Source organism: Actinomadura mexicana (genome assembly GCF_900188105.1).
GTDB classification, from domain to species: domain Bacteria; phylum Actinomycetota; class Actinomycetes; order Streptosporangiales; family Streptosporangiaceae; genus Spirillospora; species Spirillospora mexicana.
On sequence record NZ_FZNP01000022.1, the window covers coordinates 1 to 56,013 of the forward strand.

A 56,013-nucleotide genomic window follows, 5' to 3' on the forward strand; every position below is an offset into this window, starting at 1 on the left:
AACACCCGGTCCCATCCCGAACCCGGAAGTTAAGCCCTTCAGCGCCGATGGTACTGCATGGGAGACCGTGTGGGAGAGTAGGACACCGCCGGACTCATATTGCAGAAAGGCCCCGCCGTCACCGGCGGGGCCTTTCTCGTTTGTGGCACGGTGGACGGTCAGCCGGGCCGGTGAGCGATCTGGATCAGGTTGCCGCAGGTGTCGTCCAGGACGGCCGTGACCACCGGGCCCATCTCGACGGGCTCCTGGACGAAGCGGACACCGAGACCGCGCAACCGTTCGTACTCGGCCTTGACGTCGTCGACGGCGAAGGAGGCGTACGGGATGCCGTCGGCGACCAGTGCCTCTTTGAACGGCTTCACCGCGGGGTGGCTACTGGGTTCGAGAAGCAGGTTGGTGCCTTCCGGGTCTTTCGGGGACACCACCGTCAGCCACCGGTCCTCGCCCAGGGGGACGTCGTGCTTCTTCTCGAACCCCAGTACGTCGGTGTAGAACCTGAGCGCCCTTTCCTGGTCGTCCACGAACACACTGGTCAGAGTAATTCTCATCCGGGTTGCCTTTCCGCCTGCATCGCGCCGCCGTCAGGGACGATCGGCGCCCGTGGGTCTGCTGAGCCACCGCTCGACGATGAACTGGAGCGGGCTGGTGTTGATGTAGTGGAACTTGTAACGGCCCTCGCGCCTGGTCTCGACCAGGCCGGCGGCCTCAAGGACGTCGAGATGCTGCGAGATCGCCTGCCGTGACGAACCGAGCCCGTGCATGGTCGTCAGGCGCCCGCAGATCTCGAAGAGCGTCTGACCGTTGTGGCGGGTCAGCTCGTCGAGGATGGTGCGCCGGGTGGGGTCGGCCAGCGCCTTGAACATGTCTCCCACTCACCCAACGTTAGGCAAGCCACTGCTTGCCTGTCAAGATCGGTGGCGCATGGGCCCGTCAGTTGGTCCAGTGCCCTGCCGCACCAGCCTGTATGCCGCCGGCCTCGTCAATGCCGGTCTTACCGGGACGCTCGTTCCGTCCTGGACCCGCTCGCTGTGGTGGCCGGGTCGAGGGGCGCCGCTCGCAGGAGGAGCGGCAGGGCGGTGGCGGTCAGGCAGAGCAGACCCGCTACGAGGGTGGCCGTGTGGAGGCCGTCCAGAGTGGCGAGGACTGGATCGGTCGCCGACGAGAGCGCATCGACGCGGGCCGTGACGATGGCCGCCAGGCCGGCGGTCCCGACGCCGCCGAGGAACTGCGGCAGCTGAGACAGGCCGCCTGCGATGCCCTGCTCGTCGTCCCGCAGCCCGGAGGTCATGGTGGTGATGAAGGTGACGACCGTCAGGACGTGGCCGAAGCCCATGGCGCCGGATGTGGCGAGCAGGAGCGGGAGTCCGCCCTCCACGGGCAGGAGGACCATCGCGCCGGTGCCGACGCCCTGGACGGCGAGGCCGAGGCTCATGGTGCGGGTCCTGCCCAGCACTGCGATCACCCGGGCGGCCAGCACTCCCGCGATGAGGGCCGCGGTGCCCTCCGCCAGGAAGCCGGCGCCCGTCGCCAGCGCCGAATAGCCGAGCACGTCCTGCATGTAGAGGCTGAGGAGGACCGTGGTCCCGCCGCACATGCCGAGGGTGACGAAGCCGACCAGACCGCTCCACTTCACCGTCGGCCTGTTCAGCAGGCCCAGCGGGATCAGAGGAGCCGGGTGCCGCCGCTCCACCAGGAGGAACGCGCTCAGGGAGAGCGCGGCCAGGGAGAACGAACCCAGCGTGGGAGGGCTCGCCCAGCCCGCATCGGCGCCCGTCGATATGCCATAGACCAGGGCGAACAGGCCGATGCTCGCCAGTACGGCTCCGGGGACGTCCAGGCGGGCCGTCGCCCGTGTGCCGGTGTCGCGTGGCAGCGTGGTCGTGCCGAGCAGCACCAGGACGCTGATGGCGGTCAGGAGCAGCATGGTCCAGCGCCAGTTCAGGCCGCTGGTGATGACGCCGCCGCCCAGGGTGCCGAGGACGAACCCCAGCGACAGCACCGCGCCGTTGACGCCCAGCGCCCGCGTGCGGCGGGGTCCGTCCGGGAACGCCGCGGTCAGCAGCGCGATGGCGGTCGGGGTGATCATCGCGGCGGACGCGCCCTGGCCCGCGCGGGCGGCGATCAGCAGCGCGGGCCCGGTCGCCAGTGCCGCGGCCAGGGAGAGCCCCCCGAACAGGACGACTCCCAGGGTGAACAGCCGGCGGCGGCCGACGATGTCGGAGACGCGGCCGAACAGGGGTAGCAGGCTCGCGGTCGGGAGCAGGCAGGCCGTCGCGACCCACTGCAGCGAACCGGTGCTCGCGAAGCCCAGATCGCGTCCTATCTCGGGCAGGGCCACGGTCACGACCGAGTAGTCCAGCCCCGTCATGAACGTGGCGCCGCACAGGGTGAGCAGGACCAGCCATCCGCGGCGGCCGAGCGCGCTGGAACGCGCGTGCCGGATCGAGTCGTCCGTCATGTTCGCCTTTCCTGAGGTGTCGTGCCGGAACGCGAGACGGCGTCCCGGCACGGCCCACCTTGCGGCGAATCGCGAGTGCTACCCAGCCCCCTGGTGAGGGCACCCCTGCGGTGCCTACACCTGACAGGTGCAGGCGAAGAGGGGCGGAAACGGGCATGCTGGACGGCATGGATCAGCGGTCCGACCTCGGCGAGTTCCTGCGCAGCCGCCGCGCCCGGCTGCGCCCCGAGGAAGTCGGCCTGCCCGACTACGGGGGGCGGCGGCGCGTGCCCGGGCTGCGCCGCGAGGAACTGGCGCAGCTCGCGGGCGTCAGCGCCGGGTACTACACACGCCTGGAGCAGGGGCAGAGCACCAACGCCTCGGAGGCCGTCCTCGACGCGGTCGCCCGCGTCCTGCGGCTGGACGAGACGGAGCACGCCTACCTGCGGAGCCTTGCCCGCCAGAAGGCGGAACCGCGCCGGCGCCCGCGTCCGGAGCGGCTGCGCCCCGCGGCCCGGCTCATGGTCGGCGCGTTCGGCGACAACCCCGCACTGATCATGGGACGCCGCTACGACGTGCTCGCCTGGAACCGCGCCGCGCACGCGCTCCTCGCCGGGCACCTCCCGTTCGAGGCCCCCGAGCAGTCCCGCGGACGTCCCAACATCGCCCGCCTGGTCTTCCTGGACCCGCACACGCGCGAGCTGTACGCCGACTGGCGGACCAAGGCCCGGGACACGGTCGCGGACGTCCGCATGACCGCCGTCCGCTACCCCCACGACCCGGAACTGACCGGCCTCATCGGCGAGCTCACGGTGCACAGCCCGGAGTTCGCGTCCTTGTGGGCGGCGCATCCGGTCCAGGACTGCGCCGTCCGGTACACGCGCGAGTTCCGGCATCCGCTGGTGGGCGCGATGACGCTGAACAACGAGATCATGGAGCTGTCCAACGACGAGGGCCAGCGCATGGCCGTGTTCACCGCCGACCCGGCGACCCCTTCGGCCGCGGCGCTGAGCCTGCTCGCGGGCCTGGCCGGGGAGGCCGCCGGCGTGGCCGGCGGCCTCGGAAGCGGAGCCGTTCGGGCGGCGACGCCGCCGGGAGAGTCCGCTCGGAATCGCTGAGGAGCGGGCCGCGTCCCACTCCCAAGCGAAAGATCGTTAAGGCGGTGCACACGGGCTCACCGGCATCAGTGAGCCGGTGCCACCGGTCACCGAGGGCATCCCGCTCCACGACTCGGTGGAGCAGACTCTCACCATGACTCGAAACGACCAGCCGGCCGCGTGACGGCGTTACGCCAGCGCGTTGAAGACCGCTTCGGCGCGGTCGCGCTTGGCGTAGAGGTCCCATGCGGTGTCGGCGATGTCGTCGGGGTTCAGGGTGCCGATGGTGATGCCGTCCATCTCCTCCATCCGGGACATGACCATCCGGTGGATGTCGCCGCGTTCGATCAGGCCGCCGATCGTCAGCGTGCCGGCGTAGATTCCCTTCTCCGTCAGGGCCGCGTTCAGCGTGAGGGCGTAGTTCCGCAGAGCCGCCGAGGAGAGCGTGAGGCCGCCGAGCATGGGCATCGGAACGACGGCGCTGAGGCCGCCCGCGAACAGCAGCCCGCCGCCGCCGCGCTCCAGCATCCCGGGCAGGACGGCGCCCACCACGTCGATCGCGGGATAGACCCAGCTCATCGCCTTCTTGGCGGTCGGCACGTCGGCCGAGGTGATGGGGGTGGGCCGGGCATCGGGGTCAGCCGCGCCGGGGCCGTAGTAGACGACGTCGACGGGGCCGACGGCGTCGAGCGCGGCGAGCAGCGCGTCACGGTCGTGGACGTCCGCGGCGCGGGCCGTGGCCTCGATGCCCTCGGCCTCCAGCGCCGCGAGGTAGCCGGGGTGGCGCGCCGGGTTCCTGGACAGGAGCACGATCTTGTGGCCTTCGCGGCCGAAGCGGTGCGCGACGGACATGCCGAGACCCGGTCCGGCCCCGATGACGACGGTCGTGGATGACATGTAGATCTCCAGAAAGTTGAGGATGCCCTCAATTTAACACGAAACTTGAGGGTCTCCTCAATTTCATAGGATGGGCGCATGGCCGGGAAGAGCAGGCCGCCTCGGGCGGACGCCGTGCGCAATCGGGACAAGCTGGTGGCCGCCGGTGCGGCCGTGTTCGGGGAACGCGGCCTCGACGCGCCGCTGGAAGAGGTCGCGCGGCGGGCGGGCGTGAGCATCGGCACGCTCTACAACCACTTCCCCGCGCGGGAGAACCTCTTCGACGCCATCTTCCCCGCCCGCCTGGCCGCTCTCGACGAGATCGTCGAGCTGTCCCTGGCCGAGCCCGATCCCTGGAGGGGGTTCGTCGGCTACATCGAGGGGCTGTTCGCGTTGCAGGCCGAGGACCGCGGGCTCAACGACGCGCTCGCCCGGCGCTACCCCGGCGCCTCCGAGTTGAACGCCGCCTGCCACCGGGGGTTCGACCACCTGGTGACGACCATGGCCAGGGCCAAGGAGTCCGGGGATCTGCGCCCCGACTTCGAACCGCAGGACGTCGTGCCGCTGATGTGGGCGATGTCGCAGGTCATCCGGGAGTCCGCGGACGCCGCGCCCGACGCCTGGCGGCGCTGCCTCGGATTCTTCCTCGACGGGCTGCGGGCCGAGGCCGCGCGGCCGCTGCCCGTTTCGGCGCTGACCCCCGAGCAGATGGCCCGTTTCACGGCTTGAGGCCGGTGCGCCGGCGACTCTCCTGTGTTCGGCTTTCGAGGTCGCCGAGGAGAGCTTGCAGCTCCTCCAGTTCGTCTTCGCTGAACACACGGATGCCCGCGCGGCGCAGGAGCGCGGCCGTCACACCGGAGCCGGGGACCGGCGTGCCGGTGAAGGTGCCGTCGTAGACGCGGTGGCCGCCGCAGGACGGGCTGCCCTCCTTCAGCAGGGCGAGGCGGGCCCCGGCGCGGCGCGCGGTCTCCAGGGCCAGGCGGGCGCCGCGGAGGAACTCGCCGGTGACGTCGGCGCCGCTGCCGGTGAGGATGCGGGCCGTGCCGTCGAGGACGTCGCCGCCGTCCCCGCCGACGATCTCGGCGGGCGGGCGGGGGACGGGCAGGCCACCCGACACCTCGGGGCAGAACGGGACGAGGCGCCCCTCGGCGCGCCAGCGTTCGAAGGGGCCGCCGGCCATCGGCTTCGCCGCGCCGTCGTAGCGGACGGGCCGCCCGGCGAGGCACGAGCTGATCAGGATGCGCTGCACGCCGTCCAGCCTATGCGGGCCGCGTCCCATCGCCCTGGTGGAGACCGCCGCCACCGGCTCCCTGGACGGTCCGGGCGTCCCGCCCCCGACCCGCGACATCCGAAGCCGTCGCAGGTCGAAGGAGAGAGGCGGCCCAGCGGAAGCCCCTCCTACTGGCCGGCGCGGATGCGGTTGACGGCGATCTGGGCGACGCGGACGGCCGCGCCCGGGTTGAGGCGGACGCCGCGCCAGGCGAGGCGGCCGTGGGCGGGCGCGACGATGAGGGCCTGGTTCCTGGCGACGCCGCGCATGATGTCGCGCGCGAGCTTCTCGGCCGTGTAGAGGCGCGGAGCCGCCTTCGCGATGTCGCCGGTGGCGTCGCCGCTCAGCGGCGTCTCGGGCAGGTCGGGATTGACGTTGTGCAGCAGCGGGGTGTCCACGAAGCTCGGGCACACCACGCTGACCTTGACGCCGCGCCCCGCGGCCTCGGCGCGCAGGCCGAGGGAGAGACCGACGACGGCGTGCTTGGTGGCGGTGTAGGGGATGCCGATCGGCATCGGGACGAGCCCGGCGAGCGAGGCGGTGTTGACGATGTGGCCGCGGCCCTGCTCCAGCATGATCGGATAGGCGGCGTGGACGCCGTGCACCACGCCCTTGAGGTTGATGTCGATGGCGCGGTTCCAGTGGTCGAGGGTGAGCTCCTCGGCCAGCCCGCCGACCGCGATGCCCGCGTTGTTGAACACCAGGTCGAGCCGCCCGTGGTCGGCCTTGACGCCCGTGTAGAGGTCGGCGACGGCGTCGGCGTCGGTGACGTCGAGGGCGGCGGAGACCGCCTTGCCCTTGCCGAGGGTGTTCAGTTTGTCCGCGACCTGCGCGGCGCCCTCGGCGTTGATGTCGGTGACCACGACGGTGTCGCCGCGCACCACCAGGGAGGTGGCGACCGCACGGCCGATGCCGGACGCTCCTCCGGTCACGATCGCGATGCTCATTGCGCGCTCCGCTCGGGTGAACAGCGGGTCCGGGCTCGGGGGTGGAGCGAGCCCGGACCGCACTGGCTAATTGGATCTTCTGTTCAATTGCGTGGATTCTAGGCGGCGGCGCGGGCCGCCGGTACTCACCGGGACGACAAACTCGCCGCCGCCGACTCGTCCCGCCGCTCGATCCGGAGCCGCCGGGGTCGAGGCGGCGCGTCCGCAGCCGGAGGGCGAGAGCGGACGCCGGCCTTCTTCAGCCCGATCGCCGTCCCCGGGTCCGGGAACCCGTTCCGATGACGGCGACCCTGGAGGGGCCGCCCTCGGCCTGCGTCACGCTCAGGCGGCCTTGACCGGCTGGACGGCGCGGCGCTGCTTGGGCTCGTCCCAGATGCCGAAGGCCTTCCAGACCTGCTTGTTCACCGGCGTGACCACGCCGAGCTCGGCCATCAGGTCGCGGATCTTGCCGACCGAGTTGGAGATCTCCGCCTGCGCCGCGTCGTTGTGGTAGGCGGCGCGGACGACGTCCTTCGGGATGTTGAAGTGCCGCACCATGGGCCCGGGCGGGGACAGCATGATCCGCGCCATCACGCCGAGGACGACGGGCGTCGCGATGCCGAGGATCCGGCGGCGCGCCGGGTGCATGTTCGGGACCCGGTGCTTGAGGTAGTGCCGGGCGAACGAGATGTGCCGGGCCTCCTCCGCGATGTGGATCCTCATGATGGTCTCCTCGAGCGGGTGCTTGATGTGCCCGCCCTTGAGGGACTTGCGCTGGACGTAGTCGATGGGGTCCTCGCCGCCCAGCACGAAGACGAAGAACATCTCGGTGCTGACCAGCGGGATCCACGGGGCCGCCTGCGCGATGAGGCTGAGCGCGCGCGGCATGCCGCGGATCGGCATCTTCGTCCGGTTCACGAACTCCTGGAACATCATGCCGTGGTGACATTCCTCGGTCGTCTCGTGGTAGACGTACCGGAACTCGGGCCGCCCGTTCGGCAGCCGGTAGGCGTAGTTGAGCAGTCCGCGCTTCAGCAGGTTCTCGAACTGCAGCCCGATCTTCATCGCGGTGGCGACGCGCCAGAGGCCGATCTGCGACTGGATCTCCGGCGGCTGCGACTGGTACCACGCCGTCTCCCCGAGCCGGTCGAACGGCGGCAGCACCCAGCGCGGGTCGTGCTTGTCGACGAGGAACTCGGGGTCGTCCCAGGGGATGTCGGCGTAGGCCTCCCAGTGCTTGTCGACCGAGGCCTTGTTCAGGCGGTCGATGACGCCGAGGTACGACTTCTTGTCCTTGACCTGCTCGCGGACCTCGTCGGCGAGTTCGGTGGGGGCTTTCGGCATGGGGGACGCTCCCTCGGGGTGGTGCGGTCGGCCGGGGCCGGTGCGTGACGGGTCGTGGCTAGGGGCCGGTGCGGGGCCGGGCCTCCGCCGTGCCCCGCTCGGGGACGATCAACTGCGCGACGTCCTTGACCTGGCGCAGCACCGCGGCCTGGTGGCCGTCGGCGTCGTCGTCCAGCGCGTTCTGGATGGACAGCCCGACGAACATCGCGAACAGGGTGCGCAGCGTCGTCGAGACGAAGTCGGGGGGGAGGGTGTTGTCGGGGAACAGCCGCTCGAACGTCTCCGTGATCACCTGGAGGATCCGCTCGTTCAGGTCGCGGCACAGCGGCCGCAGCTCGTCGTCGGTGCGGGCCGCCACCGCCAGCTCCATGAGGGCCTTGGCCGGCCGGCCGCGGAACACCTCCCAGAGCAGGTCGAGCGCGCCCGACACGTTGCGCCGCTCAGCGGGCAGCACCGCGAAGGCCGTCTCGTAGGCGAGGCGCTGCGCCTCCAGCAGGTGCTCCAGCGCCGCCGCGACGAGGACCATCTTCGTCGGGTAGTGGTGCTGCTGCGCCCCGCGCGAGACCCCGGCGCGGCGCGCGACCTCCGTGGTGGACGTCCCGGACCAGCCGAGGTCCACCAGGCACTCCGTGGTGGCCTCCAGGAGCCTGGCCTGCGTGCGCTCCCTGCGCTCCTCCTGCGTGCGGCGCCCGGAGGAGCCGTGCCGGTGGCGTCTGCGGCTGCTTACTGACACGCCCCCGACGGTACGAGCGCGACATACATGCAATCAAGCCTGCATGTATGTTGCCCGCATCACAATTGGACATCGCGTCTTATTGATCTTCGCCGGTCCGCCGAGTACCGCGCCGGACGTATCCGGCCCTCCGCGCGGCCTCCCCGGGGAGCAGGCGCAGTGCATCTCCCGGCCCGACGACGGGCCCCATGGCGCCACGCCACGATCCCGGTCATGGAAAACGCAGCGGAAGCAAGGCGATCGACCGGCGAGGCCGTCGCGGGCGGCGCCCGCACGGTGGGCCTCGGCAAGGTCTACGGGTCCGGCGCCATGGCGGTGCGGGCCCTCGACGACGTCAGCGTGGAGTTCCCGGCCGGCCGGTTCACCGCGATCATGGGGCCGTCCGGGGCCGGGAAGTCCACGCTCATGCACTGCGTCGCGGGCCTGGAGGACGCGACGTCCGGCCGGGTCTACGTCGGCGGCCAGGAGCTCGGGGCGCTGTCGGACCGCCGCCTGACGCGGCTCAGGCGCGAGCGGATCGGGTTCGTGTTCCAGGCGTTCAACCTGCTCCCCACGCTGACGGCCCGTGACAACATCCTCCTGCCCCTGACCCTCGCGGGGGCGGGCCCGGAGCGGGAGTGGCTGGACACGGTCGTCCGTGTCCTGAAGCTGGGGGACCGGTTGTCGCACCGGCCGTCGGAGATGTCGGGCGGGCAGCAGCAGCGGGTGGCCTTGGCGCGTGCCCTGGTCACGCGCCCGCAGATCGTGTTCGCGGACGAACCGACCGGCAACCTCGACTCCCGTACCGGCGGCGAGGTGCTGGCTCTCCTGCGCGACGCCGTGGACCATCTGGGCCAGACCGTGGCGATGGTCACCCACGACCCGGTCGCCGCCGGGCACGCCGACGCGGTGGTGTTCCTCGCCGACGGCCGGATCGTGGACGTCATGGACGCGCCCACACCCGACCGCGTGCTCGACCGCATGCGCGGGCTGGGGGACCCCCGATGACCGGGCTCGTCTTCAAGGAGCTGTGGGGACGCAAGCGCCGCATGGCCGGATCCCTGGTGGCGGTCTTCCTCGGCGTGACGTTCCTTACCGGGACGCTCGTCCTCGGTGACACCCTCGCGGCGAGCATCGACGGGTACGTCTCCAGTGCGTACGGCGACACGGACGTGGTCGTCCGGAACGCGACCAGGGTGAGCGACGCGCCGTGGGGCGCGCGCGGGCAGATCGACGCGGCCGTCCTGGACAGGGTGCGCCAGGTGAAGGGCGTCGCCAACGCCGAGCCGACCATCGAGGGGTCGGGGCAGCTGCTCGCCAAGGACGGCACGACGATCCCGTCGCGCGGGCCCCGGACGGCGGGCAACTGGAAGACCGACCCGAAGCTCAACCCCTACCGGCTCGCCGGAGGGCGGGCGCCCCGCGCCCCGGACGAGGTCGTCATCGACAGGATGTTCGCCGACGAGGGCCACCTGAAGGTCGGTGACCGGACGGCGGTGCTCACGCCCGAGAAGGTCCCGGTGACCGTCGTCGGCATCAGCATGTTCGGCGACGAGGAGGCCTTCGGCGAGACGTCGTTCACGGCGTTCTCCCTCGACGGCGCCCGCAGGCACGTCGCGAAGGGCGCCGACCGCATCAGCGGCGTCGCCGTCCGCGCCGAGGACGGCGTCGACCAGGCGGAACTGGCGTCCCGCGTGCGGGCGGCGCTGCCGGCCGGGGTCCAGGCCCTGACGAAGAAGGCGCAGGTCGAGGAGGGCATGAGCCTCGTCCAGAACGGCTTCCTGCGCGTGTTCCGGACCGTTCTGGCCGCGTTCGGCGGCGTGGCGCTGCTGGTCGCCGCGTTCAGCATCCACAACACGTTCGCGATCACGATGGCGCAGCGGACCCGCGAGTCGGCCCTGCTGCGCGCGCTCGGCGCCGGGCGCCGGCAGGTCGTCACCATCGTCGGCTTCGAGGCACTGGTGATCGGCGCCGCCGCGACCCTCGCCGGGCTCGCCGGCGGGCTCGGGTTCGCCGCCCTGCTCCGGGAGCTGTTCATCCGCTTCCGCATCGGGATCGCGCTGGAGGGCCTGACCGTCGCCGCCACCACGGTCATGATCGCGGTTCCGGTCGGGCTGCTGGTCACGCTGGCCGCCGCGCTCGGCCCGGCGCTGAGGGCGTCGCGGGTGCCGCCGCTGGCCGCGCTGCGCGAGGTCGCGGCCGAGGCGTCCCGGCCGTCGGAGACCCGGCTCATCGTCGGCGGCGTCTTCGCGGCGGTCGCGGTCGGCACCGTCTCGTTCGGCGCGGTCACCGGGCAGCTGTCGATGGCGGCCGCGGGCGCGGTGGTGACCGTCGTGTCGATGGTCGTGCTCGGCCCCGTCGCCGCCCGTCCCGTCGCGGCGCTGCTCGGCGGGCCCGCGGCGCGGCTGCGCGGCGTGCCCGGGGCGCTCGCGCGCGACAACGCCACCCGCAGCCCGGCGCGCACGGCCGGGGCGGCGACCGCGCTGATGATCGGCGTCGGGGTCGTCACGCTGATGACGGTGTTCCTCGGATCGCTGCGCGCCTCCCTGGAGGACGGCGTCGCCGGGTCGTTCAAGGGACCGATCGTCGTGGACGCGGGCACCAACGAGACCGGCGGGTTCGCCACCTCGCTCGTGCGGGAGGCGGCGAAGCTGCCCCAGGTGGGCGACGTCGCCGGGATGGGCACGGGCGGCATGCGGGTGGACGGCGCGCCGTCCACCGTCAGCGTGGCCGACCCGTCCAGCCTGCGGCGCGTCCTCGACCTGGACGTCATCCAAGGCGGCCTCAACGACGCCGGTACGTTCGCCGTCTCGAAGAAGGCAGCGGACGACAACGGCTGGCGCGTGGGCACCGCGGTCGGCGTGACGTTCGCGGACGGTGCCTCACAGAGGCTCACCGTGGGGGCCGTCTACGACAACACCGACATGACCGGTGACTACCTCGTCCCGCGGTCGGTGTGGAACGCGCACACCAGGCAGCCGCTGGACACCAGGGCGTTCGTCGAGTTGAAGCCCGGCGCGTCGGTCGCCTCCGCCCGGCAGGCACTCACCGCGCTGGCCAAGCCGTACGGGGCGCCCGCCGTGGAGTCGCGGGAGGAGTTCGTGGCGGCGCAGACCGAGGAGATGGCCGGCTTCATCAGCGTCGTCTACGGGATGCTGATCCTGGCCATCGTCGTCGCGCTGCTCGGCATCGCCAACACGCTGTCGCTCGCCGTCCACGAACGGACCCGCGAACTCGGCCTGCTCCGCGCGGTCGGTGCGACGCGCCCGCAGATCCGGTCGATGGTGCGCTGGGAGTCGGTCATCGTGGCGCTGTTCGGCACCGGTGGCGGCCTCGGCCTCGGGGTGTTCCTCGGCTGGGGCCTCGGCGCCGCCCTCGGCCACCCGTTCGCGCCGCCCGCCGCGCAGGTCGCGGTCATCGCCGTGGTCGGCGCGGTCGCCGGAGCACTCGCCGCGATCCGTCCCGCGCGCCGCGCGGCGCGGCTGGCGATTCTGGCCGCCATCTCCGCACCGTGACATCGCCGCGCCGTGGCGCGCCCGTCCCCGTTCCCCCGGCGCCGCGCCCGGGGAACGGGGCGTCCTCCCAGGTCGCACGACCGTTCCGGGGCGGGCCGCGTGTCGCGCGCGGGCCGTGGCTAAGGTAAGTCCATGCAGGTCAACCAGTCGGGCAAGCTGACCAATGTCTGTTACGACATCCGCGGGCCGGTCCTCAAGCGCGCCAAGCAGTTGGAGAACGAGGGAAGCAAGATCCTCAAGCTGCACATCGGCAACCCGGCCCCCTTCGGGTTCGAGGCACCGCCCGAACTCCTCCAGGACATGATCCGCAACCTGCCGGAGGCGCACGGCTACAGCGACTCCAAGGGCATCCTCCCCGCGCGCCGCGCCATCGTGCAGGGCTTCGAGGACAGCGGCGTCACCGGCGTCGACGTCGAGGACGTCTACCTCGGCAACGGCGTCTCCGAGCTCATCGTCATGACGCTGCAGGCGCTGCTCAACGACGGCGACGAGGTGCTCATTCCGACGCCCGACTACCCGCTGTGGACGGCGTCGGTGTCGCTGTGCGGGGGCACGCCCGTCCACTACCTGTGCGACGAGGACGACGGGTGGCAGCCGAGCCTGGACGACATCGAGTCCAAGATCGGTGACCGCACCCGCGCCCTGGTGATCATCAATCCGAACAACCCGACCGGCGCCGTCTACTCGCGCGAGGCGCTCACGCGGATCGTCGAGGTCGCCCGCCGCCGCAACCTGATCATCTTCGCGGACGAGATCTACGACCGGATCCTCTACGACGACGCCGAGCACGTCCCGATCGCGTCCCTGGCCCCCGACCTGCTGTGCCTCACCTTCGGCGGCCTGTCCAAGAACTACCGCGTCGCCGGGTTCCGCTCGGGGTGGGTCGTGCTGTCCGGACCGAAGGAGCACGCCGAGTCCTACATCGAGGGCCTCGACATCCTCGCCAACATGCGGCTGTGCCCGAACGTCCCGGGGCAGCACGCCATCCAGGCCGCGCTCGGCGGCTACCAGAGCATCGACGACCTCGTCCTGCCGACCGGGCGCCTCGGCGAGCAGCGCGACCGCGCCTGGAAACTGCTGAACGACCTGCCGGGCGTCAGCTGCGTCAAGCCGCGGGGCGCCCTCTACGTCTTCCCGCGCCTGGATCCGGAGATGTACCCGATCGAGGACGACATGCGCTTCGCCCTCGACCTGCTGGAGCAGCAGAAGCTCCTCATCGTGCAGGGGACCGGGTTCAACTGGCCGTCCACCGACCACTTCCGCATCGTCACCCTCCAGTACGCCGACGACCTGGAGGACGCCGTCGGGCGCATCGGGGAGTTCCTCTCCACCTACCGCCGCTAGGCCTCGGTCGCGGCGGCGTCCAGGCGCCGGAGCGCGCCGCGGACGACGGCGGGATCCGTGGTCGCCCAGAACGGCGGCAGCGAGTTCTTGAGGAAGCCGCCGTAGCGGGCCGTGGCGAGCCGCGGGTCGAGGACGGCGACCACACCGCGGTCGTCCATCGAGCGCAGCAGCCGGCCCGCGCCCTGGGCGAGCAGCAGCGCCGCATGCGTCGCCGCGACCGCCATGAACCCGTTGCCGCCGCGCGCCGCGACGGCCCGGGACCGCGCCGACGACACCGGGTCGTCCGGGCGCGGGAACGGGATGCGGTCCATGACGACGAGCTGCAGTGAGGGGCCGGGGACGTCCACGCCCTGCCAGAGCGACAGGGTGCCGAACAGGCAGGTCCGCTCGTCCTCGGCGAACTGCTTCACCAGCAGGGACGTGGAGTCGTCGCCCTGGCACAGCAGCGGGTGGGTCAGGTGGTCCTTCAGTTCGTCGGCGGCCTGGCGCGCGGCGCGCATCGAGGAGAACAGGCCGAGCGTCCGCCCGCCCGCCGCCTCGATCAGCTCGGTGATCTCCGTCAGGTAGGCGTCGGCGAGGCCGTCCCGCCCCGGCTGGGGCAGATGCCGCGCGACGTAGAGGATGCCCGCCTTCGGATGGTCGAACGGCGAACCGACGTCGAGTCCCGACCAGACGACCTCGGTCTCCTCGCCCTTCTCCGTCGCGGTCTGCGCGAGGCCCTCGGCGGCGGTCCTGGCGTCCCTCGGCCCGCCCTCGTCCAGCGGCGGCAGGCCCCACTGGCGGGCGAGCGGCTCGAAGGACCCGCCCAGCGTGAGCGTCGCCGACGTGAGGACCGCGGTGCGCTGCTCGAACAGCGTCGTGCGCAGCAGCCCGCCGACACCGATCGGCGCCACGTGCAGCGCCGGCGGCCGCTTCGGGCGCCCTTCCTGGACGAACGGCTTCTCCAGCCACACCACGTCGAAGCGCTGCGCCATCTCCGGCTGGAACGCCTCCAGGATTCGCACGGCCGTGTCATGCAGTTCCTCAAGCGAGGAACGCGCCGCTTTGCGCGCGGCCATGTCGCCGGGGTCGGACTCCTTCTTCTCCGGCCCGAGCGCCGTGACGCACGCGTGTGCGGCGTCCCGCACGGACGCCAGGGTGTTGCCCAGGGCGCCGGACAGGACGTCCATACGGCCCGCGGGCATCTCCTCCAGCAGAAGGCCGAGCCCTTCGGCGGCCTCCTTGAGCCGGTCGGCGAGGTGCTCCTCGGTCAGCCGCCCGCACCGCCGCGCGGCGGTCTCCACGCCGGCGGCGCTCAGATCCCCGGTCGCGACCGAGGTGACCCGGTCGACCAGCTCGTGGGCCTCGTCCACGATCACCACGTCGTGCTCGGGCAGGACCTGGAACTCCTCCAGGGCGTCGATGGCCAGCAGCGCGTGGTTGGTGACGACGATGTGCGCCTCGCCGGCCTCCGCCCGCGCCAGCTCGGCGAAGCACTCGCTCCCGTGCGGGCACCGCTGCGCGCCCAGGCACTCCTTCGCCGTCACGGCGACCTGCCGCCACGCCTGCTCGCCCACCCCCGGCACCAGCTCGTCGCGGTCGCCGGTCCTGGTCTCCTCGGCCCACTCGTTCAGCCGCTTGACCTGCCGTCCGAGGGAGGACAGCTGCTGCGGGTCGAACAGGCTCGGCCCGCCGTCCTCCTCCTCGGGCACGCCCGTCTGCACCCGGTGCAGGCACAGGTAGTTGCGGCGGCCCTTGAGGATCGCGAACTTCAGCTCCGTCCCGAGCAGCGGCCCGAGGGCCTCCGCGAGCCGCGGCAGGTCGCGGTCGACGAGCTGCCGCTGCAACGCGATCGTCGCCGTGGACACCACCACGGTCGTCTTCTCCTTGACGGCATGCCGGATCGCGGGGACCAGATAGGCGAGAGACTTGCCCGTCCCGGTGCCCGCCTGCGCGGCGACGTGCTCCCCGGACTCGATGGCGCTCTCCACCGCCTGCGCCATCGTCACCTGCCCGGGGCGCTCGGCGCCCCCGACGGACGCGACGGCCGCGGCGAGAAGGGTCGCCATGTCGGGAATCTGGGTCTCGCTGCCGGTCAGCAGATCAGGGGCGGGCACGTCGCCCAACGCTACCGCCCGCGGCCGACACCCGCGTCCCGTCCCGCGCGACCGCGTCCCGGATCTCCCGGGAGTTATCCACAGTTGGGCGAGCCGCGGCGGCCCCTCCACGCCCCCTGAAACCCTCGACGCATGACATCACTGGTGATCCGCTCAGCCCAGGACGCCATCGCGGCCGTCCCTTATCTGCTCGGCTTCCACCCCGCGCGCAGCCTCGTCGTCATCGGCTTCGAGGGACGGTCCCGCAGCACATGCGCGATCCGGCTCGACTTACCGTCGTCCGACGCCGCCGAACGCGTCGCCGCCGTCCTGTCCGGCAACGGCTTCGCCCGCTCGCTCCTGCTCGGGTACGGCCCGGCCGGCGAGGTGGCGGAGGCCGCCCGGCCCATGCGCGCCGCCCTGGCCTCCGCGGGCGTCCCCGTCGTCGAGGCGATCCGCGTCGCCGACGGCCGCTGGTGGTCGCTCACCTGCGGCGACGTCTGCTGCCCACCCGAAGGGACTCCGTATGACATCCACGCCAGCGCCGTCGCCGCCGAGGCGACCTTCGGAGGCCACGTGGCCCTGGCCGACCGCGCCGAACTCGTCGCCTCCGTCCAGCCGCTCGACGGTCCCGCCCGCACCGCCATGCACCGCGCCACCGAACGCGCCGAGCGGCGCTACCTGGCCCGCCCGCCCTCGTCCGCCGAAGACGATCTCACCTTCGTCCTCGCCCTGCCCGCCCGCGCCCGCACCGGCTCCCGCCCGACCGACGACGAGGTCGCCTGGCTCGGCCTCCTCCTCACCGACCTGCGCGTCCGCGACGAGACCTGGACCCGCCTCGACGAGGACTCCCCGGCCGCCGACATCGCCTTCTGGCGCGACATCGTCCGCCGCGTCGACCCCGCCCGCGTCCCGGCCCCCGCGTCCCTGCTGGCATTCGCCGCCTACTCGGCCGGCGACGGCGGCCTGGCCAACGTCGCCCTGCAACGCGCCCTCGACACCGACCCCGCCTACTCCATGGCCGTCATCCTCCGCGAAGTGGTCAACGCGGGCGTCCCACCCTCCAGACTCCGCATGCGCAAGGCCGGTTCCCCACCCGCCGACCACCAGAAAGCCGGCTAGCCCTACGACCGCGGGCCACGTGCTCGCCGGGCCGGGGGGTGACTTCCCGTGCGCTTGGGCTCCGAGTTTTCGTGGCGGGTAGGCAGTGTCGGGCCGTGTCGCGGGCCCGGTGACTCCATGTGCGGGCGCTGTCGCGGCGGTGTTGCCGAGATGCGGTTCTCGGGCTGGTCAGGGCGTGCGCGCGGGGAGGGCGAACAGTCCTGAGAGCCGGGTCAGGCGTTCGGGGACCGCCTGGTAGTAGACCCACGTCCCGCGCCGCTCGCCGTCGATCAGCCCCGCCTGGCGCAGCACCTTCAGATGGTGGGAGATCGTGGGCGCGGTCAGCTCGAAGGAGCCGGTCAGGTCGCATACGCACGCCTCGCCGCCCTCGGCGGAAGCGATCATGTTGAGCAACCGCAACCGGACCGGATCCGACAGCGCCTTGAACACCCCGGCCAGTTCGACCGCCTCGTGCTCGCTCAGGGCGGGGCCGCTGAGCGGCGCGCAGCAGACCGGAGCGGAGATGTCGTCCAGGCCCAGCAAGTTAGGCATGCCTCTAATTTGACATCCATCTAAGCAAAGACGCAAACTGACGTTGTTTAGAAGAACGTCTAAATAGTGGCCTTCGCGGCCGTAGCGGTGAGGGCTGCACCATCGCATGCGCGCCGCGTCGTCACCGCTGCACGACCGTGACGGCGATCCGACGTAGTGAGGGAGAAGCATGGGCGAGCACACAGGGGAGGCGGTTCGGAGCGCCTGCTGCGGGGTCAGCGGTTGCTGCACCGGTGCCGACCGGGCCGCGGACCCGGCGCTCACCGTGACCGAGGCCAAGGCGAGCGCCGGTTGCGGCTGCCTCGGCGACCACGCCGAGGAACTGCCGGTGGTGGTCGTCGGCGCCGGGCCGGTCGGGCTCGCCGCGGCCGCTCACCTGGCCGAACGCGGGCTGGACTTCGTCGTCCTGGAGGCCGGTGACGCGGTCGGAGCGGCAGTGTCGGCCTGGGGGCATGTCCGGCTGTTCTCGCCCTGGCGCTACGACACCGACGCCGCCGCCCGCCGGCTGCTGGAGCCCACCGGCTGGACCCTGCCCGCGCCGGACGCCCTGCCCACCGGGGCCGAACTCGTCCGCGACTACCTGGCCCCGCTGGCGGAAGTGCCCGAGTTGGCCGGGCGGATCCGGACCGGCACGCAGGTGACCGCGGTGGCCCGGAGCGGCGTGGACGTCACTCGCACCGTCGGCCGCGACGAGCATCCGCTGCTGGTCCGGGCGGTCGGGAAGGACGGCGCCGTCACCGACCTGCACGCCCGTGCCGTCATCGACGCCTCGGGCACCTGGGGGCACGGCAACCCGCTCGGCCACTCCGGGCTGCCCGCTCCCGGGGAGGACCGAGCCGCCCCTTACGTGACCGGACCGCTGCCCGACGTGCTGGGCCGCGACCGCGCACGCTTCGCCGGGCGCCGCACGCTGGTCGTCGGCAGGGGCCACTCGGCCGCCAACACCCTGCTCGCCCTTGCCGAACTCGCCAGGACCTCCCCCGGCACCCGCATCACCTGGGCCGTGCGGGGCTCCTCGGTCGCCCGCCTGTACGGCGGAGGTGACGCCGACGGTCTCCCGGCGCGCGGCGCGCTGGGCACCCGTCTCAGAGCCGCCGTCGAGGGCGGGGAGATCGCGCTGGTGCGGGACTTCACCGTCACGGGCTTCGGCGTCCCCGACGGGGGCCCCGCCGCCGGGCCCGTGCGGGTCGTCGGCACCACGCCGGAGGGCGAGCGCGTCATCGAGGCCGAAACCGTGGTCGCGGCCACCGGGTTCAGGCCCGACCTGGACATGCTGCGGGAAGTGCGCGTCGAGCTCGACCCCGCCGTCGAGGCGCCGGTCCGGCTCGCTCCGATGATCGACCCGAACTTCCACTCCTGCGGCACCGTGCCGCCGCACGGCGAACGCGACCTCGCCCACCCCGAACCCGGGTTCTACCTGGCCGGCATGAAGAGCTACGGGCGGGCCCCGACCTTCCTGATGGCCACCGGATACGAGCAGGTCCGCTCCGTGGTCGCCGCGCTGGCCGGCGACCGCGCCGCCGCCGACGCCGTCGAACTCGACCTGCCCGAGACCGGTGTCTGCTCCACCAGCCTGGTCACCGAGGACCAGTTGCCCGGCGCCGCCGACGCCGGCTGCGGCGGTTCCTGCGGCCCCGGCCCCGCACCGGTCACGGTTCCGGCCGGCGCCGTCGCCGGAGGGGGCGCCTGCTGCGGCGGCTCGGAACCGCAGCCGGTGGCCATCGGCGCCGGCCCTCCCGCCGGGGCGGGCTTCGCGACCGGCCGCGTCCACGGCTACTCCGGCGACGCCGAACGGGGCGGCGACTGACCTGGTGAGCCGGGAGCACGCGGCGCCGGGGCCGGAGGAACGCACCGGCGCCGGCCCGCTGCCCGCCGCCCCGGACGAGGTCTCCCGCGTTCTCCTGCGGCGCTCTGCGGCACCGAGATCACCAGTTGGGGGCAGAGGAGGGCGTCGACATCGCCGCCGAGACTTCCACGGTCCTCACCGCGGACGCCGTCCGAGCCTCCGACGCCGTGATCATCATGGGCTGCGGCGACGCCCGTCCCGTGTTCCCCGTCAGGCACCGCCTCGACTGGCGACTCGACCGGGCACGTCTCATCCGCGCCGGCCCGGGGGCTGCGGCCGTCTTCCGGAGTCAGGAGGAGACGGCTTCGCCGGGGGTGCCGGGGTCTATGCGGCGGTCCGGGTTGCGCTCGTTCCACGCGCGCATGCGGGGCGGGTAGCCGACGATCTGGACGTCGTAGACGGGCAGGCCGAGATCGCGGGCCACCTTGCCGATGACCTTGGGGGAGCCGACGCGGCGGCGGGTCCACTCGCCGTCGTGGGCGACGGCGACGGCCGTGGTGTCGGTGGCGAACGTCTCGGGCTCGACGAAGAACTCGACGCCGCGGCGGGCGCGGGCGAAGGCGATCAGCGCCTCGACGTCGGAGTCCGTCGCCTCCCTGTCGAGCCTCGTCACCGAGGACCCGCGGTGCCTGCGGATCCCGAACCGATCCCGGAACCTCATCGTCAACCCCGTCGTGTGGTCCCGCCCGGAACCGTTCCGGAGCGGGCTTGCGGTGTACGACGATAACGAGATCGGCGGCGGGCCGGTTCCCGACACAGCGGCGGCGACCCCGGCGGGCCGGGGGGCCGCGCCCTAGACTGGCGCCTTCGGGGGATCATCACGCGGGGGTGTCGATGGACGGGCCGAACCTCGTTCGGCGGGTGGCCGGAGCCGTGCTCGCGGTCGCCGTGTTCGGGCTCCTGAGCACCCTCACCCCGGCCCGGGGCCAGGAGAAGCCCGTCGCGCAGGCCAAGGCGTCCAAGGCCCGCCCGAGGCCGAGACCGGTCGCGCCTCCGAAGCCGCCGCCGCCCGACTGCGCCCGGGCCAAGTGCCTGGCGCTGACGTTCGATGACGGGCCCGCGGAGAGCACCGCGGAGCTGCTGGGCATCCTCGCCGCCCGCAAGGTCAGGGCGACGTTCTTCATCGTGGGCGAGAACGCCGCGAAGCATCCGGACCTGGTGCGGCGCGAGCTGGAGGCCGGGCACGAGCTCGCCGACCACAGCTACACGCACGCCGACCTCGGGAGGGCGTCCCAGAAGAAGATCATGGCCGAGCTGACGAGGACGCAGGACGCGATCCGGCAAGCCTCCGGGGTCACGCCCGTGCTGCTCAGGCCGCCCTACGGGTCGACCTCCGGGCGGCTGACGAAGATCACGCAGGAGCTGGGGATGGCGCAGGTGCTGTGGACGGTCGACCCCCTCGACTGGGAGCACCGCGACACCGCCTACGTCGAGAGGCGGGTGCTGAAGGCGGTCAGGCCCGGCTACATCGTCCTGATGCACGACATCCATCCGACGAGCGTGCGGGCCGTCCCGAAGATCATCGACCGGCTGGCGGCCGAGGGGTACGTGTTCGTCACGGTGCCCGAGCTCTTCGGGGGGCGCCTGACCCCCGGGAAGGAGTACGTCCAGCGGAACTCAGGGGATCCTCAGGGTCTTCCCTGATGGCCTCGCGGCGTGGCCGCGCGGACCATGGGCTTATGAACAGCAGTTACGCGGTGGGGGATCTGCGGGTCTCGGACGCCGAACGGGAACCGGTCATCCAGCGGCTTCAGGACGCCTACGCCGAGGCGCGCCTCGACGAGGACGAGTTCGACCTTCGCGTGCAACTGGCGATGACGGCCAAGACGCGCAACGACCTCGGCGCCGTCCTCCTCGATCTGGTGCCCGCCCCCGCGCCGCCCGTTGCGGTCGAGGCCGAGGCGGCGACGGGCGAGGACCGGATGCTGGCCGCCGCCGCGCACGCCGTCGCCGTCCCCACGCTGTTCGTCGGCCCGCTCGTGCTGATGCTGCTGAGCGGCAAGCGGTCGCCCTACGTCCGGCGGCAGGCGGCGGAGGCCGTGAACTTCCAGGTGACGCTGCTGCTGCTGACGATCGTCACCTTCGGCGTCGGCGGGGTCGTGTACGCGGTGGCGTGGGTGCTGTCGGCGATCGCGGCCGTCTTCGCGCTGACCGGCCAGACCTTCCGCTACCCGTGGATCCTGCGCCTGGTGAAGTGACACGGGGCGCGCGAGCCTGGCGTTGAACGCGGCTCGGGTTTGTCGGAGGACGCCTCCGGGGAGAGTTGACGTGGCCGCGTCGAACGCGGCCGGCCGCCTCCAGGAGATGGAACGACGCCTATGTGCACGCCCGTGGGTTTATTCCCCTCCCTACCTGTGACTCCCCTAACGTCCGAGTTATGTGGACCATGCATGGGATGATCGATTAACTAGGCGAGGGAGGGGTAGATGACGGAGCTTGCGATCAAGGGCGATCACCAGCGGGCGGTGGAGGCGCTCAGGAGGTCCTACCAGGCCATTCCGGCGGGCACGCCGGTGCGGCTGGCGAAGCGGACCTCGAACCTGTTCCGGTGGCGCGACCCCTCGGCGGCGCCCGGCCTGGACGTCTCCGGCTTCGACAAGGTGCTGAGCGTCGACCCGGACGAGCGGACCGCGCAGGTCCAGGGCATGACGACCTACGAGGACCTGGTCGACGCGACGCTGCCGCACGGTCTGATGCCGACGGTCGTCCCCCAGCTGAAGACGATCACGCTGGGCGGGGCGGTCACCGGGCTCGGCATCGAGTCGACGTCGTTCCGGGACGGGCTGCCGCACGAGGGAGTCCTGGAGCTGGAGGTCCTCACCGGCGGCGGGCAGATCGTCACGGCCACGCGCGACAACGAGCACAAGGACCTGTTCTACGGCTTCCCGAACTCCTACGGGACGCTCGGCTACAGCCTCCGGTTGAAGATCGAGCTGCGGGCCGTCCGGCCGTACGTCCGGCTGCGGCACCTGCGCTTCACCGACGCGGCGGAGCTCGCCCGCGTCCTGGGGGAGATCACCGAGTCCGGGACGTTCGAGGACGAGACCGTCGACTTCATGGACGGGACGGTCTTCGGCGCGGACGAGCAGTACATCACGCTCGGCTTCTTCGCCGACTCCGCGCCCTACACCTCCGACTACACCGGCCAGCAGATCTACTACAGGTCGATCCGGCAGCGGTCGGTCGACTTCCTCACGATCCGCGACTACATCTGGCGCTGGGACACCGACTGGTTCTGGTGCTCGGGCGCGTTCGGCGTGCAGAACCCGACCGTCCGGCGGCTGTGGCCCGACAAGTACAAGCGCTCCGACGTGTACCGCAAGCTGGTCGCCTACGACCGCAGGTACCACGTCGTCGCGCGCGCTGAGCGGTGGCGCGGGCTGCGGCCGCGCGAGGACGTCATCCAGGACATCGAGGTGCCGATCGAGCGGCTTCCGGAGTTCCTGGAGTTCTTCCACGACAAGGTGGGCATGAGCCCGATCTGGCTGTGCCCGCTGCGTGCGAAGGAGCGGTGGCCGCTGTACCCGCTGGACGTGGGCCGCCCTTACGTGAACGCCGGTTTCTGGGGGACGGTGCGGATCCCGCCGGGGCAGATCCCCGAGTACCACAACCGGCTCATCGAGCGTAAGGTCGCTGCCCTCGACGGGCACAAGTCCCTCTACTCGACCGCCTTCTACGGACGGGACGAGTTCTGGCGGTACTACGACGGGGAGACCTACCGGCGGCTCAAGGGGTCCTACGATCCTGACGGACGGTTGCTGGACCTCTACGACAAGTGCGTGCGCGGACGCTGACCAGGCGCCCGCAGTTCGGGGGAGCCCCGCGCGGGAGGCGGCCGTCCGCCGCCGCCCGGACCGGGGCGGAGAGACAGGAGGAACCAAGATGACGCTGGCCAGGGTCTTCGAGCAGCTCGCCGGGGCTGAGGCGCCAGTGGAGTTCACGGCGTACGACGGATCTCGGGCGGGGGTGCCCGGCGCCGACATCCGTTTCGACGTGCGCTCACCGTACGCGGTCTCGTACCTGCTGCACTCGCCGGGCGCGCTGGGGCTCGCCCGCGCCTACGTCACCGGCATGATCGACGTCAACGGTGACATGATCACGGCGCTGGCGACGATGCAGCAGGTGCTCAGCGATGTGACGCCGCGCGACAAGGCGAGGATCGCCGGCGGGGTGATGCGCGATCCGCTGCTGCGCGCAGCGGTGTCGCGCCGGCTGGACCCGCCGCCGCAGGAGGCGCCGTTCAGCCGCATCCCGTCGTGGCTTCGGCACTCCAAGAGGCGCGACGCGCGGGCCATCTCCCACCACTACGACGTGTCCAACACCTTCTACGAGTGGGTGCTCGGCCCCTCCATGGCCTACACCTGCGCGTGCTTCCCGCATGAGGGCGCCACGCTGGAGGAGGCGCAGTTCGCCAAGCACGACCTGGTGGCCAAGAAGATCGGGCTGAAGCCCGGAATGCGGCTGCTGGACGTCGGCTGCGGCTGGGGCGGCATGGTGATGCACGCCGCGAAGGAGTACGGGGTCAAGGCGCTCGGCGTCACGCTGTCCAAGCAGCAGGCCGAGTGGGCGCAGAAGGCCATCGCCGACCGGGGCCTGTCCGACCTCGCGGAGGTCCGGCACATGGACTACCGCGACGTGACCGAGACCGGCTTCGACGCGGTCAGCTCCATCGGCCTGACCGAGCACATCGGGAAGAAGAACCTTCCGGCCTACTTCTCCTTCCTCCACGGGAAGCTGAAGAAGGGCGGGCGGATGCTGAACCACACCATCACGCGTCCGGACAACACGTCCCCGTCCCGCAAGGAGAACGGGTTCATCAACCGGTACGTCTTCCCGGACGGCGAGCTGGAGGGTCCGGGCTACGTCCAGTGCCAGATGAACGACGCGGGGTTCGAGATCCGGCACCAGGAGAACCTGCGCGAGCACTACGCGCGCACGCTCACCGGCTGGTGCGAGAACCTCGACGCGCACTGGGACGAGGCCGTCGCCGAGGTCGGTGAGGGCATCGCCCGCGTGTGGCGCGTCTACATGGCCGGCTGCGTGATCGGCTTCAACCAGAACTGGATCCAGCTGCACCAGACGCTCGGTGTGAAGGTGGAGGACGACGGCACGAGCCACATGCCGCTGCGGCCCGACTGGGGATCGTGACGGCGCGACCGCTTCAGCCCGCCGACGAGCCGACCGGACGTTCCGGTCGGCTCGTCGCCGTTTCGGGGCCTCAGGCGCGTGCCCTCTCCCAGGCCTCGCTGGACAGGAAGTAGGTGTCGTAGATCTCCTGGACGTCCAGGAGGCTCTCCGGCGGGACCTTCCCGTAGGCGATGCGCTCCAGGTGGCGGAAGTACTCGAACCGCTCGACGCCCGGGGTGATGACGATGAGGATGTCGGCGCCCTCCCCGGGGGCGGCGGCGAAGGCGTGCGGCAGGCCGGGCGGGACGACGACGAGGTCGCCGCGTTCGGCGGTCACCACCTGCTCGCCCGAGAGAAGCTGGGCGGCGCCGTCCAGCATGTAGAACATCTCGGCGGAACCGTCGTGGCGGTGCGGTCTGGCGCCGTCCGCGCCGGTGCCCAGGGTGACCCGCTGGGTGGACAGCGCGCCGCCGGTCGAGCCGCTGTCGGCGAGCAGCCTGATGGCGACGGGGGACCGGCCGACCACCTCGGCCTCGGCGGACCGGACGATCACGGATTCGGCGAAGTCCGGTGAGATCAGCGACATGCGGTGGGCTCCTTGTCCGGGACGGAAGAGGTCAGACGGCGAACAGCAGGGCCGCGCTGGCGAGCACGACCGCGGCGGTGGCGAAGTGGACGCCGAACGCGACGGCCTTGGGGCCGCCGTGGCGCAGCACGATCATGGTGTCGCCGAGCGGCGCGATGGCCACGACCAGCATGTACCAGCCGGCGGCGTGAGCGCCCGCGAAAGCGATCAAGGCGAGGCCGAGGATGCCGAACGTCAGGTCGCGCAGCCCCTTGACCTCCAGGTAGGCGGCGTCGCCGTCCGGCTTGGCGGGGACGCCGTAGCCGGCGGCCGCCGGGTGGGGCGACACGAGGAACCGCACGCCGATGTAGGTGACGAACAGGGCGAGCACGACGGCCAGTCCATAGGCGAGAGGGGCGAGCATGATCCGGCGTCTCCTGATTGCTAGCAGTGCTAGGAACGAGGTCGACGCTAGCATAGCGTCGACAGGATGGCTAGCAATGCTAGGATCGCTGCCATGTCGATCCAGGGACGCCGGGAGCGCGAGCGGGCCGAACGCGAGAAGCTGATCATCACGGCGGCGCGGGAGCTGGCCGAGAACGAGGGGTGGGACGCGGTGACGACGCGGCGGCTCGCCGCGGAGATCGAGTACAGCCAGCCCGTCCTCTACAGCCACTTCAAGGGCAAGGGCGCCATCATGGCGGCGGTCGCGGTCGAGGGGTGCGCCGAGCTCGCGGGCGAGTTGCGGGAGGCGCGCACCGCGTCCCGCGAGCCCGCCGAGGCGCTGGCGGACGTCGCGGCGGCCTACACCGACTTCGCGGAGCGCAGGCCCGCGCTCTACGACGCGATGTTCGTCAACGCCGTCGACCTGCCGTTCGCGACCCCCGAGGCGCCGTCCGCGCTCCAGGAGGCATTCGGCGAGCTGCGCGAGACCGTCCGGCCGTTCGCGGGCGCGGACGACGTGGACGTGCTCACCGAGACGTTCTGGAGCTGCCTGCACGGCCTCCTCACCCTGATGCGCGGCGGGCGCATGCACCGCGAGCACCACGACCTGCGCATGGCCGTCCTGCTCCGCCGGTTCTCCGGCTGACCTCGCCCGCCGCGGCCGCGGGCCGGGCCGGTCAGCCGGCGGCGGCGCGGCCCGCGGTGGTGGCCTTGATGAGACCGTCGGGGGTGAAGGCGACCGTCACCTGGCCGCCCTGCGGCCCGATACCGTCGATGACCTCCTCGTTCTCCCTGATCCGGCACCCGTGGTGGGCGAGGAAGCCGCGGACCACGCGGCGCTGCTCGGTGGGGAAGATCTCGGCGGCGGTCGTCATCAGGCGCGTGGCCGAGAGCGGGTCGAACTCGGCCGCGGGGAGGGCGGGGTCGTCGACGTGGAAGTAGAACGAGCCCTTTCCGTCGTTCACGCGGCAGCTCTGCACGCCGTTGCCGCCGAGCAGCGCGGCGGCGGCGATGGCCATGGTGGTCGCGGCCTGGTGCGGGTCGGGGAAGCCGGACAGGTCCAGGCGACCCGCCGCCAGCTCCGGGACGGCGTGGCGCTCGCCGTGCTCGCGGACGGCGGCCAGCGGGGCGACCGCGGGCACGCCGTCGCCGTAGTGCGGGTTGGCCCACGCCCACAGCCACGTGTCGCTCAGGTGCGAGAAGCTGCCGAGGAAGGTCATGCCGTGCAAGGTGCGGCCGCCCGCGGTGAGGGTGCGCCGGTCGACGTCGAAGGCGATGTCGACGTCCCCGACGACGGCGTTGAGGACGTTCTGCCGCTGGATCGCCGCGGCCGAGCCCGCACTGGCGAACGCCTCGAACTCGGGGCTGTAGCCGCTGAGCCCGCTCAGGAACTCCGACCAGAACCGGGCACCGCGCCCGTCCCCCCGGCGCCGGTAGATGTCGCCGAGCCTGCGGGCGGCGTGCTCGACGCCGGCCTCCTGCACCGCTCTGCGGAACCAGCCGATGGCGGTGTCCTCGTCCCCCGCTTTCTCGAAGTGCGCGCCGAGGCAGTAGGCGGCCTTGGGATGCCCGAGATCGGCGGCCTGTCGCCACGCCCGGACCTGCCCGGCGGGATCGCCCTTGTCCTGCCGCACGAATCCCAGGTTGAACGCGGCGCCGCCGTTGCCGCGCTCGGCGGCGCGCGTGTACCAGGTCTCCGCCGCTTCGAGATCGCCCTTCCCGCCGTCGTCGTACAGCCGGCCGAGGTTGAAGGCGGCCTTGTCCGAGCCGAGCTCCCATGCCTGGCGGAAGAAGCCCATGGCCTCGTCGACGTCGCCCCGGTCCTCCAGGAGGATGCCCAGGTTCAGGGCGCCGCCCCCGAAGCCGCCCGCGGCGGACTGCCGGTACCAGCGTTCGGCGGCCTCCGGGTCGCCGTCGCGCTCCGCGGCGTAGCCGACCTCGAAGGCGCTCTCGGGGAGCCCTGCCTCGGCGGCCCGCCGCCACCACGCCACCGCCTCCCGGTCGTCGCCGCGTTCCGCCGCGATGAAGCCGAGCTCGTGGGCGCCCCCCGGATGCCCCGATTCGAACGCCCGCCGCAACAGCTGCTCGGCCTCCGCGACGTTCCCGCCGCGCTTGGCCTCCATGCCGCGCTCGTACGGTTCGACTGATCCGGCCGGGTACTCGGTCATCGCACGCCCCTCTGAGTGATCACGGATTCACGGGATCGACGCCGCGCGCCCGATCCGGGTTCCATCGGCGCGCGGCCGTCCCGAAACCGCTCCGCACGCATGGACGGGCGGACCCTCCCGGTGGTAAGCCCGGGGGAAGAACGGGCCGTGCCGCGGCCCGTGGAGAGCGGGAGCCCTCATGGAACACGACTATGTCATCGTCGGCGCCGGGTCCGCGGGGTGCGCCCTGGCCGCGCGGCTCTCCGAGGACGCCTCGGTCACCGTCGCCCTCCTGGAGGCGGGCGGCCCGGACGACAAGAGCGAGATCCACATCCCGGCCGCGTTCCCGAAGCTCTTCAAGACCGAGTACGACTGGGACTACGGCACCGCCAAGCAGCCCGAGCTGGACGGGCGCGAGCTGTACTGGCCGAGGGGGAGGATGCTCGGCGGGTCGTCCTCGATGAACGCCATGATGTGGGTGCGCGGCCACTACGACGACTACGACGACTGGGACGTCCCCGGCTGGTCGTACGAGGACGTCGTCCCGTACTTCAAGCGCGTCGAGGGGCGCGCCGGCAGCAACAGGGGCGACGTGTACGGGACGTCCGGCCCGGTCACGATCTCCGAGCAGCGCAGCCCGAACCCGACGACGCGGGCGTTCCTGGAGGCGTGCGCCGCCGCCGGCCTGACCAGGCTGCCCGAGTTGAACGGCCCGTCCAACGAGGGGTACGCGCTCACGCCGGTCAGCCAGCGGCGCGGCAGGCGGTGCAGCGCGGCCGACGCGTACCTGCGTCCCGCGCGGGGGCGCCCGAACCTGACCGTCGTGACCGGCGCGCAGGTGTCGCGGGTCCTGATCGAGGACGGCCGCGCGACCGGCGTGGAGTACGGCGGCGAGCGCGTCGCGGCGCGCCGCGAGGTCGTCCTCGCCGCGGGCGCGGTCGGGTCGCCGCACCTGCTGATGCTGTCCGGCGTCGGCGACCCCGAGCACCTGCGGAGCGCCGGAGTGGAGCCGGTCGTGGAGTCCCCGCAGGTGGGGCGCCACCTCCAGGACCACCTGTCGGTCGGCGTCGTGCGGCACTGCCCCAAGAAGGTCACGCTCGCGGGCGCGGAGTCGGTGGTGAACATCGCCCGCTACCTGCTCGCGAGGCGCGGGCCGTTCACCTCCAACGTGGGAGAGGCGGTCGTCTTCACCAAGAGCGCCCCCGCCCTGCACGCCCCCGACCTCGAACTGATCTTCGCGCCGGCCCCCTACGTCGCGCACGGGCTCACCCCGCCGACCGAGCACGGCGTGACGCTCGGCGTCGTGCTGCTGCGGCCCGAGTCGTCCGGGCGCATCACGCTCGCCTCCGCCGACCCGGCCGCGCCGCCGGTGATCGACCCCGCCTACCTGACGGAGGAGGGCGACCTGCGGCGCCTGATGCACGGCATCCGCCGCGCGGAGGAGCTGATGGCCGCCGACGCGCTCAAGCCCTACGTCGGCGACGTCATGGAGCCCTACGTGGGGGCGGACGACGAGGAGGCGCTCGCCGCCTACGTCCGGGGGCACTCCGAGACGCTCTACCACCCGACCGGAACGTGCCGGATGGGCACCGGCGCCGACTCCGTCGTCGACCCCGACCTGCGCGTCCGCGGCGTCGAGGGGCTCCGGGTCGCGGACGCGTCGGTCCTGCCGCAGATCACCCGCGGCCACACCAACGCCCCCGCGATCATGATCGGTGAGAAGGCCGCCGACCTGATCAGGACGCCAGCCAGCTGAGCACGCGCTCGTTCACCTCGGCGGGGCGGTCCAGCTGGAGGAAGTGGCCGGCGCCGGGGATCCGCTCGGCCCGCGACCCCGGCGGGAGGGCCGTCCGGACGGCGTCGAGGTCCACCGCGTCCGCGGCGAGGCAGCCGTCCTCGGCGCCGTGCAGGTAGAGCACGGGGCGCTCGCCCACGACGGTGGTCGCCTGCTGCTCGGCCGCGTACCGGTCGACGAGCCGGGACGGGTCGAGCATCGCGCGGTAGTACCCGATCGCCGCCGCGGCGTTGGCGGGCGCGGCGAGGCACTCCATGACGCGGTCGACGTCCCCGGACCGGTCGCGGCCGTCGTCCGGGGACCAGTCGCGCCACAGCCCTTCCACGAACGCGCGACCGAACGCGAGCTCGGCCAGCGGCGTCTGGAAGACGAAGATGTAGAACGAGCGCTTGAGCTGCTCGTAGTCGAAGAACGCGGTCGTCATCACCGATATGGGTGGAACGGACAGGGCGACCGCCTTGCGCCAGCGGTCGGGAGCGGCGTTCGCGGCGCCGTAGGCGGCGAAGGCGCCCCAGTCGTGGCCGACGAGCACGGAGTCGGCGCCGCCGCCGAGGGCCTGGTGCAGGGCGACGGCATCGGCGGCGAGGGCGCCGCTCTGGTACGCGCCGTCCTCGGGGACGGACGTGGGTGCGTAGCCGCGCATGAAGGGGGCCACGGCGCGGTATCCGGCGGCGGCCAGCTCCGGCATGAGGTGCCGCCAGGTGTGCGGGGAGTCGGGGAAGCCGTGCAGCAGCAGCGCCAGGGGCCCGCCCTCGGGGCCGGCGGTGAGGAATCCGAAGTCGAGCCCGTTCGCGTTGACCGATCCGGTCGTGATGTCGCCCATGTGCGCCTCCTCGGTTCGCGGCGAACGGTACCCGCGGCTGTGCGGCGCGGGACCAGCGGGGCCATTTCTCTTCGGATACCGGCGTATCACCATGTATTTACAGCGGATTCCGTAGTCACATAGCATCGACGCAACTGGATCGATCGCACCAAGGGAACCGTGATGACGGAGTCGGACGTGACCAGCCAGCAGCACGACGCGATGCAGAGGGCGGCGCGCGACCATCTGTGGATGCACTTCGCGCGGCACCCGGCGTCCGGGGACGGCGGCGAGATCCCCGTGATCGTCCGGGGTGAGGGCCCCTACGTCTACGACTCGGCGGGCCGCCGCTACCTGGACGGGCTCGCCGGGCTGTTCACCGTCCAGGCCGGGCACGGGCGCGAGGAGCTGGCGCAGGCCGCCGCCAAGCAGGCCGCCGAGCTGGCCTACTTCCCGATCTGGTCGTACGCGCACCCGAAGGCCGTCGAGCTGGCCGAGCGGCTCGCCGCCCTCGCGCCCGGCGACCTGAACCGCGTCTTCTTCACCACCGGGGGCGGCGACGCGGTGGAGAGCGCGTGGAAGCTCGCCAAGCACTACTTCAAGCTCACCGGGAAGCCGGCCAAGCACAAGGTGATCAGCCGCGCGGTCGCCTACCACGGCACCCCGCACGGGGCGCTGTCGATCACGGGTCTGCCCGGCCTGAAGGCGCCGTACGAGCCGCTGGTGCCGAGCGGCTTCCGGGTGCCGAACACCAATATCTACCGGGCCGCCGAGCACCGCGACGACCCCGAGGCGTTCGGCCGTTGGGCCGCCGACCGGATCGAGGAGGTCATCGAGTTCGAGGGCGCCGACACCGTCGCCGCCGTGTTCCTGGAGCCGGTGCAGAACGCCGGCGGCTGCTTCCCGCCGCCGCCCGGCTACTTCGAGCGCGTCCGCGAGATCTGCGACCGGCACGACGTCCTGCTGGTGTCGGACGAGGTGATCTGCGCGTTCGGCCGCCTCGGCACGATGTTCGGCGCGCAGCGGTTCGGCTACACGCCCGACATCATCACCTTCGCCAAGGGCGTGACGTCCGGGTACGCGCCGCTCGGCGGGATGCTCGTCGCCGACCGCCTGTTCGAGCCGTTCAGGGGCGGGACGGAGATGTTCGCGCACGGCTACACCTTCGGAGGGCACCCGGTGTCGGCGGCGGTGGCGCTGGCCAACCTCGACCTGTTCGAGCGCGAGGACCTGACCGGGCACGTCCTGCGCAACCGGGACGCGTTCCGGAGCACGCTGGAGCGGCTGCGCGACCTGCCGATCGTCGGGGACGTGCGCGGCGACGGCTACTTCTACGGCATCGAGCTGGTGAAGGACCAGGCCACGCGCGAGACGTTCGACGACCAGGAGTCCGAGCGCCTGCTGCGCGGGTTCCTCGACAAGGCCCTCTACGAGGCGGGCCTGTACTGCCGGGCCGACGACCGCGGCGACCCCGTCGTCCAGCTGGCGCCGCCGCTGATCTGCGACCAGGGGCACTTCGAGGAGATCGAGCAGATCCTGCGCTCCGTCCTCCAGGAGGCTTGGACGCGGTTGTGACGGCCGCCGGAGCCGGGCGCGTCCCCGGGCCGCGCCGGACTAATGTGAGGGGCGTCACCCGGCCGATCAGTGTGCGCTTGCAGTTTTACTTTGAGAGGGTGCATGTAAACCGAATCGAGTTCGGACGTGACAAGGCGGTGGGCGCGTGCTCAAGGTCGACGACATCAACCTGACGGACTGGGACTTCTGGCGGCGGCCGCACGACTACCGGCACGAGGCGTTCAAGGCGCTGCGGTGGCACGCCGGCCTCATCCGCTACGAGGAGCCGGACATCGTCATCGCGCCCCAGGGCCCCGGCTACTACGCGCTGACGCGGCACGCCGACGTCGTCGAGGCGTCCCGCCGCCCGCAGGACTTCTGCTCCGGCCGGGGCGCCATCAGCATCCCGGACATGCCGGGCGACATGCACGAGTACTTCGGCTCGATGATCAGCATGGACGACCCCCGGCACGCCAAGATCAGGCGGATCGTGTCCCGGGCGTTCTCACCCCGCATGGTCCAGCGGTTCGAGGACAGGGTCGAGGCGGTCGCGGGCCAGATCGTCGAGAGCGTGGTCGCGGGCCGCGGCTCGGGCGACTTCGTGGCCGACGTCGCCGCCCGGCTCCCCCTGAAGATCATCTGCGACATGATGGGCATCGCGGAGGAGCAGTACGGGACCGTCCTGGACGCCACCAACGTCATCCTGGCGGGCAACGACCCCGAGTTCATCCCGTCCGCGGAGCCGGAGCAGATGGCGATGGCGCTGCTCGGCGCCGGCGAGACGCTGCGCGGCCTGGTCGAGGACCTCGGGCGGCAGCGCCGCGCGGACCCCACCGACGACCTCACCTCCGCCCTGGTGAACGCCAACCTCGACGGCGAGTCGCTGACCGACCAGGAGCTCGGCTCGTTCTTCATCCTGCTGGTCGTCGCCGGCAACGAGACCACCCGCAACGCGATCGCCCACGGCCTCGACCTGTTCACCCGCAACCCCGACCAGCGGGCCCTGCTCGTCGAGGACTTCGACGGCCGGATGCCCGGCGCGGTCGAGGAGATCGTCCGGTACGTCTCGCCGGTCATCTGGATGCGCAGGACCGCGACCCGCGACACCGTGCTGAACGAGCACGAGATCAAGGAGGGCGACAAGCTCGTCCTCTACTACTGGTCGGCCAACCGGGACGAGTCGGTCTTCACCGACCCGGAGCGGTTCGACATCCTGCGCGACCCGAAACAGCACGTCGGGTTCGGCGGGCCCGGGCCGCACTTCTGCCTCGGCGCGCACCTGGCCAGGCGCGAGATCACCGTGATGTTCCGCGAGCTGCTGCGCCACGCGCCCGCCATCCGCGCCTCCGGCGACCCCGACCGCCTGGAGTCCAACTTCATCAACGGGATCAAGCGCCTGCCCTACACGATCTGACGGCCGCGCGGCCCGCCGGTTCACCAGGGCACCGGGCCGTCCTCGGCGATGTAGGCGCCCGTCGGGCCGTCGTCGCCGAGGAGGGCCACGCCCGCGATCACGGCCGCGCCCTGGGCCGCCGTGCGGAACCCGGTGTGCCCGTTGAGGTCGGTGGCGCAGTACCCCGGCGCGGCCGAGTTCACCTTGACCGGGGTGCCGGCCAGCTCCCTGGCGTAGGCGACGGTCACCGCGTTGAGCGCCGTCTTCGACGCGTTGTAGGGCAGCAGGTTCGGCGCCGACGACGGACCGGCCGGATCGGTCAGCCTGGTCAGCGATCCGAGGTTGCTGGAGACGTTGACGATCCGTCCTGCGGGGGAGCGGCGCAGCAGCGGGAGCAGCGCGCCCGTGACCGCGACGACCCCGATCACGTTGGTCTCGAAGGCGGCCCGCACGAGGTCCGGGGCGACGCGGCTCGGCGGCGGGGAGTCCGCGGGATCGGACGCGTGCGTCGGCGAGATCCCCGCGTTGTTGACCAGGATGTCGAGGCGCCCGTACTCGGCGTCGATCCACTCGGCCGCGCGCTCGACGGTGCCGGCGTCCGTGACGTCGATCCGGATGAACCGGGCGTCGATGCCCTCGCCGGAGAGGGCGGCGGCGGCCTTCTCCCCGAGCTCGGGCGAGCGCGCCCCGACCAGGACGGTCGCCCCGCCCTGGCCGAGGATGCGCGCCGTCTCGAAGCCGAGGCCCTTGTTGGCTCCCGTGATGAGAGCGATCCGTTTCGTCATGCCCTGCAGGCTGCCCGCCCTCGGCGAAGGTGAGGAGAGACCGCCCGAAGCTGGGATCGGCGGTACCACCCTGCGCGTGGCGGCGGCCCCGCCGGGTCGGACATGCTGGAGGGCATGGACAGGCAGCAGTTGGCCGCGTTCCTGCGTTCGCGCCGGGCCCGCATCCGGCCCGCGGACGTCGGGCTCCCGGCCGGGGCGCGGCGCCGCACGCCCGGCCTGCGCCGCGAGGAGATCGCGCAGCTGGCCGGGATGTCGGTGGACTACTACATCCGGCTGGAGCAGGGGCGCGGGCCCCGTCCGTCCAGGCAGATCCTGGCCGCGCTGGCGCGTGCCCTGAGGCTGAGCGGCGACGAGCGCGGCCACCTCTACAACCTGGCCGGCGAAGCCCCGGGGCCGCCCGCCGCGCCGTCGCAGGACGTCCCGCCGGGCATCCTGCACCTGCTCGAACGGCTGGACGACACGCCCGCCTACGTCCTGAACGCCCGCCACGACATCCTCGCCTGGAACGGCCTGGCCGCCGCGCTCATGACGGACTTCGCCGCCATGGAGCCGCGCGAGCGCAACGTCGTCCGCTGGCTGTTCACCGGCCCGGCCATCGCGCGGTTCGACACCGACGAGTACGTGGAGCAGCTCGCGCGCGAGTCGGTGGCGGACCTGCGGGCCGCGTCCGGCCGCTACCCCGGCGACCCCGGCATCGCCGAGCTGGTCGCCGAGGTATCGGGCCGCAGCCCCCTGTTCGCGAGGCTCTGGGACGAGGGCGAGGTCGGCATCAGGCGTGGCGGCCGCAAGCTGATGAGGCACCCCGTGGTCGGCGACCTGGACATGCACTGCGACGTCCTCTACGTGCCGGAACGCGACCAGCGCGTCGTGCTGTACACGGTCACGCCCGGCACGCCGTCCCACGAGGCGATGAAGCTGCTGCGGGCGGTCGGGACCCGGGGCCGGCTGGAAGGCACGTCGCGGGTCGGTTGAGACCCCGGGCCCGGCGGGCGGCTAGCGCAGCTCCCGCTTGAGGATCTTGCCGGTGGCGGTCATCGGCAGCTCGTCGCGGAACTCGACGATCCGCGGGTACTTGTAGTTGGCGAACTGCTCCCTGCCCCACGCGACCAGCTCGTCCTCGGTGACGGCGGCGCCGGGCGTGCGGATCACGTACGCCTTGACCTCCTCGCCGTGCGAGGGGTGCGGGACGCCGACGACCGCGGCCAGCGAGACCTCCGGGTGGGTGATCAGGACCTCTTCCAGCTCCCGCGGGTACACGTTGTACCCGCCCCGGATGATCATGTCCTTGGAGCGGTCGATGATGTAGTAGTAGCCGTCCTCGTCGCGGCGGGCCACGTCGCCGGTGCGGAACCAGCCGTCCCGGACGGCGGCCTCGGTCGCCTCGGGCCGCCCGTGGTAGCCCTTCATGATGTTGTGGCCCCGGACGGCGATCTCGCCGGGCCCCTCGCCCTCGATCTCCTTCCAGTCGTCGTCGATCAGCTTCATCTCCACGCCCCACACGGGCAGGCCGATCGAACTGGGCTTGGTCGGGCGGTCCGGGCGGTTGAACGAGGCCACCGGCGACGTCTCCGACAGCCCGTAGCCCTCCAGGACGTCCACGCCGAACTTCTTCCTGATCCCCTTGAGGACCTCCATCGGCAGCGCCGACCCGCCCGACACCGCGACCCGCAGGTTCTCCCGGATCGACGCGATGTCCTCCTCGGAGGTCTCGTCGGTCAGCAGGCCCCAGTACATCGTCGGGACGCCCGCGAAGATGTTCACCTTCTCCCTGACCATCAGCTCGACGGCCTGCCGGGCGTCGAATCTCGCCTGCATCACCAGCGTCGCGCGCCGGTAGAGGCCGACGTTCATCACGCACGTCTGCCCGAAGATGTGGAACAGCGGCAGCGTGACCAGCGACGTGTCGTGCAGCGTCCGGTAGAAGAGCGTGTCGTCCACCATGGCGTTCGTCAGCAGGTTGCTGTGCGTGAGCTCGGCGCCCTTCGGCTGCCCGGTCGTCCCGCTGGTGTAGATGATCACGGCGGTGTCGCCCGGCCCGGTCTGCGCCGTCTCGAAGGTGCCCGGCATCCCCGCGAGCGCGGCCCAGAACAGCTCCGCTCCCTCCACCGGGGACTCGGTGGCGGACGGGTCGGCGGGCAGCAGGAAGAGGTGCTCGCACCCCTGCGCCTGCTCGAACCCGGCGCGCCCCATCTCGCCGAGCGGCAGCTCCGGAGTCCCCTCGAAGCAGAAGAACGCCCTGGCGCCGGAGTCGCCGAGGTGGTAGGCGATCTCCCGCGGCTTGAGCAGCACGTTCAGCGGGACGACCACCGCCCCCGCCTTGAGCGCCCCGAAGTACACCATCGGGAAGTACGGGAGGTTCGGGCTGGACAGCGCCACCTTGTCGCCCGGCCCGATGCCGCGCTCGCGCAGCAGGTTCGCGACCTGGTTCGCGACCTGGTCGAGGAGGGAGTAGGAGAGCCGGAGGTCGCCGAACACGACGGCGTCGCGGTCGGGCGTCTCCCGGGCGGCGTCCTCCAGCAGCACGGACAGGTTGAGCATGGCACTCCTCGCGCGGAAAGGTGACCGGCCGGTTAGTTACCGGCGAGTGTATGAAACCGTTCCGCACATCCTGCTGCACGGGGCTCGTCCCGCGCCATCATTCGCAGCCCTTGACGTGGCGTTTTCGTCGTTGCGACGGCGAGCCCGCGGGAGGGAGGACGGCCGCCCCCGCGGGGGCCTTCGGCGTCATGACCGGATCCGGCCGGTCCGCCCCGGCGCCGGGGCCGCGCCGGATGCCGGTCGCCCGGCGGCGCTAGCATGTGCCGCTGCAGCGAGAAAGGGTGCGCGATCTTGATCATCTTTGGCTGGCGCGTGGTGTTCTTCACCCTGTCCAGGGGAACCTTCCACTGTCCCGGGTGCGGCGGCGACCGCGGGTACCGCCGCCGGCAGGGGCGCAACTTCTTCACGCTGTTCTTCGTCCCGGTCATCCCGCTGATGAAGGCGGGCGGCGAGTTCGTCGAGTGCGACACCTGCCACGGCCGCTGGAACCCCGCCGTGCTCGACGTGCCGACGACCGCGCAGCTCGCGCAGATGCCCGCGATGCTGCTGCGCATGGCCATCGCCCAGGTCCTGCGCTCCGGCGACTACACCAACGCGGCCGCCCGCTCCCGCGCCGTCTCCGTCGTCCGGCAGGCCGGCGAGCCCGGGTACGGCGAGCCCGCCCTGGACGCCGACCTCGGCCGCCCCTTCGACGAGGTCCGCGTCGAGATGGGGCGCGCCGCCTCGGCCCTCGCCCCCGAGGCGCGGGAGAGCATCCTGCGCGCCGCCGCCGAGATCGCGCTGGTCGACGGCCCGCTGACCGTGTCCGAGGAGGAGACGCTGTCCGCCGTCGGCGCCGACCTGGAACTGACCCGGGTGCAGGTGACCGGCGTCGTGTCCATGGCCCGCCAGGAGTCGGGGCACTAAGTCGCGGCGGGCGGGGTTGCGGTTGCGCTACTCTTGAGGTATGCCAACCAGGCTGCTCCTCGAAGGACCGCGTTGACGCACTGACGTCAGCGTGGTGGCCCCTCCTGTGCGAGGGGCCGTTTCATGTCGGCGGACGGCCACGACCCAGCAGCAGGAACCGGAGTCAGAAGCGTGAGCAGCGACGTTCCCCACCGCGCAACGCCGGGGGGTGCAGGGGGGGCGTCCCCCCTGAACGACGGGTACGACCCACGGGCGGTCCAGGACAAGTGGCAGGCCCGCTGGGAGGAGCTCGACCCGTTCAAGGCGGACGAGAAGGGCCCCGCCGAGGAGCGCCGCTACGCCCTGGACATGTTCCCCTACCCCAGCGGCGACCTGCACATGGGCCACGCGGAGGCGTTCGCCATCGGCGACGTCGTCGCGCGCTACTGGTTCCAGCGCGGCTTCAACGTCCTGCACCCGATCGGCTGGGACTCCTTCGGCCTGCCCGCCGAGAACGCCGCCATCAAGCGCGACTCGCACCCCGCCGAGTGGACGTACGCCAACATCGAGACGCAGGCGGCCTCCTTCCACCGCTACGCCCCGTCCTTCGACTGGACGCGGCGCCTGCACACCTCCGACCCCGAGTACTACAAGTGGACGCAGTGGCTGTTCCTGCGCTTCTACGAGCGGGGCCTGGCCTACCGCAAGGGCGGCCACGTCAACTGGTGCCCGAAGGACCAGACCGTCCTGGCCAACGAGCAGGTCGTCGGCGGGCACTGCGAGCGCTGCGGCGCGCTGGTCGAGAAGCGCGTGCTGACCCAGTGGTACTTCAAGATCACCGAGTACGCGGACCGGCTGCTGGACGACATGGCGCAGCTGGAGGGCAAGTGGCCCGAGCGCGTCCTGCTGATGCAGCGCAACTGGATCGGCCGCTCCACCGGCGCCGACGTCGACTTCGTGATCGAGGGGCGCGACGAGCCGGTCACCGTCTACACCACCCGCCCCGACACCCTGTACGGCGCGACGTTCATGGTCGTGGCCGCCGACGCCGCGCTGGCCGAGGAGGTCTGCCACCCCGACCACCGCGCCGCGTTCGAGGCCTACCGCGACGAGGTCTCCCGCGAGAGCGAGATCGAGCGGCTGTCCACCGAGCGTGAGAAGACCGGCGTGTTCCTGGGCCGCTACGCGGTCAACCCGGTCAACGGCGAGCGGCTGCCCGTCTGGGCGTCCGACTACGTCCTGGCCGAGTACGGGCACGGCGCGATCATGGCCGTCCCGGCGCACGACCAGCGCGACCTGGACTTCGCGCTGAAGTTCGGCCTGCCCGTCCGCGTCGTCGTCGAGACCGGCCTGGCCGACCCCGCCGAGACCGGCGTCGCCACCCCCGGCGACGGCGCGATCGTCAACTCCGGCCCCATCGACGGGCTGACCAAGGCCGACGGCATCGCCCGCATCACCGGGATCCTGGAGGAGCGCGGTACCGGCCGCGCGTCGGTGAACTTCCGGCTGCGCGACTGGCTGGTGTCCCGGCAGCGGTTCTGGGGCTGCCCGATCCCGATCGTGCACTGCGAGGCGTGCGGCGAGGTCCCCGTCCCCGACGACCAGCTGCCGGTGACCCTGCCGGAGGGCCTGCGCGGCGCCGACCTGGCCCCCAAGGGCACCTCGCCGCTGGCCGCAGCGTCCGACTGGGTGAACACCGAGTGCCCCAAGTGCGGCGGCGCCGCCACCCGCGACACCGACACCATGGACACGTTCGTCGACTCGTCCTGGTACTACTTCCGCTACTGCTCGCCCGACTACGAGGGCGGCCCGTTCGACGTCGAGCGGGTCCGCGAGTGGATGCCGGTCGACCAGTACACGGGCGGCGTCGAGCACGCCATCCTGCACCTGCTGTACAGCCGGTTCTTCACCAAGGTCCTGTTCGACATGGGCATGGTCGACTTCACCGAGCCCTTCACCCGGCTGCTGAACCAGGGCCAGGTGATCAACCAGGGCAAGGCGATGTCGAAGTCGCTGGGCAACGGCGTCGACCTGGGCGAGCAGATCGGCGAGTTCGGGGTGGACGTCGTCCGGCTGGCGATCCTGTTCTCCGGCCCGCCCGAGGACGACATCGACTGGGCCGACGTGTCCCCGCACGGCATGTCGAAGTTCCTGTCCCGCGTGCACCGCATCGCCGCCGAGGTCTCCTCCGAGCCCGGCGCGGACGTCGCCTCCGGCGACACGGCCCTGCGCCGCGCCACGGCCCGCACGGTCGACGATGCCACCACGCTGGTCGAGACGCAGCGCTTCAACGTCGCCATCGCGCGGATCATGGAGCTGGTCACCGCGACCCGCAAGGCCATCGACTCGGGCCCCGGCGCCGCCGACCCGGCCGTCCGCGAGGCCGCGGAGACGATCGCGGTCCTGTTGTCGCTGTTCGCCCCCTACACCGCCGACGAGGCGTGGGAGCTGCTGGGCCGCACCGCGCCGGTGGTCCGCGCGGGCTGGCCGTCCGCCGACCCCGTGCTGCTGGTGGAGGAGTCGGTCACCTGCGTCGTCCAGGTCGCCGGCAAGGTGCGCGACCGCCTGGACGTCCCGCCCGGCATCGCCGGCGAGGAGCTGGAACGCCGCGCCCTGGCCTCGGCCAAGGTCCAGGACGCCCTGGCCGGCGCCGACATCGCCAAGATCATCGTCCGCGCCCCCAAGATCGTCAACATCGTCCCCAAGCGCTGACCACCCGCGACGCCGCGCCGCTCCCACCCGAGCGGCGCGGCGACACCGGGAGGAGGGGGCGGAGACGCCGTCCTCCGGCCCGATCCGAGATGGAGCAGGGAGCTCTGCCGGCGTGCGCGGCCGCAGCGCGCCGGCCGGGTCCGAGCATGCGTGAGCGGCCGCCGGAGGGTGCCCCGGCGGCCGCTGACGGCCGGTGTCACATCTTGCGGAGGACCGCCACGACCCGGCCGAGCACCGACGCCTCGTCGCCGGGGATCGGCTCGTAGGCGGGGTTCTGGGGCATCAGCCAGATGTGGCCGTCGTCGCGGCGCTTGAACGTCTTGACCGTGGCCTCGCCGTCGATCATGGCGGCCACGATGTCGCCCTGCTCGGCCACCGGCTGCTGCCGCACGACCACCCAGTCACCGTCCGCGATCGCGGCGTCGATCATCGAGTCGCCGGTGACCTTCAGCAGGAAGTGGGTGCCCTCGCCGACGAGCTGCTTCGGCAGCGTGAAGACGTCCTCGACGGCCTCCTCGGCGAGGATCGGGCCACCGGCGGCGATACGGCCGACGAGCGGCACGTAGGCGGGCGCGGGCTGCCCCGAGGCCGGCTCGTAGCCCTCCTCGTGCGTGCGCACCGGCGTCGTGCCCGGCACCCGCACCTCGACCGCGCGCGGCCGGTTGGGGTCGCGCCGCAGGAAGCCCTTGCGCTGCAGCGTCCGGAGCTGGTGCGACACGCTGGAGGTGCTGGTCAGCCCCACGGCCTCGCCGATCTCGCGCATCGAGGGCGGGTACCCGCGGCGCTGGACCGAGTCACGGATCACCTCCAGCACCATGCGCTGTCGCTGGGTCAGGCCCGTCTCGTCCATCGGCCCGTCGGGCAGGTCCCGGACCTTGCTCATCGCTCGTCGCCTCCCGGGCGCCTCGGATCCGTCACTCCTTGTCATGGAACGCTATCGCGTCCAGGCTCGATGATCAAACAATTGTTCGAAGATGCGCTCGCTTTTTCCGGACGGCCCCTGGTAGAACATCGTACAGACGTTCGATCGAAAATGCATTCGAAGTCGAGGAGGGGAGAGATGCCGGGTTCGCCCCACAGTGACCGTCCTCCGATCCGCCTGACCCGCCGGGGCCGCGTCGTCCTGGTGGCCTTCGCCGCAACGGTGACGCTCGTGCTGCTCTGGGTCATCGGGGGTTCGGGCGCCTTTGCCGGTTCCCGGGAAAGGCACGGCGGTCCGTCCCGCCCCGCAGGAACGGTCGTCGTCGAGCCCGGCGACACCCTTTGGGGCGTGGCCTCCGCCGCCGATCCCGGCGGCGACCCGCGCCTCGTGGTGCAGCGCATCATCGACCTCAACGGCCTGGCCGGCGACCCCACCGTCCATCCCGGCCAGGAGCTCCGGCTTCCGTCAAGCTGACCGGCGCGCCGGTCAGACCACGCTCGGTCACACTCGGTCACGCCGGATGCGGCAACGCCGAGCGCCCGTCCAGCGACGCGACGTCCTCCCTCGTGCCCGAACGGCGGCGAGCGCGGTCGAGCGGCCCGGTCGGGAGCGTGCGCGTGGGCGGTGGTGTCGGCGCCCCTGGTGCGCGGTGGGATCGGGGAGCCGGGGAGTGGCTGCGAGGCGGCTGACGGAGCGGCAAAGGGGGCTCTTGCAGGGGCTTTGGCCTGATGGGGGTTACCGGGAGGGGTCTGTCGGGGGCGGTGGGTGACGACACGCCCGGAGCGAAAACCGGGGTGTCGGAGATGACCTGCGCGGACGCGGCGGATGTGACGCAGGGGACGCGGGACCAGGTTGCGAAGGACTCCGGTGAGCCGTACGGTTGACCACAACATCTAGTAGTCACATCGATGTAGTTCCCTATATATGGAACTCACATGGGTGTTACTCGTTTACGTCAGGGGAGGGACCAAACGTGCACTGCCCGTTCTGTCGCAACCCTGACACCAAAGTGATCGACAGCCGTGCGACCGATGACGGGGGCGCCATTCGGCGTCGCCGGTCGTGCTCGGAATGCGGCAAGCGGTTCACGACGCAGGAGAATGTGCTCGTGATGGTGGCCAAGCGCAGCGGGGTCACCGAGCCGTTCTCCCGGGAAAAGATCATCGCCGGTGTGCGCAGGGCCTGCCAGGGCCGTCCGGTCGACGAGGATGCGCTCGCGAAGCTGGGGCAGCGGGTCGAAGAGGCGATCAGGTCGTCCGGGTCCGCGGAAATACCCTCGCACGAGATCGGCCTCGCGATCCTGGGGCCGCTCGGCGAACTCGACGAGGTCGCCTATCTGCGATTCGCCTCGGTCTACCGGGGCTTCGAGTCGCTGGACGACTTCGCCAAGGAGATCGAAACCCTGCGGAAGTCCGGTTCCGCGGGGGAGCCCGGCCCGTCCCGTTAGGGGCGGTACCGGAAACACACATCAGCACACGTAAAGGCGTCTCCGCGCGGGCATGGCCCGTGCGGCGGCGTGGTTGTTCCTGGACGGGACCCGGCGGGAGGGTCCGAGAGGGGGAAGGTCATGACGGAGACGGTGAGCGGCTCGGCGGCGCGGCGCGGCAAGGGGGGTCGCAAGGGGCTGAAGGTCGAGCGCATCTTCACCACGCCCGGCGTGCACCCGTACGACGAGATGCGCTGGGAACGTCGTGACGTCGTCATGACCAACTGGCGCGACGGCTCGGTGAACTTCGAGCAGCGCGGCGTGGAGTTCCCCGACTTCTGGTCGCTGAACGCCGTCAACATCGTCACCTCCAAGTACTTCCGCGGGGCGGTCGGCACGCCGCAGCGGGAATGGAGCCTGAAGCAGCTCGTCGACCGTGTCGTCCAGATGTACGTGGACACGGGCGTCAAGGAGGGCTACTTCGCCTCCGAGGAGGACGCCGAGATCTTCGACCACGAGCTGAAGTACGCGCTGGTCCACCAGATGTTCAGCTTCAACTCCCCCGTGTGGTTCAACGTCGGCACCAAGTCCCCGCAGCAGGTCTCGGCCTGCTTCATCCTGTCCGTGGACGACACGATGGAGTCGATCCTGGACTGGTACAAGGAAGAGGGCGTGATCTTCAAGGGCGGCTCCGGCGCCGGCCTGAACCTCTCCCGCATCCGCTCCAGCCGGGAGCTGCTGTCCTCGGGCGGGACGGCCAGCGGCCCGGTCTCGTTCATGCGCGGCGCCGACGCGTCCGCCGGAACGATCAAGTCGGGCGGCGCGACCCGCCGGGCCGCCAAGATGGTCGTGCTGGACGTCGACCACCCCGACATCGGGGAGTTCATCGAGACCAAGGCGCGCGAGGAGAACAAGATCCGCGCGCTGCGGGACGCCGGGTTCGACATGGACCTCGGCGGCAAGGACATCGGCAGCGTCCAGTACCAGAACGCCAACAACTCCGTCCGGGTGTCGGACGAGTTCATGCACGCCGTGGAGTCGGACGGGGAGTTCGCGCTGCGGGCCCGGATGACCGGCGAGGTCGTCGAGGCGGTCAAGGCCAAGGAGCTGTTCCGGCTGATGGCCAAGGCGGCGTGGGAGTGCGCCGACCCCGGCATCCAGTACGACGACACGATCAACGACTGGCACACCAACCCCGAGACCGGGCGGATCACCGCGTCCAACCCCTGCTCGGAGTACATGAGCCTGGACAACTCGTCCTGCAACCTCGCGAGCATCAACCTGCTCAAGTTCCTCACCCCCGAGGACGCCTTCGACGTCGCGAGGTTCGTCAAGCTCACCGAGCTGGTCATCACGGCGATGGACATCTCCATCACGTTCGCCGACTTCCCGACGGAGAAGATCGCGCAGACGACCCGCGACTACCGGCAGCTCGGCATCGGCTACGCCAACCTGGGCGCGCTGCTGATGGCGACCGGGCACGCCTACGACTCCGAGGGCGGCCGGGCCCTCGCGGCGGCGATCACCTCGCTGATGACGGGCGTCGCCTACCGGCGCTCGGCCGAGATCGCGGGCGTCGTCGGCCCGTACGCGGGCTACGCGCGCAACGCCGAGGGCCACAAGCGCGTCATGCGCAAGCACGCGGCCGCCAACGACGACGTCCGCACGCTCCACCCGATGGACAAGGCGATCCACGCCGCCGCGGCCAAGCAGTGGGCGGACTGCCTGAAGGCCGGCGAGAAGAACGGCTACCGCAACGCGCAGGCCAGCCTGCTCGCCCCCACCGGGACGATCGGCCTGATGATGGACTGCGACACCACCGGCATCGAGCCGGACCTCGCGCTGATGAAGTTCAAGAAGCTCGTCGGCGGCGGGTCCATGCAGATCGTCAACCACACGGTGCCGCGCGCCCTGAAGCAGCTCGGCTACCAGCAGGAGCAGATCGAGGCGATCGTCGAGTACATCTCCGAGCACGGCCACGTCATGGACGCGCCCGGCCTGCGGCCCGAGCACTACGAGGTGTTCGACTGCGCGATGGGCGAGCGGGCGATCAGCCCGATGGGGCACGTCCGGATGATGGCGGCCGTCCAGCCGTTCCTGTCCGGCGCGATCTCCAAGACCGTCAACATGCCGGAGCAGGCCACCGTCGAGGACATCGAGAAGGTGTACTTCGAGGGCTGGCGGCTCGGCCTGAAGGCCCTGGCGATCTACCGCGACAACTGCAAGGTCGGCCAGCCGCTGTCCGCCGCGGGAAAGAAGCAGGAGCCCAAGGCGGCGGTGCCCGCGGAGGCGACGCCTCGTCCCGTCCGCAGGCGGCTGCCGAAGCAGCGCCCCGCGACCGTGACCCGCTTCTCCGTGGCGGGCGCCGAGGGGTACATGACCGCCTCGTCCTACCCGGACGACGGCGTCGGCGAGGTCTTCCTCAAGCTCGGCAAGCAGGGCTCCACGCTCGCCGGCGTGATGGACGCCTTCTCCATGGCGATCTCCATCAGCCTCCAGTACGGCGTCCCGCTGGAGACGTGGGTGGAGAAGTTCACCAACATGCGGTTCGAGCCGGCGGGCATGACCGACGACCCGGACATCCGCATGGCGACCTCGGTGATGGACTACATCTTCCGCCGCCTGGCGCTGGACCACCTCCCGTACGAGGAGCGCGCCGAGCTCGGCATCTTCACCGCCGGCGAGCGCGCGATGCAGGCCAACGGCGAGGACCCCGCCGCCCTGCACGCCGAGGAGGAGGTCGACCGCGAGTCGCTGGCGCAGTCCGCCGAGATCGCCCGGCCGTCCGCGCCCGCCCCGGTCGCGGGAGGTGAGGCGCGCTCGTCCATGGAGGTGATCGAGAGCCGCCAGGGCCGCACGGCCGACGCGCCGCTCTGCCTCACCTGCGGCACCAAGATGCGCCCGGCCGGCAGCTGCTACGTCTGCGAGGGCTGCGGCTCCACCAGCGGCTGCAGCTGAGTCCGGGGCCGCATAGGGCCTAGTCGGAACGGGGTATCGGCGACATGCCGGTACCCCGCTCTCGCTTGTGCGCTCGTCCGTTGCGTTGGGCGCGACTCGACGTTCGGGGACCACCGGCACCGGTTCAGCGCGGGACGGCCACCAGCGCCATCGGCAGGACCGATCGCCGGAAGTCGACCAGCGGCCACAGCAGCTGGAGCCGGCCGCGGTGCACGGCCGGCTCGTAACGCCCGCAGAAGTCCCCGCCGGTACCCGCCGGCCGCCACCTTCTGGCAGGCGACCGGCCCGCCGTCCAGGTTCAGGGCCCAGCGCAGTCGAGACCGGCCAGGTCCACCAGCCGGGCACCGCCTGGGCCTGCGGACCCGCCGGCCACGAACGCACCGTGCGTGGCCTGGTAGGACGCGGGACCGAGTCGGTGACCATCGCTGACCACCGGGGTGTCCGGCGCCCCGTGACGGGTGTAGTAGCCGCCGTTGACGACCAGGGCCGCTCCGGTGGCCGCCATCCAGCCACCGACGTCCCGGTCGCCTTCCGGACGGTTGAGCACACGGAACCGGTAGCGGGCCGGGTCGATCCGGCTGAGGAGCAGGGCGTCCACGGGGCGCCCGGCCGCCCGGACGGGCAGTTCGGCGACCTCCAGCCCGGTGGCGACCTGGTTCCAGCGCACTGGTTCGACCGCATCAGGCGTGCGCTGTCCGGCCAGCGACAACCGGATCCCCCGGGACAGCCGAGGGTCGTCCCTTGCCGCGTCGCCCCAGACATTGGCGCCGCGGCGCAGCATGACGTTGACGGCGTACCAGCCGCCCTTCCCGTAGGCGATCCCCACCGCCACCGACGCCACCAGGACGGGAGTGAGGGCCAGCGCGAGGATCCACCGCCACCGGGGTGCCTGACCCTTACCGATGGTTCGGATCAGACAGTGTCCACTCGGCGGCACGCCCCGGCACACCCGTGACGATGCCGTGATCACGGTCTACCTCACCGCCACCTTTGGCCTGGGGTCGGCCGGTCCCTTTACGCCGGGCTCAGGCCGGCGGGTCGGTGCCGTCGGCGGGGCGCTTGGCCGGCTGGGTGGTCGAGGTGCGGCGGCGCTGGGACGGCTTGCGGCGTCCGGCCACCAGCACATCGTCGGTGTCGTCGGCGGGCTTGTCCGGCTTCTCGGACGGGTCCGGGGCGGGGATCCCGGGCGGTTTGGGGGAGCGGCGCGGCTTTTTCGCGGGCTTCAACTCGGCCTGGCGCAGCGACTCCACGAAGCTCGCCGCGTCCTCCTCGTCCTCGTCGCCCGGGCTGGGACGGCGGAGGCGCTTCGCGATGACCCACCGGTCGAGGGTCAGGCGGCCGCCGCCGCCCGCCGCGAACAGCAGGCTGGCCATGCCGAGCGCGAGGACCAGCTCGTAGCCGTTCTGGACGGTCTTGCCGTCCACCATGAACAGGCCCTGGTCCGCGTGGACGAAGATGAACGCGCCCGCCATGTCGATGAAGAGCAGAGCCCCGGTGACCGGAAGGCCGAGCCCGGCGATCAGCGCCGCTCCGCCGAGGAGTTCGACGAACGCGGAGTAGACGGCCGCGGCGGTCGGGAGCGGCACGCCGAGTGCGTCGAACGAGCGGCCCGTCGCGGTGACCCCCGCCTCGATCTTCTGCCAGCCGTGCGCCATGAAGACGACGCCCACGCCTAGCCGCGCCAGGACGGCGACGACGTCGTACAGCGGACGAGTGCGCATGCCGGCGGCTCCTTCGGCGCGGGGGGCGTGCCCTGGTTCGACGGAGAGTATGACGGCCCCGGTGCGGATCTCGCGAACATCGCAGGTGGACGGGCCCTTCAGGTTTCGATGGAGCCGCGGGCGAAGGCCGCGGCGACGGTTTTGCAGGCGTGCTCGATGGCCTCGACGCCGTCCCGCAGGGTGGCGCCGCGTTCCGAGAGGGCGGCGAGCAGAAGGGTGCGGTCCCCGGCCCGGACGATTCCGATGCTGTTGACCGTCCAGGCGCCGCCGTGCCTTTCGCGGGGGAGCCAGCCGTTCTTCACCTCGGCGCCGGCTCCGGCCGCGCCGACTCCCCACGTCTGCTCCGGCGCCACGTCCCCCATCAGGTGGCGGACGTAGCGGCGGTTCGCGGAGTTGAGCGGGCCGTCCGCGGAGGTGAGGGCCGTCAGCAGCCGGATCTGGTCGGCGGCGCTCGTCGTCGTCGAACCCCAGGAGCCGCCGGTGCCGGGCTCGGTGTCGCGCAGGCCCAGTTCCCCGTTGGCGGAGGCCAGGCCGCCCGCCCCGCCGATGGAACGCCACAGCTCGCTGGCGGCGGCGTTGTCGCTGACCTTGATCGCCCGGTCGGCCAGGGCCTTCTCGGTGGAGGTGAGCGCGCGCCGCTCGTGCTGCGCCTGGAGGAGCAGCGCCATGACGATGTCGACCTTGACGATGCTGGCCGTCGCCGTGCGCAGGCTTCCACCGTAGGAGTACGAGCGGCCGGTGGACACCTCGCGCACCGAGATCGACAGATCACCGGACCTGTCGTCCAGGTACCGGCGGAGCGCGCGGGTGAGTTCCTCGCGCTGCGATCGGGTGAAGGTGGGCGCCGTCGGTTGCCGCCTCGGGGCCGGGGTCTCAGCGGTCATCGTAGGGACGGTGGGGGGCTCGTGGACGAACGCCGTGGAACCGGCCACGACCATCGCGGTCGCGACGAGCGCCGCGCCGGCGAGAAGCAAGGCCCGTCTCATCGACGCCGTCCTGCGGCGGAATCCATGATCGGGAGTGTCGTGAGCCGGCTGTTACCCCTGCGTTGGCACCTGGGGCAGCGCACTCGCCAGAGCCGCCGTCCATCCGCCGCGCGGGTGAGGCGGGCGCCCCGTGCGGGGGAGTCGGTGCCCGCCCGGCGGACGGCAGGCTTCGATCATGACGGGAGAGCCGGGAGTGATCGGGGCGAGATGGGAAGCGGTGCGACGGACCGGCGGGTATGGCGCCGCCGCGTCGCTGTCGCTGTATCTGGCGGTCAAGGTCGTATGGATAGCGGCTGCGGCGTTCGGCCACGTTCCGGCGGATTTCGGCGGCGCGGACTGGATCGTGCTCAACGTGGTGACGGTCGGCATGTCCGCGACCGGGATCGTGCTGGGGCTTGTCTTGGCCCGGGGCACGCGGTGGCGGATCCCAGCCGCGCCCCTCGTCTTCTTCACATGGGTGGGAAGCGGCTTCCTGATCCCCCTCATGCCCTACACCCTGGTCAGTGCCCTACTGGGCGCCGGTGAGGAGGACACCGGCGGCGACGCGGCACCGTCGGCCTCGCCGCCGCAGGAGGCGTCCTGATGCTGAGCACCCTCCTGACCTCCCTCCGCACCCCGAGCACACCACCCGCCGGCACGCGGTAGCCCGCGCCCTCACCCCCCACTGTGGCCGTTCAGCGAGTCCGGCCCCGTGGTTTCAGTCGTGTCGCGGGCATGGCGGGTGCTGGGATGGGGGAGCCGTCGTAGCCGCGCACGGTGCCGAAGCGGTCGCCTCCCATCCAGTCCTCCCGGGCGCGGGCGATCTCTTCTCCCGTCCGGGCGACGAAGTTCCACCACATGACGAGCGTCTCCTCGAACGGTTCGCCGCCCAGCAGCAGGAGCCCGCTCCCGCCGTCGGCCTTCAGGGGCAGTTCGCGGCGGCCGGATCCCAGGTACAGCATCGAGCCGGGGTCCACGCGCATGCCGTCGATCTCCGTGACGCCGGACATCGTGAGCGCGGCGTACTCGAAGTCCGGTTCCACGGGCAGGCGCACGTCGGCGCCGTCGGCCAGGGCGATGTCCGCCCCGACGATGGGCGTGAAGACCGTGCCGGGCGACGCGGCCCCGTCCAGTTCCCCGAGGATCACGGTGGCGCTGAAACCCGGGCCGTCGACGACGGGCAGGTCGGCGTGGTGCTCGAACGCCGGGTTCGTGTTCCTGTCCGAATCGGGCAGCGCCACCCAGAGTTGGGCCCCGTGCAGGACGGGGCCGTGCCCGCGCGGCGACTCCTCCGAGTGCGAGATGGCCCGTCCGGACGTCATCAGCCCGAGTTCCCTTGGCCGCACGGTCTGCAGACTGCCCAGGCTGTCGCGGTGGAGCACCTCGCCGCCGTGCAGCCAGCTCACCGTCTGCAGGCCGATGTGCGGATGCGGCGGCACCTGCATGCCGGGCTCGTCGGTGATGTCGTCCGGCCCGTAATGGTCGACGAAGCACCAGGCGCCGACCATCCGCCGACCCAGGCTGGGCAGCAGCCGCCGGACGACCGTGCTCTCACCGAGCGGAACTCGCCGGGGCGGAAGCAGCTCATGGACCGGCCCTCCCGGAACGCCCTCCCGCCCCCCGCACTCGACCGGCTTCGGCTTGACGTCGAGATTGCTCACCCAGACCACCCTCCCCGCGGCGCCGCCATTCAACAATGCCCCCCACCCGATCCACCGAACCGCCCCGCCAGGAGCCACGTGACCACGCCGGCGAGCGGGGACGCGACCGGGCCCGGGGCAATGCCGCGATGCGGGGCGTTGGCAGGACGAGATGGCAGGTGCCCGCGAGGGGCGATGGGGCCGATGTCGCCGAACTCAGGCGGCGGGTCGAAACGACCTGCCGGGCCGTGCGGACGCGCCAGTGCGCGGGACCGTGACCGAGCCCGGGCCTTGCTCGGGTGCCGGGCGGGGCGTCACGGCGAGGCGGGGAAGGAGGGGGCCCAGGGTTCGTTGTCGATCTCCAAAGTGTTGATCAGTTGGCTGATGGTGCGGTACCAGCCGGCGAGCACCAGGAGTTCGAGTAGTTGCTGCTCGTCATAGTGCTCGGTGAGGGCGGTCCAGGTTCGGCGGGACATGCACGCCGAGTCGTGGAGTTCGTCGGCCGCGCTCATCAGGAGGCGCTCTTTCGGTGACCAGGGGGCGCCGTCGCCGGACACGGTCGCCTGGAGCTGCTCGCGACTGAGCCCGGCGGCCTCGCCGAACGTCGCGGCGTGGACGCCCCACTCGTACTCGCAACCGGTGCGGGCGCAGGTCCGGTCGATGATGATCTCGCGGTCCCGGGCGGGCAGGCGGCCGTGGGCGAGCAGTCCGGCGCCGAGCACGCGCATGCGGGACGCCAGCTCGGGGTTCCGGTGCAGGGTGCGGAACAGCACCAGCGGGTCGTGCGCGACCTCCGGTGGCATCCATCTGGCCAGGGCGGCGGCGGTTTCGGGGGTGTACGGGGGATCGAGCGGCGCCATACGCGGCACGGCGGCCTCCGGGAGTGATTCGAATTTAGAAGCAGTCTGATGCTTCGAGAACAGAAGCACAAGGGGGTGCGGTGTCAGCCGGGCCCTCGTCGAGCGCCGCGGCCCACCGGTCGGACCATCGCGACAGCGGGCGGAGCGCCTCGCGGGCATCCCGGCCGAGCTCGGTCAGGGCGTACAGGTTCTCGGGCGTCTGGTGGACGAGGCCCGCGTCGATCAGTTCGAGGAGCCGCTGCCGCAGGACGCTGGAGGACATGGCGTCGCAGCGCTGCTGGAGGGTGCGGAAGCCGAGAGGCCGGTCCTACAACTCCCAGACGATGCGCAATGTCCAGCGGCGCCCGAAGAGGTCCAGGGCCGCCATCAGCGGGCGGCCCCCGGACGAGCCGCGCACCGGCCTTCCCGGTCTGGGCATGCCCCCTCCTGGGGTCGGGTTTCCGGAACACTAGCCGCAGCGGCCGCCCACCGCCGCACCGTGTTCCCGCACCCGGCGGAATCCAGTGCGGGGCCGCGGGGTTCACACATACGTGATGCACGGTGAGTACAAGGTCCCCGGCGGCAAGCTGGTAGTCGCCGATGTCGACGTCGTGGACGGTCTGCTGCGCGGCCCGAGGATCAGCGGCGACTTCTTCCTGGAGCCGGATGACGCCCTCGAAGCGATCAACGCGGCCCTGGACGGGTTGCCGGCCGGGCTCGACGCCCGGGCGATCGGGGCCCGCGTCCAGGCGGGACTTCCGCGGGACACGGTGATGCTCGGCATCACCGCCGAGGCCGTGGGGATCGCGGTACGGCGGGCCGTCGCGCGCGCGTCCGACTGGCGCGAGCACGACTGGCGGCTCATCCATGAGCCCCCGCAGGACCCCGCACTGCACATGGCCCTCGACCAGGTGCTCGCCGAGGAGGTCGGGACGGGACGGCGCCCGCCGACGCTGCGGGTGTGGGAGTGGGCGTCGCCGGCGGTGGTCATCGGCAGCTTCCAGTCGCTGCGCAACGAGGTCGACGCCGCCGAGGCCGAGCGCCACGGCGTGGACGTGGTCCGCCGGATCAGCGGCGGCGGCGCGATGTTCATCGAGCCGGGCAACACCATCACCTACTCGCTCTACGCGCCGGAGAGCCTGGTGGTGGGGATGTCCTTCGCCGAGAGCTACGCCTTCCTCGACGACTGGGTGCTGGGCGCGCTGGGCGAACTCGGGATCAGAACCTGGTACCAGCCGCTGAACGACATCACCTCCGACCACGGCAAGATCGCCGGAGCGGCGCAGAAACGGCTCGCCGCCGGCGCCGTGCTGCACCACGTGACCATGGCCTACGACATCGACGCCGACAAGATGCTGAAGGTGCTCCGCATCGGCCGGGAGAAGATCTCCGACAAGGGCATCGCCAGCGCGGTCAAGCGCGTGGACCCGCTCCGCCGCCAGACCGGCCTGCCCCGCGAGGAGATCATCGATCGCATGATCGCCCATTTCCGCGGCCGCTACGGCCTCTCCGACGACAGCGTGACCGAGGACGAACGACGCCTCGCCGACAAGTACGTGACCGACAAGTTCACCACCCCCGCCTGGACCGCCCGCATCCCCTGACCGGCACAACGGCCTCTCCCGCGACCGACACCGACTGCGTTCTCCGCGTCCCCCTCCCACCCCCCCGGCCTCCCTTCGCCCGCCCGCCAGGCCCTAACTCGGATGAGGGGGGTCTCTTCGCCCGTGCGGGCCCTTCTCCTCGTCCCGCGTGGAGCCCCAACTTGTCCGCTTGCCAGGGCCTACGTCGCCCGTGTGTGGATCCTTCTCCTCGTCCCGCGTGTGGAGCCTCACTTTGTCTGCGCGTGGCGCCCTTTCATCGCCTGCCCTGCCGGGGCCTTACTTCACCCGTGTGCGTGGTGTCTCTTCGCCCGGGTGTGGGGCGCTGTTCGCCCGCGCTTGCGGCCTTTTGTTTGTGCGCGTGTGGTGTCGTGCGGTGGTGTCAGGCGGTTTGGGGGTGGGAACAGGAGGCGGGTTCTGGGGTGGGGTGTTGTTCGTGCTGGTTGGTTCGGTCGGGGCGGCCTATCAGGCGCCAGGCTGCTAGGGCCGCGGTGAGGTAGGCGGCTCCGATCAGCGAGAACGCGATGGTCGCGCTGGCCGTCCAGTTGGCGGACGCGCCCAGGACGGCGCCGATGACCGCGATGCCGATGAGCGTGCCTATCTGGCGGCCCGTGTTGAGGACGGAGCCGGCGACACTGCCGTTGCCAGGGCCCGCGGCGTCGACCATGACGGCCGTCATGGCGGGGGAGACGATGCCGCCCGCGATGCCGGTCGCCGCCAGGGCCGCGGCGACCGGCCAGTAGGGGCTGGACGGAGTGATCGCGGTCAGTGCGAACGAGGCTGCGGCCGCCAGGAGGAGGGAGGCGGTCAGCAGGGGGCCGGCCTTGACGCGGGCGGACAGGTGCGAGAAGGCCAGGTTGCTCAGCGGGATGAAGACGGTCATCGGGAGGACCATCAGACCCGCCCGGAGCGGGCCGGCGCCCGCGCCGTGCTGGAAGTACAGGCCGACCAGGAAGAGCGTTCCGTAGAAGGCGGCGTTGAACAGGAAGCCCACGGTGTTGGCGCCGGTGAACCGCGGGCCGCGGAACAGGGCCCACGGCATCACGGTGGCGGGGGCGCGGCGCTCTCTCAGGAGAAGGAGGGCGGTGGCGCCCAGCGCCACGGCGACCGCGGTGAGGACCGGGAGGGAGGTCCAGCCGCGGTGCGGTCCTTCGATCAGGGCGAAGCTCAGGGCGCCGAGGCCGGAGGCCGATGCGGCGTGGCCGGGGAGGGCGAGTGGCGCGGGGCGGCCGGGGACGGGGGCGATGTGGCGGCGGGCCAGCACGATGCCCGCGAGCGCGAACGGCACGTTGAGCAGGAAGATGCTGCGCCAGCCGAGCGTGCTCACCAAGACGCCGCCGGCCGTCGGGCCGAACGCGATCGAGGACGACACGATCGCCGACCACAGGCCGAGCACGCGCGTGCGGCGCCGCGGGTCCGGGAACGCGTCGACCAGCAGCGCGAGCGAGCTCGGCATGAACAGCGCGGCGCCCGCGCCCTGGACGAGCCGGGCCGCGATGAGGACCTCGATCGCGGGGGCGAGCGCGGCGGCCAGCGAGGCGGTGAGGAACACCGCCATTCCCCACAGGTAGACCCGCCGGGCTCCGAACCGCCCGGCGAGACCGCCCGCCAGCATCAGCAGGGCCGCGAATGTCAGCACATAACCGTCGACGGCCCAGGTGAGGCGGCTCAGCGGGGCGTGCAGGCGCTCCTGGACGGTCGCCCCGGCGATCTGCATGACCGTGGCGTCCACGCTCGCCATCACGAAGCCCGCGGCGAGTGCGGTGATCTTCATGGCGGGGGAGCCTCCGTGTCCGGCTGCCATGATCAGTCCCTTCGTCAAGCGGACGGGTCGCGTCCGCTTCGCAGAAGCTAGCGCAACCGGACGCGAGCTGTCCATTTAAATCGGACCAGAACTGTCCGTTTGTGGCTAGAATCCGGTTCATGAGCGGTACCAGGAGCGCCGTGGACCGGCTGCTGGACGACGGCACGGGCCGCCGCCCGCGGGCCGACGCCCGGCGCAACGTGGAACGGCTCGTCGCGGCGGCGCGCGAGGCGGCCGGCGAGATCGGCGGCGAGGTCACGGCCCACGAGATCGCGCGCCGCGCCGGGGTGGGCGTCGGGACGTTCTACCGGCGCGTCAGCACGCTGGAGACGCTGCTCGAGGCGGTCCTCGCCGAGGTGCTCGGCGAGATCGTGGCCAAGGGCGACGAGGGGCTCGCCGATCCCGACCCCTGGGAGGGCTTCAGCGACTTCGCCGTGTCCTACAGCCGGCTTCGCAACGAACTGTGCGACATCAACTACGCGCTGGGCGGCGGCATCGACCACGCGCGCGCGGAACTGCGCAAGCGCATCCGCCTTCTCGTGGAGCGGGCGCAGGGTGCCGGTGCCATGCGCGCGGACATCACGTGGCAGGACGTCGCGTTTCTGCTGGTGTCCGTCTCCACCGGCGACCACACGGTGGGTCTTCAGGCGGGTGACCGGCAGCGGGACCGCAATCTGCGGATCGTCCTGGACGGTCTGCGCACGCCCGAACCCGCGCCGCTGCCGGGCGCGCCGCCCACCGACGCGTCCGGGTGAGGCAGCGCGAGCGAAACGGAACTCCCCGGGGTCGCCGTGCGTCCTCCTCTCGTGGCAGGTCGCGGGGCCCGGGCGGCTGCCCGTAGGTTGGTGACAGTCGGTCGATGACGAGGAGCGTTCATGTCGATGCAGAAGGGCGCCAACACGGCGGTTCCGGTTCCTTCGGTGCGGGTCGAACTCGGGTGGCAGGGCGGCCCCGGCGTGCCCGACGCGGACGCCTCGGCGCTCCTGCTGGCGGAGACCGGCCGGGTTCGGTCGGACGACGACTTCGTCTTCTACAACCAGCCCGTGCACGGTTCGGGCGCGGTCAGGCACGAGGGCAAGCAGCAGGGGCCGACCGTCCTTGACGTCCTGGCGGTCGACCTGAACCGGGTCGAGCCCGCCATCGACAAGATAGTCATCGCCGCATCCTCGGACGGTGGGACGTTCTCCAAGTTCCAGGGGCTCTACGTGCGCGTGGTGGACGCCGCGGCGGGGGCGGAGATCGCCCGCTTCGAAAGCCAGGGGGCCACAACCGAGACGGCGTTCGTGTTCGGCGAGCTCTACCGCAGGCAGGGCGCGTGGAAGTTCCGTGCGATCGGCCAGGGCTACGACACCGGGCTCGCCGGGCTGGCCACCGACTTCGGCATCAGCGTCGACGACCCCGGCCAGGCGGCGCCTCCAGCGCCTCCGCAGCCGCCGCCCGCACCCCCGCAGCCGCAGGCCCCGCCCCCGCCTCCCCAGGCGCCTCCCGCGCCGCAGGAGCAGTACGCGCCCCCTGGCGGCCAGTACATGCCTCCGCCGCCCCCTGGCGGGCAGTACGCGCCCCCGCCCCCGCCGGTCGGCGGGCAGTACGCGCCTCCGCCAGGCCAGTACACCCCGCCCCCCGGTCAGTACCCGCCCCCGCCCGGGCAGTACGCGCCTCCGCCGCCCCCCGGCCAGTACCAGCCGCCGGCGGACCCGTACGCCCCGCCTGCCGGCCAGCACCAGCCGCCGCCCGGGCAGTACGCCCCCCCGCCTCCTGCCGGTGCCGCGCCGCCGCCGCAGCAGCAGGGCGGCAAGATCTCCCTGACGAAGAACGCGCCGTCGGTGTCGCTCACCAAGCACGGAGCGACGGGCGGCCACATGCGCGTCAACCTCAACTGGACGGCGCGCGAGGGCGCCGCCAAGGGACGGCTCGGCAAGCGCCGCCGCGGCGTCGACCTCGATCTGGACCTGTGCTGCCTGTGGGAGCTGAAGGACGGCCGGAAGGGCATCATCCACGCTCTCGGCGACATGGGCGCGCTGGACCGCGCGCCGTTCATCAAGCTCGACAAGGACGACCGCACCGGCGCGATCGAGTCGGGGGAGAACCTCCACATCAACCTCGACCACACGGCGGACTTCAAGCGGATCCTGGTGTTCGCGGAGATCTACGAAGGCGCGGACGACTTCCGGGGCATGGACGCGATCGCCACGCTGTTCCCGGTGGGCGCGCCGCCGATCGAGATGCACATGAACGACTGCATGGACGCCTCCCGTGACGCGGTCCTGGCGCTCATCGAGAACGTGAACGGTGAGC

49 protein-coding genes, 1 rRNA gene and 1 pseudogene (1 of these 51 only partly in view) are annotated in these 56,013 nt (G+C 71.9%); 26 read left to right on the forward strand and 25 right to left on the reverse strand.

Going from position 1 to position 56,013, the window contains the following annotated elements; all coding sequences use genetic code 11:
* Positions 1-94: ribosomal RNA gene (gene rrf, locus CHC11_RS35880) — 5S ribosomal RNA — on the forward strand; the annotation flags it as partial.
* A gap of 64 nt (positions 95-158) precedes the next feature.
* Here rrf and CHC11_RS35885 read toward each other — a convergent pair.
* From CHC11_RS35885 to CHC11_RS35895, 3 genes are all read right to left on the reverse strand, one after another.
* On the reverse strand, positions 159-548 hold the full coding sequence (locus CHC11_RS35885; RefSeq protein WP_089316352.1) for a VOC family protein: 390 nt from the start codon (positions 546-548) through the stop codon (positions 159-161).
* Positions 549-581: 33 nt separating this feature from the next.
* Positions 582-863, reverse strand: a complete 282-nt coding sequence (locus CHC11_RS35890) for an ArsR/SmtB family transcription factor (protein ID WP_179279179.1) — start codon at positions 861-863, stop codon at positions 582-584.
* Positions 864-991: 128 nt separating this feature from the next.
* The gene (locus tag CHC11_RS35895) at positions 992-2,458 is read right to left on the reverse strand and encodes an MFS transporter (RefSeq protein ID WP_089316354.1); all 1,467 of its coding nucleotides are present in this window, start codon (positions 2,456-2,458) and stop codon (positions 992-994) included.
* A 167-nt stretch (positions 2,459-2,625) separates the two neighbouring features.
* Here CHC11_RS35895 and CHC11_RS35900 point away from each other — a divergent pair, with 167 nt between their 5' ends.
* Positions 2,626-3,555 (forward strand): helix-turn-helix transcriptional regulator, encoded by a 930-nt coding sequence (locus CHC11_RS35900; RefSeq protein ID WP_089316443.1) that lies wholly within the window; start codon positions 2,626-2,628, stop codon positions 3,553-3,555.
* A gap of 168 nt (positions 3,556-3,723) precedes the next feature.
* On the opposite strand, the gene CHC11_RS35905 is transcribed toward CHC11_RS35900, so the two are convergent.
* Positions 3,724-4,431 carry an SDR family NAD(P)-dependent oxidoreductase gene (locus CHC11_RS35905; RefSeq protein WP_089316355.1) on the reverse strand — a complete coding sequence of 236 codons (708 nt, stop codon included), beginning with the start codon at positions 4,429-4,431 and terminating at the stop codon, positions 3,724-3,726.
* Positions 4,432-4,509: 78 nt separating this feature from the next.
* On the opposite strand from CHC11_RS35905, the gene CHC11_RS35910 reads away from it, so the two are divergent.
* Positions 4,510-5,139, forward strand: a complete 630-nt coding sequence (locus CHC11_RS35910; protein ID WP_089316356.1) for a TetR/AcrR family transcriptional regulator — start codon at positions 4,510-4,512, stop codon at positions 5,137-5,139.
* Here the strand turns inward: CHC11_RS35910 and CHC11_RS35915 are convergent.
* From CHC11_RS35915 to CHC11_RS35930, 4 genes are all read right to left on the reverse strand, one after another.
* Positions 5,129-5,659: a 2-thiouracil desulfurase family protein gene (locus CHC11_RS35915; RefSeq protein WP_089316444.1), complete on the reverse strand. Its 531-nt coding sequence runs from the start codon at positions 5,657-5,659 to the stop codon at positions 5,129-5,131. The genes CHC11_RS35910 and CHC11_RS35915 overlap by 11 nt on opposite strands.
* Positions 5,660-5,808: 149 nt before the next feature.
* The gene (locus CHC11_RS35920) at positions 5,809-6,627 is read right to left on the reverse strand and encodes an SDR family NAD(P)-dependent oxidoreductase (RefSeq protein ID WP_089316357.1); all 819 of its coding nucleotides are present in this window, start codon (positions 6,625-6,627) and stop codon (positions 5,809-5,811) included.
* A 321-nt stretch (positions 6,628-6,948) separates the two neighbouring features.
* Positions 6,949-7,950 (reverse strand): AurF N-oxygenase family protein, encoded by a 1,002-nt coding sequence (locus CHC11_RS35925; RefSeq protein WP_089316358.1) that lies wholly within the window; start codon positions 7,948-7,950, stop codon positions 6,949-6,951.
* A 58-nt stretch (positions 7,951-8,008) separates the two neighbouring features.
* A complete protein-coding gene (locus CHC11_RS35930) occupies positions 8,009-8,683 on the reverse strand; it encodes a TetR/AcrR family transcriptional regulator (RefSeq protein ID WP_089316359.1) in 675 nt (224 codons plus the stop codon).
* A gap of 213 nt (positions 8,684-8,896) precedes the next feature.
* Between CHC11_RS35930 and CHC11_RS35935 the strand changes: the two genes are divergently transcribed.
* From CHC11_RS35935 to CHC11_RS35945, 3 genes are all read left to right on the forward strand, one after another.
* The gene (locus tag CHC11_RS35935; RefSeq protein ID WP_089316360.1) at positions 8,897-9,670 is read left to right on the forward strand and encodes an ABC transporter ATP-binding protein; all 774 of its coding nucleotides are present in this window, start codon (positions 8,897-8,899) and stop codon (positions 9,668-9,670) included.
* Entirely contained in the window at positions 9,667-12,177 is a 2,511-nt protein-coding gene (locus CHC11_RS35940) for an ABC transporter permease (RefSeq protein ID WP_089316361.1), read from the forward strand. The genes CHC11_RS35935 and CHC11_RS35940 overlap by 4 nt, the downstream gene beginning before the upstream one ends.
* A 132-nt stretch (positions 12,178-12,309) precedes the next feature.
* Positions 12,310-13,521: a pyridoxal phosphate-dependent aminotransferase gene (locus CHC11_RS35945; RefSeq protein ID WP_089316362.1), complete on the forward strand. Its 1,212-nt coding sequence runs from the start codon at positions 12,310-12,312 to the stop codon at positions 13,519-13,521.
* Here the strand turns inward: CHC11_RS35945 and CHC11_RS35950 are convergent.
* A complete protein-coding gene (locus tag CHC11_RS35950) occupies positions 13,518-15,569 on the reverse strand; it encodes an ATP-dependent DNA helicase (RefSeq protein ID WP_179279181.1) in 2,052 nt (683 codons plus the stop codon). The two genes, CHC11_RS35945 and CHC11_RS35950, sit on opposite strands and share 4 nt — an antisense overlap.
* A 180-nt stretch (positions 15,570-15,749) precedes the next feature.
* Between CHC11_RS35950 and CHC11_RS35955 the strand changes: the two genes are divergently transcribed.
* Positions 15,750-16,718 (forward strand): DUF4192 domain-containing protein, encoded by a 969-nt coding sequence (locus CHC11_RS35955; RefSeq protein ID WP_089316363.1) that lies wholly within the window; start codon positions 15,750-15,752, stop codon positions 16,716-16,718.
* 168 nt (positions 16,719-16,886) lie between these two features.
* Here the strand turns inward: CHC11_RS35955 and CHC11_RS35960 are convergent, their stop codons facing one another.
* A complete protein-coding gene (locus CHC11_RS35960; RefSeq protein WP_089316364.1) occupies positions 16,887-17,249 on the reverse strand; it encodes an ArsR/SmtB family transcription factor in 363 nt (120 codons plus the stop codon).
* 169 nt (positions 17,250-17,418) lie between these two features.
* Between CHC11_RS35960 and CHC11_RS35965 the strand changes: the two genes are divergently transcribed.
* The gene (locus CHC11_RS35965; protein WP_089316365.1) at positions 17,419-19,056 is read left to right on the forward strand and encodes an FAD-dependent oxidoreductase; all 1,638 of its coding nucleotides are present in this window, start codon (positions 17,419-17,421) and stop codon (positions 19,054-19,056) included.
* 328 nt (positions 19,057-19,384) lie between these two features.
* Here the strand turns inward: CHC11_RS35965 and CHC11_RS35970 are convergent, their stop codons facing one another.
* Positions 19,385-19,756, reverse strand: a complete 372-nt coding sequence (locus tag CHC11_RS35970; protein ID WP_089316366.1) for a hypothetical protein — start codon at positions 19,754-19,756, stop codon at positions 19,385-19,387.
* A 173-nt stretch (positions 19,757-19,929) separates the two neighbouring features.
* Between CHC11_RS35970 and CHC11_RS35975 the strand changes: the two genes are divergently transcribed.
* The 4 genes from CHC11_RS35975 to CHC11_RS35990 all read left to right on the forward strand — a co-directional run bounded on the left by CHC11_RS35975 (position 19,930) and on the right by CHC11_RS35990 (position 24,243).
* A complete protein-coding gene (locus CHC11_RS35975) occupies positions 19,930-20,739 on the forward strand; it encodes a polysaccharide deacetylase family protein (protein ID WP_089316446.1) in 810 nt (269 codons plus the stop codon).
* A gap of 35 nt (positions 20,740-20,774) precedes the next feature.
* The gene (locus CHC11_RS35980; protein ID WP_089316367.1) at positions 20,775-21,293 is read left to right on the forward strand and encodes a DUF1707 and DUF4870 domain-containing protein; all 519 of its coding nucleotides are present in this window, start codon (positions 20,775-20,777) and stop codon (positions 21,291-21,293) included.
* A 228-nt stretch (positions 21,294-21,521) separates the two neighbouring features.
* Positions 21,522-22,889 carry an FAD-binding oxidoreductase gene (locus CHC11_RS35985; RefSeq protein WP_089316368.1) on the forward strand — a complete coding sequence of 456 codons (1,368 nt, stop codon included), beginning with the start codon at positions 21,522-21,524 and terminating at the stop codon, positions 22,887-22,889.
* A gap of 88 nt (positions 22,890-22,977) precedes the next feature.
* The gene (locus CHC11_RS35990; RefSeq protein ID WP_089316369.1) at positions 22,978-24,243 is read left to right on the forward strand and encodes an SAM-dependent methyltransferase; all 1,266 of its coding nucleotides are present in this window, start codon (positions 22,978-22,980) and stop codon (positions 24,241-24,243) included.
* Positions 24,244-24,313: 70 nt separating this feature from the next.
* Here CHC11_RS35990 and CHC11_RS35995 read toward each other — a convergent pair whose 3' ends face one another.
* Together CHC11_RS35995 and CHC11_RS36000 are read right to left on the reverse strand one after the other, a co-directional pair.
* Positions 24,314-24,808 (reverse strand): cupin domain-containing protein, encoded by a 495-nt coding sequence (locus CHC11_RS35995; protein ID WP_089316370.1) that lies wholly within the window; start codon positions 24,806-24,808, stop codon positions 24,314-24,316.
* 31 nt (positions 24,809-24,839) lie between these two features.
* Positions 24,840-25,211: a DUF4267 domain-containing protein gene (locus CHC11_RS36000; RefSeq protein ID WP_089316371.1), complete on the reverse strand. Its 372-nt coding sequence runs from the start codon at positions 25,209-25,211 to the stop codon at positions 24,840-24,842.
* 93 nt (positions 25,212-25,304) lie between these two features.
* Here CHC11_RS36000 and CHC11_RS36005 point away from each other — a divergent pair, with 93 nt between their 5' ends.
* Positions 25,305-25,877 carry a TetR/AcrR family transcriptional regulator gene (locus CHC11_RS36005; protein WP_089316372.1) on the forward strand — a complete coding sequence of 191 codons (573 nt, stop codon included), beginning with the start codon at positions 25,305-25,307 and terminating at the stop codon, positions 25,875-25,877.
* A gap of 31 nt (positions 25,878-25,908) precedes the next feature.
* Here the strand turns inward: CHC11_RS36005 and CHC11_RS36010 are convergent, their stop codons facing one another.
* Positions 25,909-27,399, reverse strand: a complete 1,491-nt coding sequence (locus CHC11_RS36010; protein ID WP_089316373.1) for a tetratricopeptide repeat protein — start codon at positions 27,397-27,399, stop codon at positions 25,909-25,911.
* A 178-nt stretch (positions 27,400-27,577) separates the two neighbouring features.
* Here CHC11_RS36010 and CHC11_RS36015 point away from each other — a divergent pair, with 178 nt between their 5' ends.
* Positions 27,578-29,134, forward strand: a complete 1,557-nt coding sequence (locus tag CHC11_RS36015) for a GMC family oxidoreductase (protein ID WP_089316374.1) — start codon at positions 27,578-27,580, stop codon at positions 29,132-29,134.
* Here CHC11_RS36015 and CHC11_RS36020 read toward each other — a convergent pair.
* Complete coding sequence (locus tag CHC11_RS36020; RefSeq protein ID WP_089316375.1) at positions 29,115-29,996, reverse strand: alpha/beta fold hydrolase; 882 nt, start codon at positions 29,994-29,996, stop codon at positions 29,115-29,117. The genes CHC11_RS36015 and CHC11_RS36020 overlap by 20 nt on opposite strands.
* 162 nt (positions 29,997-30,158) lie before the next feature.
* On the opposite strand from CHC11_RS36020, the gene CHC11_RS36025 reads away from it, so the two are divergent.
* On the forward strand, positions 30,159-31,550 hold the full coding sequence (locus tag CHC11_RS36025) for an aspartate aminotransferase family protein (RefSeq protein ID WP_089316376.1): 1,392 nt from the start codon (positions 30,159-30,161) through the stop codon (positions 31,548-31,550).
* Between the two features lie 145 nt (positions 31,551-31,695).
* Positions 31,696-32,943 (forward strand): cytochrome P450, encoded by a 1,248-nt coding sequence (locus CHC11_RS36030; RefSeq protein WP_089316377.1) that lies wholly within the window; start codon positions 31,696-31,698, stop codon positions 32,941-32,943.
* 20 nt (positions 32,944-32,963) lie between these two features.
* Here CHC11_RS36030 and CHC11_RS36035 read toward each other — a convergent pair whose 3' ends face one another.
* On the reverse strand, positions 32,964-33,707 hold the full coding sequence (locus tag CHC11_RS36035; RefSeq protein ID WP_089316378.1) for an SDR family oxidoreductase: 744 nt from the start codon (positions 33,705-33,707) through the stop codon (positions 32,964-32,966).
* A 114-nt stretch (positions 33,708-33,821) separates the two neighbouring features.
* Between CHC11_RS36035 and CHC11_RS36040 the strand changes: the two genes are divergently transcribed.
* Positions 33,822-34,679: a helix-turn-helix transcriptional regulator gene (locus CHC11_RS36040; protein ID WP_089316379.1), complete on the forward strand. Its 858-nt coding sequence runs from the start codon at positions 33,822-33,824 to the stop codon at positions 34,677-34,679.
* 21 nt (positions 34,680-34,700) lie between these two features.
* Here CHC11_RS36040 and CHC11_RS36045 read toward each other — a convergent pair whose 3' ends face one another.
* Complete coding sequence (locus CHC11_RS36045; protein WP_089316380.1) at positions 34,701-36,245, reverse strand: long-chain-fatty-acid--CoA ligase; 1,545 nt, start codon at positions 36,243-36,245, stop codon at positions 34,701-34,703.
* A gap of 291 nt (positions 36,246-36,536) precedes the next feature.
* Here CHC11_RS36045 and CHC11_RS36050 point away from each other — a divergent pair, with 291 nt between their 5' ends.
* Positions 36,537-37,151 carry a TerB family tellurite resistance protein gene (locus CHC11_RS36050; protein ID WP_143227436.1) on the forward strand — a complete coding sequence of 205 codons (615 nt, stop codon included), beginning with the start codon at positions 36,537-36,539 and terminating at the stop codon, positions 37,149-37,151.
* Between the two features lie 228 nt (positions 37,152-37,379).
* Entirely contained in the window at positions 37,380-39,842 is a 2,463-nt protein-coding gene (leuS, locus tag CHC11_RS36055; protein ID WP_245920214.1) for a leucine--tRNA ligase, read from the forward strand.
* Positions 39,843-40,038: 196 nt separating this feature from the next.
* Here the strand turns inward: leuS and lexA are convergent, their stop codons facing one another.
* On the reverse strand, positions 40,039-40,725 hold the full coding sequence (gene lexA, locus CHC11_RS36060; RefSeq protein WP_089316383.1) for a transcriptional repressor LexA: 687 nt from the start codon (positions 40,723-40,725) through the stop codon (positions 40,039-40,041).
* Between the two features lie 177 nt (positions 40,726-40,902).
* Here lexA and CHC11_RS36065 point away from each other — a divergent pair, with 177 nt between their 5' ends.
* From CHC11_RS36065 to CHC11_RS36075, 3 genes are all read left to right on the forward strand, one after another.
* Positions 40,903-41,238 carry a LysM peptidoglycan-binding domain-containing protein gene (locus tag CHC11_RS36065; protein ID WP_179279174.1) on the forward strand — a complete coding sequence of 112 codons (336 nt, stop codon included), beginning with the start codon at positions 40,903-40,905 and terminating at the stop codon, positions 41,236-41,238.
* A gap of 499 nt (positions 41,239-41,737) precedes the next feature.
* Positions 41,738-42,211 carry a transcriptional regulator NrdR gene (gene nrdR, locus CHC11_RS36070; protein WP_089316385.1) on the forward strand — a complete coding sequence of 158 codons (474 nt, stop codon included), beginning with the start codon at positions 41,738-41,740 and terminating at the stop codon, positions 42,209-42,211.
* A 120-nt stretch (positions 42,212-42,331) separates the two neighbouring features.
* Positions 42,332-45,148, forward strand: coding sequence for a vitamin B12-dependent ribonucleotide reductase (locus CHC11_RS36075; protein ID WP_089316386.1), 2,817 nt, complete (start codon positions 42,332-42,334; stop codon positions 45,146-45,148).
* Between the two features lie 298 nt (positions 45,149-45,446).
* Here CHC11_RS36075 and CHC11_RS36080 read toward each other — a convergent pair whose 3' ends face one another.
* From CHC11_RS36080 to CHC11_RS36090, 3 genes are all read right to left on the reverse strand, one after another.
* Positions 45,447-45,980: a hypothetical protein gene (locus CHC11_RS36080; RefSeq protein WP_143227437.1), complete on the reverse strand. Its 534-nt coding sequence runs from the start codon at positions 45,978-45,980 to the stop codon at positions 45,447-45,449.
* Between the two features lie 193 nt (positions 45,981-46,173).
* On the reverse strand, positions 46,174-46,869 hold the full coding sequence (locus tag CHC11_RS36085) for a DoxX family protein (protein ID WP_089316388.1): 696 nt from the start codon (positions 46,867-46,869) through the stop codon (positions 46,174-46,176).
* A 98-nt stretch (positions 46,870-46,967) separates the two neighbouring features.
* Positions 46,968-47,855: a serine hydrolase gene (locus CHC11_RS36090; RefSeq protein WP_089316389.1), complete on the reverse strand. Its 888-nt coding sequence runs from the start codon at positions 47,853-47,855 to the stop codon at positions 46,968-46,970.
* A gap of 175 nt (positions 47,856-48,030) precedes the next feature.
* Here CHC11_RS36090 and CHC11_RS36095 point away from each other — a divergent pair, with 175 nt between their 5' ends.
* Positions 48,031-48,438, forward strand: a complete 408-nt coding sequence (locus CHC11_RS36095; RefSeq protein ID WP_143227438.1) for a hypothetical protein — start codon at positions 48,031-48,033, stop codon at positions 48,436-48,438.
* A gap of 91 nt (positions 48,439-48,529) precedes the next feature.
* On the opposite strand, the gene CHC11_RS36100 is transcribed toward CHC11_RS36095, so the two are convergent.
* The 3 genes and pseudogenes from CHC11_RS36100 to CHC11_RS36110 all read right to left on the reverse strand — a co-directional run.
* On the reverse strand, positions 48,530-49,495 hold the full coding sequence (locus tag CHC11_RS36100; RefSeq protein WP_089316391.1) for a pirin family protein: 966 nt from the start codon (positions 49,493-49,495) through the stop codon (positions 48,530-48,532).
* A 293-nt stretch (positions 49,496-49,788) separates the two neighbouring features.
* Positions 49,789-50,334, reverse strand: coding sequence for a carboxymuconolactone decarboxylase family protein (locus tag CHC11_RS36105; RefSeq protein ID WP_245920216.1), 546 nt, complete (start codon positions 50,332-50,334; stop codon positions 49,789-49,791).
* Positions 50,335-50,368: 34 nt separating this feature from the next.
* A pseudogene (locus tag CHC11_RS36110) lies at positions 50,369-50,614 on the reverse strand (winged helix-turn-helix transcriptional regulator); the annotation flags it as partial.
* A 253-nt stretch (positions 50,615-50,867) separates the two neighbouring features.
* On the opposite strand from CHC11_RS36110, the gene lplAB reads away from it, so the two are divergent.
* A complete protein-coding gene (gene lplAB / locus CHC11_RS36115) occupies positions 50,868-51,917 on the forward strand; it encodes a lipoate-protein ligase LplAB (RefSeq protein WP_089316393.1) in 1,050 nt (349 codons plus the stop codon).
* 379 nt (positions 51,918-52,296) lie between these two features.
* Here the strand turns inward: lplAB and CHC11_RS36120 are convergent, their stop codons facing one another.
* The gene (locus CHC11_RS36120) at positions 52,297-53,718 is read right to left on the reverse strand and encodes an MFS transporter (protein ID WP_089316394.1); all 1,422 of its coding nucleotides are present in this window, start codon (positions 53,716-53,718) and stop codon (positions 52,297-52,299) included.
* Positions 53,719-53,837: 119 nt separating this feature from the next.
* Between CHC11_RS36120 and CHC11_RS36125 the strand changes: the two genes are divergently transcribed.
* Positions 53,838-54,473, forward strand: coding sequence for a TetR/AcrR family transcriptional regulator (locus CHC11_RS36125; protein ID WP_089316395.1), 636 nt, complete (start codon positions 53,838-53,840; stop codon positions 54,471-54,473).
* Positions 54,474-54,593: 120 nt separating this feature from the next.
* On the forward strand, positions 54,594-56,013 hold the 5' portion of the coding sequence (locus tag CHC11_RS43620; protein WP_143227439.1) for a TerD family protein. The gene runs 125 nt beyond the window's last position; only the first 1,420 of its 1,545 coding nucleotides appear in the window; its start codon is at positions 54,594-54,596; the stop codon falls past the right edge of the window.

Coding starts and splice junctions, on each gene's coding strand:
- CHC11_RS35885 (WP_089316352.1), bottom strand. CDS start 548: ATGAGAATTACTCTGACCAGTGTGTTCGTGGACGACCAGGAAAGGGCG.
- CHC11_RS35890 (WP_179279179.1), bottom strand. CDS start 863: ATGTTCAAGGCGCTGGCCGACCCCACCCGGCGCACCATCCTCGACGAG.
- CHC11_RS35895 (WP_089316354.1), bottom strand. CDS start 2,458: ATGACGGACGACTCGATCCGGCACGCGCGTTCCAGCGCGCTCGGCCGC.
- CHC11_RS35900 (WP_089316443.1), top strand. CDS start 2,626: ATGGATCAGCGGTCCGACCTCGGCGAGTTCCTGCGCAGCCGCCGCGCC.
- CHC11_RS35905 (WP_089316355.1), bottom strand. CDS start 4,431: ATGTCATCCACGACCGTCGTCATCGGGGCCGGACCGGGTCTCGGCATG.
- CHC11_RS35910 (WP_089316356.1), top strand. CDS start 4,510: ATGGCCGGGAAGAGCAGGCCGCCTCGGGCGGACGCCGTGCGCAATCGG.
- CHC11_RS35920 (WP_089316357.1), bottom strand. CDS start 6,627: ATGAGCATCGCGATCGTGACCGGAGGAGCGTCCGGCATCGGCCGTGCG.
- CHC11_RS35925 (WP_089316358.1), bottom strand. CDS start 7,950: ATGCCGAAAGCCCCCACCGAACTCGCCGACGAGGTCCGCGAGCAGGTC.
- CHC11_RS35935 (WP_089316360.1), top strand. CDS start 8,897: ATGGAAAACGCAGCGGAAGCAAGGCGATCGACCGGCGAGGCCGTCGCG.
- CHC11_RS35940 (WP_089316361.1), top strand. CDS start 9,667: ATGACCGGGCTCGTCTTCAAGGAGCTGTGGGGACGCAAGCGCCGCATG.
- CHC11_RS35945 (WP_089316362.1), top strand. CDS start 12,310: ATGCAGGTCAACCAGTCGGGCAAGCTGACCAATGTCTGTTACGACATC.
- CHC11_RS35950 (WP_179279181.1), bottom strand. CDS start 15,569: ATGGCGACCCTTCTCGCCGCGGCCGTCGCGTCCGTCGGGGGCGCCGAG.
- CHC11_RS35955 (WP_089316363.1), top strand. CDS start 15,750: ATGACATCACTGGTGATCCGCTCAGCCCAGGACGCCATCGCGGCCGTC.
- CHC11_RS35960 (WP_089316364.1), bottom strand. CDS start 17,249: ATGCCTAACTTGCTGGGCCTGGACGACATCTCCGCTCCGGTCTGCTGC.
- CHC11_RS35965 (WP_089316365.1), top strand. CDS start 17,419: ATGGGCGAGCACACAGGGGAGGCGGTTCGGAGCGCCTGCTGCGGGGTC.
- CHC11_RS35970 (WP_089316366.1), bottom strand. CDS start 19,756: ATGAGGTTCCGGGATCGGTTCGGGATCCGCAGGCACCGCGGGTCCTCG.
- CHC11_RS35975 (WP_089316446.1), top strand. CDS start 19,930: ATGGACGGGCCGAACCTCGTTCGGCGGGTGGCCGGAGCCGTGCTCGCG.
- CHC11_RS35980 (WP_089316367.1), top strand. CDS start 20,775: ATGAACAGCAGTTACGCGGTGGGGGATCTGCGGGTCTCGGACGCCGAA.
- CHC11_RS35985 (WP_089316368.1), top strand. CDS start 21,522: ATGACGGAGCTTGCGATCAAGGGCGATCACCAGCGGGCGGTGGAGGCG.
- CHC11_RS35990 (WP_089316369.1), top strand. CDS start 22,978: ATGACGCTGGCCAGGGTCTTCGAGCAGCTCGCCGGGGCTGAGGCGCCA.
- CHC11_RS35995 (WP_089316370.1), bottom strand. CDS start 24,808: ATGTCGCTGATCTCACCGGACTTCGCCGAATCCGTGATCGTCCGGTCC.
- CHC11_RS36000 (WP_089316371.1), bottom strand. CDS start 25,211: ATGCTCGCCCCTCTCGCCTATGGACTGGCCGTCGTGCTCGCCCTGTTC.
- CHC11_RS36005 (WP_089316372.1), top strand. CDS start 25,305: ATGTCGATCCAGGGACGCCGGGAGCGCGAGCGGGCCGAACGCGAGAAG.
- CHC11_RS36010 (WP_089316373.1), bottom strand. CDS start 27,399: ATGACCGAGTACCCGGCCGGATCAGTCGAACCGTACGAGCGCGGCATG.
- CHC11_RS36015 (WP_089316374.1), top strand. CDS start 27,578: ATGGAACACGACTATGTCATCGTCGGCGCCGGGTCCGCGGGGTGCGCC.
- CHC11_RS36020 (WP_089316375.1), bottom strand. CDS start 29,996: ATGGGCGACATCACGACCGGATCGGTCAACGCGAACGGGCTCGACTTC.
- CHC11_RS36025 (WP_089316376.1), top strand. CDS start 30,159: ATGACGGAGTCGGACGTGACCAGCCAGCAGCACGACGCGATGCAGAGG.
- CHC11_RS36035 (WP_089316378.1), bottom strand. CDS start 33,707: ATGACGAAACGGATCGCTCTCATCACGGGAGCCAACAAGGGCCTCGGC.
- CHC11_RS36040 (WP_089316379.1), top strand. CDS start 33,822: ATGGACAGGCAGCAGTTGGCCGCGTTCCTGCGTTCGCGCCGGGCCCGC.
- CHC11_RS36045 (WP_089316380.1), bottom strand. CDS start 36,245: ATGCTCAACCTGTCCGTGCTGCTGGAGGACGCCGCCCGGGAGACGCCC.
- lexA (WP_089316383.1), bottom strand. CDS start 40,725: ATGAGCAAGGTCCGGGACCTGCCCGACGGGCCGATGGACGAGACGGGC.
- CHC11_RS36065 (WP_179279174.1), top strand. CDS start 40,903: ATGCCGGGTTCGCCCCACAGTGACCGTCCTCCGATCCGCCTGACCCGC.
- CHC11_RS36075 (WP_089316386.1), top strand. CDS start 42,332: ATGACGGAGACGGTGAGCGGCTCGGCGGCGCGGCGCGGCAAGGGGGGT.
- CHC11_RS36085 (WP_089316388.1), bottom strand. CDS start 46,869: ATGCGCACTCGTCCGCTGTACGACGTCGTCGCCGTCCTGGCGCGGCTA.
- CHC11_RS36090 (WP_089316389.1), bottom strand. CDS start 47,855: ATGAGACGGGCCTTGCTTCTCGCCGGCGCGGCGCTCGTCGCGACCGCG.
- CHC11_RS36095 (WP_143227438.1), top strand. CDS start 48,031: ATGACGGGAGAGCCGGGAGTGATCGGGGCGAGATGGGAAGCGGTGCGA.
- CHC11_RS36105 (WP_245920216.1), bottom strand. CDS start 50,334: ATGGCGCCGCTCGATCCCCCGTACACCCCCGAAACCGCCGCCGCCCTG.
- lplAB (WP_089316393.1), top strand. CDS start 50,868: ATGCACGGTGAGTACAAGGTCCCCGGCGGCAAGCTGGTAGTCGCCGAT.
- CHC11_RS36120 (WP_089316394.1), bottom strand. CDS start 53,718: ATGGCAGCCGGACACGGAGGCTCCCCCGCCATGAAGATCACCGCACTC.
- CHC11_RS36125 (WP_089316395.1), top strand. CDS start 53,838: ATGAGCGGTACCAGGAGCGCCGTGGACCGGCTGCTGGACGACGGCACG.